The sequence below is a fragment of the Stenotrophomonas sp. ISL-67 genome (assembly GCF_018612915.1).
Taxonomy (GTDB): Bacteria; Pseudomonadota; Gammaproteobacteria; order Xanthomonadales; family Xanthomonadaceae; genus Stenotrophomonas.
This window is the reverse complement of the sequence record NZ_JAGGRL010000006.1, coordinates 1-57,138: the sequence shown is the minus strand read 5'-3', so window position 1 is coordinate 57,138 and position 57,138 is coordinate 1. Positions and strand designations below refer to the sequence as shown.

Genomic DNA, 57,138 nt, shown 5'->3' with positions numbered 1-57,138 from the left:
ACCCCGACGATGGCGCCGGCCAGGCCGTGTTCGCCCGGCAGCAGCACCACGCTGCCACCACTGCCGTTGAAGTGCTGCGCATCCAGCCAGGCAACCAGTGCCGGGCCCTGCTGCGCGCGCCATGCCGCGAACTGCTCGCGTTCCATGACATGCAGCGGCAGGGCGTTGGCCGAGTCGGTGGTGAAGCCGGTGATCTGGGTCATGCGGGGTCGTGCTCCGTTCGTGGTCAGGCGCGCTGCAGCGATGCGTTCGCATCGAGCCAGTCGGCCAGCCCGGTCAGGGTGTCGAACTGCAGGTCGGGCTGCAGTGAAGGGTGGTGCCAGGTGTGTTCGACGCGGTTGATCCAGCAGCCGCGCAGGCCGGCCTGCATTGCGCCGACCACGTCCATCTCGATGTGGTCGCCCACGTGCAGCACCTGCGCCGGGGCCACGCCCAGGCGTTCGCAGGCGGCATGGAAGATGCTGGCGGCCGGCTTGGCCGCGCCGTGCTCGCGCGAGCCCAGCTGGAAGGCGAAGTGGTGGTCCAGCCCGATCCGGGCCAGGTCCGCGTTGCCGTTGCTGAGCGCGGCCACCGGTACCCGGGCGGCAATGCGGGTCAGTGCCTCGATCGCGTCGGGGTAGCACTCCACCTGGTTGCGCGCGGCGTAGAACGCCTCGTAGGCCGGTTCCAGCAGGGCCAGGTCGGCCCCGCTGGTTTCCAGCGCCTCCTGCAGGGTCAACCGGCGCAGGGCGCTCAGGTCGTAGTGCAGATGCGGGTTGTCGCGGAACGAGCGCTCGCGCAGTTCGCGCATCGCCGCCACCGGGTACTTCGCGGCGGTGGCAGGGCTGTGCTGGAGCATCCACTCGTACAGCACCTGGTCGATGCGGGCGCCGATGGGGGCGAACGGCCACAGGGTGTCGTCGAGGTCGAGGGTGATGGCTAGGACGGGAAAATTCACCCGCCCATTCTACTCCTGCCGGCCCCGGGGGATTTGCCGGAACGGCGGCTTCGCCCAGGGCCATGCCGCTAAAGGGCCACCGATCGCTATCGGCGGTCGATTGGAATGCGACCCTACCAAGACGCACCGCGCACGCCGGCGTTTTCGGGGCCGGGCTTTGCCCTTATTCCAACACCTTCGCCCACCCCTGGGTGCCGTCAAGCCGCGCCAGCACCAGCTTGATGCACACCAGCAGCGGCACCGACAGCAACAGACCCACCATGCCCCACAGCCAGCCGAACACCATCAGCGCCAGGATCAGGATCAGCGGCGAAATCGCCATGCGCCGGCCCAGCACGATCGGGGTCACCACCTGGCCTTCAATGGTGTGCAGGGCCAGATAGCAGGCCGCCGGCAACACGGCCTTGAACGGGTCGCTGAACTCCACGAAGCCCATCAGCAGCATCAGCGTCACCCCGATCAGCGGGCCCACGTACGGCGCGAAGTTGAGCAGCGCCGCCACCGTGCCCCACAGCAGCGCTTCCTGCAGGCTGATGCCCAGCAGCAACAGCACGCCGGAGAAGATCAGCCCCACCAGCGTGTTGATCACCGTAATGGTCAACACATAGCGCGAGACCTCGCGCTCGATCGACCGCAGGATGTCAGTGGTGAAGCGCTGCTGCTGCCGGCTGGGTAACAGCGCGATGGCATGCCGCTGCAGGTTCTGCCCATAGATCATGAAGAACAGCGTCAGCAGCACCACGGCCAGCACCGAAGCGGCCAGCCGTGGCGCCCGGGTAAGCACCTTGTACGGATCGTCCAACTGGGTACGCACCACCTGCACCCGGCGGCTGCCTTCGCCGCCAGCCACGCGCGCGAAGTTCTCCGCCGCCAGGTTGGCCTGCTGCACCGGCTTGGTCAGGTTCTGCACCTGGCGGGCCACTTTGCGCAGCTGCTGCGGGGCTTCCTGCGCCCATTCCATCGCCGGCCCCACCAGCTGCACCCCCAGCGCAACCGCGCCGCTCAGCCCTATCCCGATCACCAGCCCCGCGGCCAGGAAACGCGGAATCCACAACCGGCCCAACAGGCGCAGGATCGGGTTGCCGACCAGCGCGAAGAACATCGCCAGCAGCACCGGAAGGATGATTTCCTGCGCGGCCCACAGGGTGAACCCCACCGCCAGCGTGGCCAGCACCACCAGCGACATGGGCGCGCGTGGACGCGGCGGGGGCGGTGCCGGAAGGGGAACGGCCTCGGCATCGTCAGGGGAGGGCACAAGAACGCTCATGCAGGTCGCACGCTGGAAGGGAGACGCATTATTGGGCAACCCGGGTGCGTGCGGCGTGTGCAATCGGTAGCGCCGGCCGTTGGCCGGCTCTACCGCTCAACGCTCGGAAACGTCGGTGGCCGCTTCGGCCGGCTGCGGCTGCGGCTGGGCCGCCTCCTGCGTGGCGGTGACGCTGGCACGCGGCATGGTTGTCGGCGCAGCGTCCGGCGTCGCCGCTCGCACCCGGGTAACCGGGGTGGTCGGATCCACCGCTTCATCCACTTTGTCTGCAGCCTGGTCGGCCGTATCAGCCGCCTCGGTGGCCTGCATCGAAGCGAACGCCGCCTGGGTGCTGGCCAGCAGGCTGGAGACCGAACCGATCATCTGCAGCCAGCGGGCCCCGTGGAAACGGGTACTGCCCGGTTCCAGCTTGCCGGCCAGGAAGCCACCGGCCAGGCCCACGCTGATGATGCGCAGCGGGGTCCAGCCCTCGCGCCAGGCCTGGCTGAGGGTGAACCAGCTGCACTGGGTTTCGTCGACCCGGATAGCGACCACCTGTTCAGCCCGCTTGACGCGGTGGCGCAGGGCTTCGAACTTCATGGCGTACGCTCCGGCGCCCCGACATGCGCATCGGGATCTTCGTCGCTGGGTTCATCGAACAACCCCAGCCGCGACAACTGGCGGCGGGTGGCATGCATGCCGGTGTGGTGGAAGAAGAACGACACCCGCCAGATCGCATAGCCGGTGACCGCCAGGCTGATGAGCGAGGTGATCAACAGCGAATGGAACCAGGACAGGCCCCAGCGCTGCATCAGCGCGATCAGCGTACCGGCCAGCAGCAGCCAGGCCGAGGCGCCGAACACGATGGCCACCCCGCTCCAGGCCAATGCCCGGCCAAACGCACTGCGTGCCAGCGCGAATTCAAACGAGGCCAGACGGCGCAGCGAACGCAGCGTGTGCCTGGCCGAATCCACCGTTGCGCGGCCGGCCTGGCCGACCTCGCGGATGCTTTCATCCAGGCCCGGCGCGCGCTGCCCCGCATCGCCATCGGGTGGAGGCGTTGCCGCTCCACTGTCGGGCGTGGACTGTGCTTGATCGCTCACGCCGACTTACTTGTCGCCGCTGCGGGCAAGCTTGGCGATGATCCAGCCAGCGGCGAAGGCCACGCCGAACGACGCCAGCGGGCGCTCGCGGATCAGTTCGGCGGCGCTGTCGACCAGGTCCTTGCCCTTGTCCATCAGCGCATCGACCTGTTCCTTCGCAGCCGCACCACCGAATTCGGCGGCCGCCAGGCCGGACAGCGCGGTATCGGAAAGCTCGGCCTTGACGTTGGCCTTGCCGATGCGCAGCTCGTCGCTGGCCGCGCCGGTGGCGCCCTTGATCGCACCGCCGGCAGCGGTGGCTGCGGACTTCAGATGCGAACTGGCTTCACCCAGGTGTTCCTTCAGGTTCTCGGTATTGGTGGGGCTCATCGTGTATCTCCGTTCCAGGCGATGGGGAAGGTGACCGCGGACAATGCCGGTCGAAGTGAACTCAAGGTAATAGCATCGGGGGGGTGTAAGGCACGTTACGACCCCCTGAAGGATTCATCGCATTTCCAGCTCGCCGCGCGCATTGCCGCGCACCACGCGCAGCACCAGCTGCTGCGGGCGCTGCTGGAAATTGGCGCGCCAGCTGGCCAGGTCGGCGAATTCACCCACGTTGGCCTGGATGACCAGATCGCCGGCGGCCAGACCCGAATTCGCCGCGCGGCTGCCGCGCTTGACCTCGCTGACCATGACCCCGCTGCTGCCGGCCTGGCGCAAGGTCTCGGGCAGGTCGACGAAGGTGGCACCGCTCAATCGCGGGTCCAGGGATTCACCGGCTACCGCGCGTGCCTGTTCCTTCAGCGTGGCCTTGAGCTGCAGCGGCTTGCCGTCGCGACGTACTTCCAGCGTCAGCGCACTGCCCACCGGCTGCAGGCCCTCCACGTTGTGCAGCGCTACCGCGCCATCCACCCGCTGGCCGTTGGCCGATACCACCACGTCGCCCGGCTTCAGCCCGGCCGCGGCGGCGCCCGAACCGGCCAGCACCCGGGTGACCAGCGCGCCGCGCGCTTCGCTCAGGCCCAGGTTCTGCGCCAGCGCCTGGGTCAGGTTCTGCGCTTCGATGCCCAGCGTGCCACGCACCACCACGCCGTGCTTGATCAGCTGGTCCACCACATCGCGCGCCAGGTTGGACGGAATGGCCAGGCCCAGCCCGATGTTGCCGGCCATGCTGCCCTGCGGGTTGAAGCTGGCGGTATTGATGCCCACCAGCTGGCCCTGCAGGTTGACCAGCGCGCCGCCGGAGTTGCCCGGGTTGATGGAGGCATCGGTCTGGATGAAGTTCTGGTAGCCCAGCCCGCGGATGCCGGTGCGGCCCACCGCCGAGACGATGCCCGAGGTGACCGTCTGGCTGAAGCCGAACGGGTTGCCGATGGCCACCACGAAGTCGCCCACGCGCAGCTGCGCGCTGTCGCCCAGCGGCAGCGCGGTGAGCTTGTCGGCCGGAATGCGGATCAGCGCCACGTCGGTATCGCGGTCCGAACCCAGGAACTCGGCCTTGACCGTGCGCCCATCCGACAGCGTCACCTGCACATCATCGGCGTTCTCGATCACGTGGTGGTTGGTCAGTACCAGGCCTTCGGCCGCATCGATGATCACCCCCGAGCCGAGCGATTCATTGATGCGTTCCTGCGGCACTTCCGGGAACAGGCGGCGGAAGAACGGGTCGTTGAAGTACGGGTTGCGTACCCGCACCACCTGCTTGGTGTTGACGCTGACCACCGCCGGCATCACCCGGTCCAGCATCGGCGCCAGCGATGGCACCGGCTGCCCGGCCACCGACGCGGGCAGCGCGGCCGTGGCCGGAATCGCCAGGGTGGCCGGCGCCGCTTCAGCGCGATTGTCCAGGTGGACGTTGATGGCGGAAGCGACAAAGCCTCCGAAGGCGGCGGCAAGCGCGAGCGTGAGCAGGGTCGGGAGCGGTCGCATGGGAATCCGGGGGGCGCGTGGCGGGCAGCGGGATGGGGAAAGCACGTATACGGTAAATCAAGCTGAATGAGTCTGTCTGCTGACGGCTAAACCGACGATGAAATCGCGCCCGGACGACGCAGCCCCTGCGACCATCCGCGCCGTTGACACGCCCCGGTGCCGGCGTAAGCTGCAAAGCAGGTTGGCCACTAGATCTTGCGGTGCCGACCCAGAGTGCCCCAAGGCATTGGGTCAGCCTGGCGGCACACCGATGGCCACCCGATGGAGCCTGCCACGCATGCGCACGGTGCAGACGGACGTGATTCCCCTGGCGCTGGCCACCGGCGAGGTACCGCTGCAGCCGGCCTCGCAGGACATCTGGGACAAGAAGTACCGGCTCAAGACCAAGCAGGGCCAGGCGCTGGATGCCGATATCGACGCCACCTACCTGCGCGTAGCGCATGCATTGGCCGATGCCGAACTGACCGAGGAAAATCGCCAGCACTGGCGCGAGCGCTTCACCTGGGCGCTGCGCCGTGGCGCCATTCCTGCCGGCCGCATCATTTCCAATGCCGGTGCGCAGGCGCACAAGCCGGCCACCAGCACCATCAACTGCACCGTCTCGGGCACCCTCGAAGATTCGATGGACGGCATCCTGCAGAAGGTCCACGAAGCCGGCCTCACCCTCAAGGCCGGCTGCGGCATCGGCTATGAGTTCAGCACGCTGCGCCCGCGCGGCGCGTTCGTGGCCGGGGCCGGCGCGCACACCTCCGGCCCGATGTCCTTCATGGATATCTTCGACAAGATGTGTTTCACCATCTCCTCGGCCGGTGGCCGCCGGGGCGCGCAGATGGGCACCTTCGATGTCTCCCACCCGGATGTGCGCGATTTCATCCGGGCCAAGCGCGAAGATGGCCGGCTGCGCCAGTTCAACCTGTCGCTGCTGATCACCGACGGCTTCATGCAGGCCGTGGACGACGATGCCGAGTGGCCGCTGGTGTTCCCGTTGAGCCACCACGAGGCCGGCGAGTTCGACCTGGACGACCCGGCCGCCGTGCAGTGGCGCGATTGGCCGACCCACCGCGACTATCTGGTCCGCGAGGACGATCGGGTTGCCTGCCGCATCTACGGCCAGATCCGCGCGCGGCACCTGTGGGACATGATCATGGTGTCCACCTATGACTACGCCGAGCCGGGTTTCATCCTGATCGACCGGGTCAACGAAATGAACAACAACTGGTGGTGCGAGGACATCCGCGCCACCAATCCCTGCGTCACCGCCGATACCTGGGTGCACACCGCCGACGGGCCGCGCCAGGTGGCCGAGCTGATTGGACGGGGGTTCCAGGCGCGCGTGGATGGCCAGGACCATGCCACTACCGAGGCTGGGTTTTTCCTCACTGCGCGCAAGCCGGTACTCGCCCTGCAGACCCGCGAAGGCCATCGGCTGAGGCTGACCGCCGATCATCGGGTTCGCCGGGTCACCGACCGCACCCGCTGGGAGGTGCAGAGCGAATGGTGCGAGGCGGGCCAGCTGCAGGCGGGGGATGAGGTGTTGCTGCAGGACCATCGTGCGGCGCCGCACTGGCCGGGTGCGCTGGCGCATGAGCAGGGCTATCTGCTGGGGTTTCTGGTTGGCGACGGGACTCTTAAACAAGATGGGGCCGTGCTCTCGGTGTGGTGTCAGGCGGCGGTTGCCAATGGCGACCCGGGAGTGCCTACCGCAGGGACCCGCGCGCTGATGGATGAAGTAATCCGCTGCACGCGAACCCTGTCGCACCGCTCCGACTTTGATGGCTGGTCGGAAGTGAAGGGGCGAAACGAGTGGCGCCTGACGTCAGCCGCGCTGCGCGATCTTGCCCAGCAGCTGGGCATGTTCCCGGGCCACAAACCGATCACCCCTGCTCTGGAAAAACTTTCCAGCGATGCCTGCCGTGGCTTCCTGCGCGGCCTGTTCGACGCCGACGGCAGTGTGCAGGGCAGCCAAGGCAAGGGCGTATCCGTCCGGTTGGCGCAGTCTGATCGCCCGCGGCTGGAGGCCGTGCAGCGCATGCTGCTCCGGCTGGGCATCCCCAGCACCCTCTACGCGCGCCGCGAAGCCGGGCACTCGATTCTGCCTGATGGTCGCGGTGGCCAGCGTGCCTACCCCACGCTGGCCCAGTTCGACTTGGTAATCAGCGGCGAAGGCGTGGCCCGCTACGACGCGCTGATCGGGTTCGCCGACACCGACAAGGCCGCGCGCCTGACCCGGACGCTGGCCGCCTACCGCCGCGCGCTAAACCGCAGCCGCTTCGTCGCCACCGTGGAAAGCGTGGATCCGGACGGGGTGGAAGACGTCTACGACGTCCAGGTACCCGGCATCAACGGCTTCGACGGCAACGGCCTGCATGCCCACAACTGCGGCGAACAGCCCTTGCCCCCGTATGGCGCGTGCCTGCTCGGTTCGGTCAACCTCACCCGCTTCGTGCGCGACCCGTTCACCGCGCAGGCCCGGTTCGACTGGGACGAATACAAAGAGGTGGTGCGGGTGTTCACCCGCATGCTCGACAACGTGGTGGAGGTCAACGGCCTGCCGCTGGAGCAGCAGCGCCAGGAAATCCTGCGCAAGCGCCGGCACGGCATGGGCTTCCTGGGGTTGGGTTCGACCCTGGCCATGTTGCGCATGACGTACGGCGAACCCGACGCCTGCGCCTTCACCGAAGACATCGCCCGCGAGATGGCCGTGGCCGGCTGGGAAACCGCGCTCGGCCTGGCCCGCGAAAAGGGACCGGCGCCGATCATGCAGGAAACCTTCGAGGTCACCGCCGCCATGCTGCGCCAGCGCCCGGAGATGGCCGGCGATGGCTGGCGCGTCGGCCAGCCGATCGAAGGCAAGGTGCTGCACGCCCGTTACAGCCGCTACATGCAGCGCATCGCCAGCGTGGCCCCGGAACTGGTGGAGGAGCTGGCCGGGATCGGCGCGCGCTTCACCCACCACAGCTCCATTGCCCCCACCGGCACCATCAGCCTGTCGCTGGCCAACAACGCCTCCAACGGCATCGAGCCGTCCTTCGCCCACCACTACAGCCGCAACGTGATCCGCGAAGGGCGCAAGAGCAAGGAGAAGGTGGACGTGTTCTCCTACGAGCTGCTGGCCTACCGGCACCTCGTCAACCCACGGGCCATGCCGTTCGCCGACGAAGACGGCGCCCGCCTGCCGGACTACTTCATCGCCGCCGACGACATATCGCCCAAGGCCCATGTCGACGTCCAGGCCGCCGCACAGAAGTGGGTGGACAGCTCCATCTCCAAGACCGCCAACGTACCCACCGACTACCCCTACGAGCAGTTCAAGGACATCTACCGCTACGCCCACGCGCAGGGGTTGAAGGGCTGCACCACGTTCCGTTTCAACCCCGCTGCGTTCCAGGGCGTGCTGGTCAAGGAGGCCGATCTGGAGAACACCACTTACCGTTTCGAACTCCAGGACGGCGCAGTTGTGGAGGTCAAGGGCAACGAACAGATCGAGTATGACGGCGAACTGCACACGGCCGCGAACTTGTTCGATGCGCTCAAGGAGGGTTACTACGGCAAGTTCTGATTGCGCATGGGAAGCTGTTTTCAAGTGGTTTTACGCGTGACGCCCACCCGCGCCGGAATCATGGCGCTGGCCTGGCAAGCACAAAGGCGGCTCACGGGCTGCGACAAGACCGTTCCACGATCGTCCGCGCCGGTATAGCATCGCCAGCGAAATCACTGACTGGCCCCTCAGGAGGCAAAACATGAGCAACGGAAATGGCGTGACCGCGACCCTGTCGCAGGGTGTTGAAAACGTGAAAGAGACCGCCGGCAACGTCGGCGAGACCATCGCCCACACCGCTGAAGAAGTGGTCGCCTCGGTGAAGAAGACCGCCAAGCGCGCGCGCAAGACTGCCACCACCCAGGTTGCCAAGGTCAAGAAGGCCGTCAAGAAGGCCGAGAAGACCGTCGCCAAGAAGGCCGACAAGGCCGCCAAGTCGGTTGGCAAGACCCTGGCCAGCGCCAGGAAGAAGCTGGAAGCAGCCAAGACCAATGCCAAGGCCGAGGCCGCCGCGCTGAAGAAGCAGGTCGCCAAGAAGAAGGCTGCCGCCAGAAAGGCCGTGACCAAGACCACCAAGGCCGCCAAGAAGGTTGCCGGCAAGAAGGTCGCCACCGCCAAGAAGGCCGTGACCAGGAAGACTGCCGCCGCCAAGAAGGTCGTGGGCAAGAAGGTTGCCACCGCCAAGAAGGTCGTTGGCAAGAAGACCGCCGCCGCCAAGAAGGTTGTCGGCAAGAAGGTCGCCACCGCCAAGAAGGCTGTGGCCAAGAAGTCGGCGGCCACCAAGAAAGCCGTGGGCAAGAAGACCGCCACCGCCCGCAAGACGGTTGGCAAGAAGGTCGCTGTAGCCAAGAAGACCGTAGCCCGTAAGTCCGCTGCCACCAAGAAGGCCGTTACCAAGAAGACCGCCACCGCCCGCAAGACGGTCGGCAAGAAGGTCGCTGTCGCCAAGAAGACCGTGGCCCGCAAGTCGGCCACCACCAAGAAGGCTGTCGCCAAGAAGACCGCCGTTGCCCGCAAGTCGGTCGCCCGCAAGGCAGCACCGGCCAAGCGCGCCGCCAAGACCGTGGCCCGCAAGGCCCCGGCCAAGCGCGCCCGCAAGTAAGCAGGTAACGCACGGCGCCTGCCCCCGGGCGGGCGCCGTGATGCGGTCGCCGCTGGCCATCCCCTGCAAGCGCACCGAGGAACCGTTCCATGGCCGTCAGGATCGATCAGAAGATCACCGGTTACGCCGTCGTCACCCCCGCGGAGACGGCGCGCCAGGCTGCCGCCCCCGCCGCCGCCCTCGCGGACGCCGCCAACGACATCGTGCAGATGCACGAGCGCATCGAGCGCCCCGACGTCCTGGTCGGCAACACCTACAAGATCAAATCGCCGCTGGTGGAACACGCCTTCTACGTGACCATCAACGACATCGTGCTCAACCCGGGCACCGAACATGAGCTGCGCCGCCCGTTCGAAGTGTTCATCAACTCCAAGTCGATGGAGCACTTCCAGTGGATCGTCGCGCTGACCCGGATCATGTCCGCCGTGTTCCGCAAGGGCGGCGACGTGACCTTCCTGGTCGAAGAGATGAAGGCCGTGTTCGACCCGCGCGGCGGCTACTACAAGATCGGCGGCGCCTACATGCCCTCGCTGGTGGCCGAACTGGGCAGCATCGTCGAACACCACCTCAAGTCGATCGGCCTGCTCCACGACCCGGAGATGAGCCCGGCCCAGCGCGCGCTGATCGCCGAGAAGCGCCGCCAGTACGAAGCGCGCGAGAAGCAGAGCAGCACCGCCGACCATGAGGAGGACCTGGCCATCACCGGCGATGGCGCCAGCTTCCCGCCCAGCGCCAGCATGTGCGAAAAGTGTTTCACCAAGGCGCAGGTGATGATGGATGGGTGTGCGACCTGCCTGAACTGCGGGTACTCCAAGTGCGGGTGAGCGTTGCCGCGAACACGCGGTACCGACGCGGCATCCGTTAGAACGCACGTACTGTTTCCCCAGCGACAGGGAGTTCGCGAAACCCATGCGCAACCTGGATTTCAGCTCCTGGCAGGCCATGCTCTCGACCCTGGTCGGGCTGGCGGTCATCACCCTGATCGGCGTCGGTATCCGCCTGGTGTTCATGCAGACCCTGCAGCAGCGGCGCGAGCGTGAGAACCGTCAGATCAACGAGCGGCTGCGCACGCTGATTGCGGCGTACAAGACCTTGGGTGGGTCGTTTACCGGTGCGCTGCATGTGGATCCGCGCCATCTGCGCGAGCTGCGCCAGCTGCCCCCGGAAAGTGACGATGCGCTGGAGCTGCCCGCCAGTACCGGCAGCGACCGCGCACGCCGGATCCGCGATGCGGTCGAGGCGGCGCTGTCGGACATCGTGCTGCTGGGCACCGACGACCAGGTGCGGCTGGCTGCCCACGCGGCCAACGAGCTGGCCGAAGGCCGCGCCGTGCCCACCGCCGAACTGGTGGTGTCGTTGCGTGACTTCATTCGCGAGGCGCTGGACCTGGCGCCCATTCCGGCCAGCGTCGCGATTCCGCGCCAAGGGCCGGCCCGGCCCGCGGCCGGTGGTGCCAAAGGCAAGGCCGAGGCCGGCGATCGCGCCGGAGGGAAGGGCGGCGGGGGCGGTGGAATGGGCGGCGGCGGCGGCATGGGCATGGGCCCCGGCGCGGACGACGACAGCAGCCACGCGCGCTGAACCAGGCGGTGGCTGCCCATGCCGTCGTTCCTGCCCGCGACAGCGGCTACTTCTTGTTCAACTCCACGATCGGCACGAAACCGCCATAGATCAACCGCTTGCCGTCGAACGGCATGGGGTTGTTCTCGGGACTCATGCGCGGGTCTTCCATCATCTTCTTCATGCCGGCATCGCGGGTGGCTTTGTCAGGCCATTCAATCCACGAGAACACCACCGTCTCATCCTTCTCCGCTTTCACGGAGCGGAAGAAGTCGGTCAGCTTGCCTTCGGGCACGTCATCCCCCCAGCACTCGACCACGCGCAGCGCGCCGAATTCCATGATGATCGAGTCGCCCTCGTTGGCGTGTTTGATGAATTTGTCTTTGTTGGCGGTGGGTACGGCCAATACGAAACCGTCGATATAGGACATCTGCAGCCTCCAGAACCGGTGCGCCGGAATGGGCACCTTCAAGGGATATGACGCGTGGGGGCGTGGAGAATCGACAATGCCGTGGTGACCGGATCGGTGGAGTGAAGGTCATGTGTACGCCCGGTGTCACCCACGCAGATGCGGGAATTATGCGTATTCACATCAGGTGCGACGGGTGGTGGGGTCAGAAAAATCCTAGCGAGAGAGGGGAAGATTCTGATATCGAAGCCGCCACGATCAGCACACTATGCAGGAGCCGGGCAGGGTGCTTCTCCCCAAGTAGCCTGCGATTTGGCGCCAGAGCTGCGTCAGCCGGTGCAATACGGAAGATGGACGCGTTAGCCGACTACTCCCCAAGAGCGGCTTCCCCAGCGCGTGACGCCCTGCAAGGGTATCGTCGTGACCGGATTCCTTTCGCCCGCCGAATCACACTCGGCATGACCGCACCGGCGATGACACGATCACTCCCACCCCCCATTTGATCTCGCGCGCTGTAAATGCGGGGATCATCGTGTGCTGCGAATCCGCACCCAACACCTGAAAAATGCAGCGCGCGCGCATATCGCACGATGCGTCTGAACGGTTGCCAAAAATTCGCGGGGTTGAAAGCGGCGTACTTCAGGGCGCGTTGTGTCGAATAACGGAGAATTTACATTCCCGCTGCAGCAGCCGCTTGTGCCACTGCACGAACGAAACAACAGAAAAGGTGTACCCCCATGAAGACTTCCCTGATTGCCCTGGCGCTTGCCGCCGCTCTGCCGTTCGGCGCTTCGGCTGCTGAAGGCCTGTCCTACAACTACGCCGAAGGCGATTACGTCAAGACCGATGCCGATGGTGGCAAGGCCGATGGTTGGGGGGTGAAGGGTTCGTACGGCTTCCTGCCGAACTTCCATGCGTTTGGTGAGTACAACCACCAGAAGACCGACATCGGCAACTTCAAGACTGACCAGTGGCGCGTGGGCGTGGGCTACAACCACGAAATCGCCACCAGCACCGACTTCGTGGGCCGCGTTGCCTACAACAAGCTCGATCAGAAGGAAGGCCTGGGCTTCAACGGCTACAGCGCCGAAGCCGGTATCCGCACCGCGTTCGGCCAGCACGCCGAAGTCTACGCGATGGCCGGTTACGAGGATTACAGCAAGAAGCGCGGCATCAATCCGGATGACCGGTTCTATGGCCGCCTGGGTGGCCAGGTGAAGTTGAACCAGAACTGGGGCATCAACGGCGATATCAAGATGGATCGCCACGGTGACAAGGAATGGTCGGTCGGCCCGCGCTTCAGCTGGTAAGCGGCGCATGATCGCTTCGCTGCGCCCGGCAGCGGCGTAGCACCAAAGGCCCGGCAATTTGCCGGGCCTTTGTTTGTGGGCGCGCAGTGCGTACCGACCCACGGTCGGTACCTACCACTGCATGGGTGCCAGGTCGGCGGCCACCGTTGGTGGTCGCGCCCGCGCAGGCGATAATGGGTACGCGGCCACCGTTGGTGGTCGCTCGCGACGTCCGGAGATCTCAATGGCTCAGCCCAATCCATCGCAGCAACCTCGCGTCGGCTGTGGTGCCGTCATCCAGCGCGCCGACGGCGCCGTGCTCCTGGTCCAACGGGGGCGCCCACCCGAACAGGGGCACTGGGGCCTGCCCGGCGGCAAAGTGGACTGGATGGAGAAGCTCGAAGACACCGTGGTGCGCGAAGTGCAGGAAGAAACCGGCCTGCGCGTGGCGGTGGAGCGGCTGCTGTGCATCGTGGACCACTTCGAACCCGCGCTGGAACAGCACTGGGTGGCGCCGGTCTACCTGGTGCGCACGCTGGATGACACGCCGGCAACGCGGCTGGAGCCGGACGCAATCCTGGCGCTGGCATGGTTCCTTCCCGATGCACTGCCAGCCCCGCTCACCCGTTCTGCCACCGAAGGGTTGGTGCGGCTTTCACTACCGCGCTGAGCGGCGTGCTTCAGCGCCGCGCGGCAGCCCCATCCCCACGCGCCACCGCCTCTACTTCTTCGCGGCTGGTGCAGGCCGCATCGCCCGGCGTGGACATCGCCAGCGCGCCATGCGCGGCGCCCAGCTCCACCGCCGCCTGTTCGCCCAGGCCTTCCAGCAGGGCATGGACCACGCCGGCCACGAACGCATCGCCGCCGCCCACGCGGTCCAGCAGGTCCACTTCGCGCGCGGCGGAGACGAACAGCGCCTCCCGGTTGCGCAGCGCGCCGGCCCAGCCATTGCGGGCGGCGTTGCTGGCATCGCGCAGGGTGAATGCCACCGCCTGCAGGTTCGGGAACCGTTCCATCGCGCGTAATGCCGCCGCATCGGCCGGCCCCACATCCATCGGCGTTTCGCGCTTGCCCAGGTCGGCCAGGTCCATGCCCAGGCAGGCGGCGAACGAATACTCATCGCCCACCAGCAGGTCGCACTCGGCGGCGATCGCGCAGTTGGCATGCCGCGCCGCGCCCGGATCCGGGTGGCTGTTCCACAGGCTGGCGCGGTAGTTGAGGTCGTAGGACACCGCCACGCCATGCCGGCGCGCCGCGCGCACGGCGGCGATGGCGGTCTGCGCGCTGTGTTCGGACAACGCGGCGAAGATGCCGCCGGTATGCAGCCAACGCACCCCGTGCACGCCGAACAGCGTGTCCCAGTCGACCTCGTCCGGCCGCAACTGCGAGGCCGCCGAGTACGCACGGTCGGACACGCCCAGCGGGGCCCGCACGCCGAACCCGCGCTCGGTGAAGTTCAGCCCCATCCGCGTGCTGCGGCCAATGCCGTCGTACGCACACCACACGATCTGGCCCGTATCCACGCCACCGGCCTGGATCAGCTGCTGGGCCAGCAGCCCCAGCTCGTTGCGTGGCAGCGCGGTCAGCACCGCCGTGGGGTGGCCGAAGGTGCTGCTCAGCCCGCGCGCCACGTTGTATTCGCCGCCGCCTTCCCACACCTGGAACTGGCGTGCGTTGCGCACCCGGCCTTCGCCGGGATCGAAGCGCAGCATCACCTCACCCAGTGCCATCGCCGCCCAGCGTGGGCTGGCGTGGCTGGCCAGCCGGAACTGCTGCGTGCTCATCGTGCGCTGCACCCCAGCAGGGCCAGGTCCACGCCATCGGCCATGCGCCGGTAGCCTTCATCGTTGGGGTGCAGGAAATCGCGGGTGATCGCGTCGGGCAGGAATTCCGGCTTGGCCGGATCACGCAGGATCTGGTCGAAGTCGATCAACGCATCGAAGCCGCTGCGCCCGCTGCGCATCCAGGTATTGAGCGTGGTGCGGGTGCCGGCCGACACCGGCTCGTAGCGGTCCGAACCGCCGAACGGCGTCATCGTCGCGGCAATGGCGCCGATGCCGTTGCTGTGCAGGCGCTCGGCCACCTGGCGGTAGCCCAGCACCATGTCCTCGGCGTTGCGGCCGGCCACCGGCGGGGTGCCGCCGTCATGGCGGATATCGTTGATGCCTTCGAACAGGATCACCCGGTTTACGTGTGGCAGCGCGATCACATCGCGGTCCAGCCGGGCCAGTGCGCTGTGGCTGCGGCCGTGGTCCATGACCTTGTTGCCGCTGATACCGGCGTTGACCAGCACCACCTGGTCCGGGCAGGCCTGCTGCAGGCGGGCAGCCAGCAGCGCCGGCCAATCGCCGTTGCTGCCGCGCGTGGCGGTAGCACCTTCCGTGATGGAATCGCCCAGGGCCACCACCACGATCGGCGTGGTGCTGCGCTCGGCCAGCACCGCCGACACCACGTTCTGCCGGTAGGCCAGCTTCACCGTGTCGGCCACCTCGGCCTGGCGGCCGTCGGCAATGCGCAGCGCGGTGCGCCGCACGGCGGGTTGGGTGGGTTCAGGGAAATAGACGGTGAGCGAGACATCGGCAAGCGCCGGCACGGTCAGGGGTATCGGGTCGCTCAGCAGCACCGCGCCTACCGGCACGATGACCTCACTTCGCCCGTTGAAGGTCACCAGTTTGGCGGGCGTGACCGTGCCGGTGCGCTGTGCAGTGGCGCCACCGATATGCAGCGGCGCCACGCCCAGCTCGTTGGTGATGCGGAAGCGCAGCGCCGTGGCCGAGCTGGCCAGGCGCATGTCCTGGCGCACGGTCTGGTTGGCGAACTGCACCGGTGCCTCGGGCGTTCCATCCTGGCGGTCCGGCGCAGGCGAGGCGGTCCAGGCCGGAACCCAGACCTGGGCCTGGGTGGGCAGCGCCGCGGCGCTGGTGGCAAGTGCAAGTGAAAGTGCAGTGATCCAGCGCAGCATGGCGGCCCTCCCAGGCGGTCAGCGGTCTATCAGGAGAAGTACGTGCCGCCGTTGACGTCGACGTTGGCACCGGTGATGAAACCGGCCGCGTCCGAGGCAAGGTACACCGCGGTATCGGCCGCTTCCTGCGGGCGACCCTGGCGGCGCAGCGGGGTGCTGCCGGCCACGGCAGTGCGCACTTCCGGTTTGGTGAACTCGTCATGGAAGCGGGTGGCGATCATGCCGCAGCACAGCGCGTTGACCCGGATGCCGCGCGGGCCCAGCTCCTTGGCCATGGCCCGGGTGAAGGTCATCACGGCGGCCTTGGCGGTGGCGTAGATCGAGGCGCCCGGGCCACCGCCATCGCGGCCGGCCTGCGAGGCGAAGTTCACGATCGCGCCGCCTTCGGGCATGTGTGGCACCACCGCATGCGTGGTCAGGTAGACCGAACTCATGTTGAGGTCCATCACCTTGTGGAAGAACGCCGGGTCGATCTCGGCCAGCGGGCGCCGCTGGACCATGCCGCCGGCCACGTTCACCAGCACATCGATCTGCGGCCCGAACGCGGCCTGGGTGGCGGCGACCATGCCGGCCACGGCCTGCGCATCGGTCACGTCGGCGCGGTGCACGATGGCGGTGCCACCGGCGGCCTGCACCTGCTGCAGGGTTTCCTGCGCGCTGGCTTCGTCGTTGGCGTAGTTGATGCACACCTTGGCGCCGGCTGCGGCCAGCTTGAGCGAAATCTCACGGCCGATATCGCGGCCGCCACCGGTGACGATCGCCACCTTGTCCTTGAACTGAGTCATTTGGTACTCCAGTGATGCGAGGGGGAAAAGAAACGTCAGCGGGAGGGTGGTGCGTCGACCTTCTCGACGCGTCCGGTCACCAGCCACAGGGCGAGCAGGGAAGCGGGCACCAGCGCCGCCACCAGGATGAAAATCGGTGCATAGGATTCGCGGGTCATCACCGGCACCAGCCAGGTGGTGATCAGCGTGCCGGCCACCGCGGCCATGCCGCCCAGCCCGGCCAGCGAACCGACGGATTTGCCGTTGAAGATGTCGCCAGGCAGGGTCTGGATGTTGCCGATGGCGATCTGGAAGCCGAACAGCACGAAGGCAATGGTCACCACCGCCCACACCGGGTCGGTGGCCAGCACCGCGCCCAGCAGGGCCGGGGCCATGATTGCGCCGCCCAGGGTGATCACCCACTTGCGCGCGCGGTCCACGCTCCAGCCGGCCCCGATCAGCCGCCCGGACAACCAGCCACCGCCGAGGCTGCCGATCATCGCGCCCACGTAAGGAACCCAGGCGAAAATGCCGATCTGCTTGATGTCGAAGCCGAAGGTGTCGGCCAGGTAGATCGGCAGCCAGGACACGAACAACCACCAGATCGGGTCGATGAAGAACCGCGTGGTCAGGATGCCCCAGGTCTGCCGGTGCCCCAGCAGCTGGCGCACGTTTGGCACGTATTCAACCTTGGGCACGGCCGGCTGTTCGGCGGGCGCATCCAGGATCAGTGCGCGCTCGGCCGCGCTCACCCACGGGTGTTTGTCCGGGCCGGCGCGGTAGATGATCAGCCACGGCAGCAGCCAGACGAAGCCAATGGCGCCGATCAGGATGAAGGTGCCACGCCAGCCCAGCCACAGGAACAGCACCGCGATCAATGGCGCGGAAATGATGGCACCGATGGACGCGCCGGCATTGAACACGCCCTGCGCCAGCGCACGCTCGCGCGCCGGGAACCATTCCGCGTTGGCCTTCACCGCACCGGGCCAGGCACCGGCTTCGCTGATGCCGAGCATGGCGCGCACGATGCTGAAGGACAGGATCGAGTGGGTAACCGAATGCAGTGCGATCGAGATCGACCACACCGCAATCGACAGCGCAAAGCCCAGCCGGGTGCCGATGATGTCGAACAGCCGGCCGAACACGAACTGGCCGGCGGCGTAGAACAGCATGAACACCGTCACCAGCAGCGCGTAGTCTTCCTTGGTGGCGCCCACGTCCTTGGAAATCTGCGGCCACATCACCGCCAGCGCGTTGCGGTCGATGTAGTTGATCACCGTGGCCACCGCGATCAGCGCCACGATCAACCAGCGCACGCAGGAACGGGTTCGGGTCGTCACGTTCATTTGTTGTCCTTGCCGCTGGCGGTATCGAAGCGCTTCCAGCCACCGCTCCAGCTCCAGCGCTGGCCATCTGCGCTTACCTCATGGTTGCCGTCTTTGGACGGGTCATCGGCAATGGCCAGCGCCAGCCGCTGGCCACCGGCCAGGTCCAGCACCAGCACGCTGGCATCCTTGCCGCGGTAGTGCGCCAGACGGTCGATGCGGCTGTTGGCGCCGCGCACCGTTTCAGCGGTGCCGTCATACCGGCCGTGCGGCTCCAGCACGCCATAGAAGGTGGCAGAGGCCTGGCCATCCACGCGCTGCAGCAGCATCGGTTCGCGGCGCAGGTTGAACGACGGATCGTTCGCGCCGCTTTCGCCGATCAACGCCCGCGCCGGCGCGGTGCTGGCGAAGCGGTAGGTGTAGAAGCGGCCATCCAGCAGCCAGGTCAGGCTGCGCGCCTCGGTGCCCGGTTCGCTGGCGGCATCCACCCATGCGTGCTGGTAGCCGTTGGCCTTGCCCAGCACCGGGCGCGTGGTTACCGCCGACTGCGCCTTGAAGCCCACGTCCATGATGTGGCCGTTGAAGTGCAGCGGCAGGTCGTAGCGCGCCGGCGTGCTGCCGTCCACGCGCAGCAGGTCCAGCACCACCGGCTGGCCCAGCGACGGGTGCGCGAGCAATGCCTGGGTGCGGGTAAACGTCACGCCGTCGTAGGCGCCATCCATGCGCGCCGACACGATCTGGGTGTCGTCGGTCACCGCGAACAGCAGCGGGGCAGGGGCCAGCGGCTGGCCCTTCTTCCAGTCGCCGCCGAAGTGGCTCTGCTCGTTCACCACCAGCGTGTTGTGTGCCAGTGTCTGCCGCGCCCAGCTGTTGTTTTCGGGCAGGTAGATGCCGCCGGCCTTGGCTTCGATGTTGAGGAAGCGGGCCGCGCCGTAATCGGTGACCACGCGCTGGCCGTTGTCGTAGAACAGCCAGTTGAGCTTGTCGAAGTGGCCGTGGCCCATGCCCTGCTTGGTGTTCTTCATCACCAGCGCCTGGCCGTCTTCACCGCCCATGCGCAGGATGGCCAGTGCGCCTTCGGTGCCGTCGGGACCATCGCGCAGCAGCGTGGGCACGAACGCGTACGGCTTGGCCTTGCCATCGGCGAGCGCCTTGGCCACCTGCAGGCCTTCAGGCGATAGCAGCACGCGCTTCTGCGACTGGGCGACCGACAACAGGCGCGCATCGCCGGTGTTGGCGTAGGCGATGTCGATGCCGGCCACCAGTTCTTCGGTGTCCAGGCCCTTGTCCAGGATCGCGTCGTTGATCGGGAAGAAGTAGCCGCCGTAGCTGCTCTGCACCAGCGCGTCCACCGCCTTGAGCAGTACCCCGTCACGACGCTTGAAGATGCCGCGTTGCGATTCGTTGCGCTGCACCGCGTTGGCGAACAGGATGAACGGCGCCAGCGCATAGCGCTGGTAGTAGGGGCCTTCTTCGTAATAGCCATCGGGCGAGAACAGCTGGTCCACCTGCTTGAGGAAGCCGGCGCTGCCGTCGCGCCTGCTGCCCATCAAGGCCTGTTCCACCAGCACCGGGTCGCGCAGCACATAGCCGGTCATGCCGGTGGCGGCCACCGCCCAGGTGGCGTGGTTGTGGATCTTGTCGAAGTTCTCCGGGTTGCCGCTCAGGAACTGCGCCATTGGCCGGAACACGTTGTCGTCGATGGTGCGGCGCTCATCGGCGCTCAGGCTGTCGCGGATCGCGTCGTAACCCTGCACCGCGTTGACCAGCCACACCGAATCGTTGAGCGTCTGCCAGAACAGCCGCCCGGGAATCTGCCCGCGTCCTTCCGGATGCGCGCCCAGACCGGGATAGAGTTTGGCGTAGCCGAGCAGCACATCGCGCGCGAAGGTGGCATACGCCTTGTCGCCGGTAAGGCGATACAGCGCGCCCGCGGCCTGGATGGCCTGGTAATTGCGCTTGTGCTGTTCGTGGGTATAGCCCCCGCCCTTGTCCTTGGGCACCGGCACGTCGATGCCGGCCTTCATCATCGCGCGCACCAGCTTCTCGGCGCGTGCCTGTTCCTTGGCGAACATCGGGTAGCGGGCACCATCGCGGCGCATCTGCGCCCACTGTGCGGCGGTGACCAGCACCGGTGCGCTGTTGGCTTCGACACCGCGCGCGGCCGCGCTGGGCGCCTGGGCGTGCGCGGCGGGCAGCGCCGCAGCACTGAAGGTGGCCGCCAGCAGCAGCATCAGGGGCGTGGAACGCGTCATGGCAAAGTCTCGGCTGGGATATCGGACTGCGGCGCCGCCGTAGCGGTGAACGTGGTGTTGCGCAGGCGCAGATGCGGCTCGCCTGTCTGATGGGTGAAGCGCACCCGGCCGCTGTGCAGCCAGGTGCTGTCGCTCAGGCTGGCCTGCTGCACGCCATGCAGGCGCAGGCTGGTATCACCGGCGCTGCCAACCTGTTCCAGGTGGCTGCCGCGCAGCTGGAAGGCCGGGCCGAAGGTGCTTTCATCGGTGCCGCCGCGATAGAGGTTCACCAGCGGCCCACCGATGCGCTGGAATACCGAATCGACGATCTCCACCGTTTCCGCGTTGTAGGTGCCCAAGTCGTCGGTCTCGGCGGCGGCGGCGATCACGCTGCCGCTGATGTCGCTCACCGTCACGCCCCGCAGCCGGATCGACGCGGCGAACGTGCCCTTGCCGGTGTTGATCACATCGAAGGCCTTGTTGCTGCTCAGGTCGCGGATGTGGCTGTCGGCGATCTCCAGCGTGTAATCGAATGCCTGGCTGCCCGGGGGGACCCGGATCACCGCATTGCCGGCGGCATCCGGCGCCAGGCTGCCGTCGATCTCCAGCCCCGCCAGGCGCAGCGAACCGTCGGGGCGGATCTCGAACAGCGAAGGCCGCGAAAAGCGCAGCGTGGCCTTGCCCTTGGCCGGCCCCACCACGCTCAGCGGGTGGTCCACCGCCAGCACCTGGTTGATGCGGTAGTCGCCGGCCCGCAGTTGCAGGCGGTCGCCGGCCGCGCTGGCCGCCACCGCGGTCACCAGGGTGTCCTCGCCTGGCGCGACGCGGTGTTCGTGGCCGCTGTCCAGCGCGGCCCGGCTGACCTGCTTGGGATACCAGGACACGCCAACCTGGTCGCGCGGGACAGGCGCCAGGTCACGCGGCGCGCCGACCTCGGTGCCGGCCGGCGGATACAGCAGGCCGTTGGCCGCGCGCTGCAGGGTGACGCTGCGGCCCTCCACGCCGTTGGGGAAACCAGGTGACGCCGTCGGGCTCTGCAGGTTGCCGCTGAAGGCAATGCCCGACAGGTCGCCCTGCGTGCGCAGCACGTCGCCAGCGTTGGTGCCCACGAACAGGTTGTCGCTGATCCTGCTGCGTACCGGCATGGCATGGCGCTCGTCATCCAGTCCGGCGCCCAGGAACAGATAGCGCGCCTGCACGAAGCTGTTGTGGCGGATCAGCGCGTTGTCGACCTGCTCATAGCGGTTCAACGGCGCATCGCGGGTGCCGGCCATCACGGCCAGCGCCGAAGCGAAGCCATCGCCGGCCACGCCTTCGAAATAGTTGTCGCGCACGATCTGGTCGCGGTTGATCACCCGCACCCCACCGGTATGCGGCTTGCCGTTGCCCAGGAAGATGTTGCGCTCCACCACGTTGCCGTGGCCATGGCGCAGCACCATCGAGCCGCGCGACTCCTTGAACACGTTGCCGCGGTAGAGGTTGCCGCCGGACTTGTTGGACACGATCTCCACCTCGCCGTCGCAGTGCTCGAACCAGTTGTTTTCCACCACCGTGTTCGACGCGGACTGCGAATCGTGGCTGGTGCCCACGCGGATCGTTTCGCCGCCGTTGCTGCCCAGGTTGGGGCGCGGCCCGAACCAGTTGTGGTCGATGCGGTGGCGGTTGTCCAACCCGCTGGTGGCGTTGCGGACCACCACCAGGGTGGTACCGGCATTGGTCTTGCCCACCAGCTGGTTGTGGTCGAAGCGGTTGAACGTTCCGTACATCGCCACCCAGTTGTCGGACTGGGCGCGGTCGGGCTTGTTGTAGCCATCGATCACGATGCCGGTGACCCGGCTGTGCTCCGCCCACGCTTTGGACGAACCACGGAAGCTCACGACCTCGCCACCCGGCGCCCAGCCATCGCGGAACACCAGGTGGGACACCTCCAGGTAGGACCCGGCCAACCGCAGCTGCGACTGCCCACTCAGGATCACTTTCCCGGGCGTCTGCGCGGTCAGTCGAATTGGTTGACCAATTGTGCCGTTGCCTGTCAGCAGAAGGTCCACATCGCGCCAGATCCCGTTGGCCAGGATCACGGTGTCGCCAGGTTTCAGGCCGTCAGCGGCGGCAGCATACCCAGCCGCGTCGTGTACCAGATACTCAGCCGACCAGGCAAACCCAGGACAGAGCAGCAATGCCAGGATGGTAGGGGCGGTTCCCAAACGCCCGCCCTTATGGCCCATCGGCGCTTTAACGCATGGACCCCACCAACGCCAACGCTTCACAGCCCTACCTAGACGTACACCATGTTGCTGTGCCACAGGCTAACCCTCCCAGATCACCATGGACCCAACGCGAGTCCGGATGGTAACAGCCTCCACCGCAACAACGTCAACCACAATCACATACCACTTTAGGCGAAGTTGGTAAGCCACTTGCGCATATCTCTGCTGCACCCGCACATTAATTCGTCGGAAAGTGGTCTAGGCGGATGTGAGGGGTAGACTTTAGTACCAATTCATTGACATTGGTCTTCCAACCGTGAATCTTCCGGATCAACCCCGTGTATGCGGACGATCCATCCTGGGAGGGAGATCACGATGTTGCATGACCGCCGTACGGCCTCGCCACGAGGCTTCCGCCACACCGCGCTGCACAGCGCGCTGTTCTATGCGCTGTGCGCCATCGCAGCCGTACCACTGGTGCACGCACAGGACGCCACCCCGGCCGCTGCGCCGGCGGCCACGACGCTCGACCAGGTCCAGGTGACCGGTACCCGCGGCACCATCCAGACCTCGATCGACAAGAAGCGCGAGGAAACCGTGGTGTCCGACGTGCTGTCGGCCGAGGACATCGGCGACCTGCCGGCGCTGTCGATCGGCGAAGCCATCGAAACCATCACCGGCGCCTCCACCCACCGCGAAAAGGGCGGCGCCTCTGAAATCTCGATCCGCGGCCTGGGCCCGTTCCTCGGTTCGTCCACCTTCAATGGCCGCGAGGCCACCAACGGCAGCGGCGACCGCTCGGTGAACTTCAACCAGTTCCCTTCAGAGCTGATCAACACCGTGGCGATCTACAAGACCCAGCGCGCCGACTTCGTCGAAGGCGGCGTGGCCGGCACGGTCAACATGGAAACCGTCAAACCGCTGGAATACGGCAAACAGACCATCCAGCTGGACGGCCGCGGCACCTGGCAGGAATACGACGACCGCCTCAAGGACGGCGACGGCGTGGGCTGGCGCGGTACCGCCAGCTACATCGACCAGTTCGAGTTCAGCAACGGCGGCAAGCTTGGCGTCTCGCTGGGCGTGCAGGCGCTGGAAGGCAGCAACCCGGAGGAAATGTTCTCCAGCAGCACCACCTGGGCCGCCTGCGATGGCCGCGAAGTCGTGGGCGCCACCCGCAACTGCACCCAGGTCGACGGCAACGATGTAGCCAATGGGGTGCCGTACTACCTCGCGCCGGGCAGCCGGCTGTATCGCCAGTTCATCGAACACGACAAGCGCGATTCCCAGTTCGGCGCGCTGCAGTGGCGGCCCAACGACGCGGTGGAAGTGAACCTGGACTACCAGCACTCCAAGCGCGATTACACCGAAGACCGCTCGGACCTGACGTTGTCGTCGATGATGCGCAACATCAACAACCGCGTGGTCAGCGACGACGGCGCGCTGCTCAGCCACACCGGCAGCACCAGCATCGATTCCACCGGCAATTTCCTGGAGCGCAACGAGGAATACACCGGCGGCGGCCTGAACCTGATCGTGCGGCCCAGCCCTGCCTGGATGCTGTCCGGCGACTTGTCCTACTCCAACACCCAGCGCTCGCAGATCGAGCGTTCCACCCGCCTGCGCGCCGGCCGTACCGACGTCAACGGCAATCCGGTGGCCGGCATCAAGAACAACCGTTACGTCGACTACACCTACGACTATCACGGCGACGTGCCCAGCATTTACCTGGATCCGGCGTTCGACGTGAACAACCCGGACAACTTCACCGACTCGGCGCTGGTCCGGCGCCGCCAGCAGGACCGTGAGCACACCATCCGTGCCGGTCGCTTCGATGCGGCCTTCACCCCGGAAAGCGGTTTCTTCACCGCGCTCAAGGGCGGCCTGCGCCGTTCCGAGGCGACGTATACCGACTTCACCGACACGGTGGATGTCACCACCACCAATGTTGCCGCCATCCGTGCCGCCAACCAGGCCTGCCGCCAGGCCTTCCCGCAGGATGACTTCCTGGCCAATGCCAGCGGCAACACCATCGACCAGTGGGCCACCTTCGACAGCCGCTGCCTGTTCAAGGCCTTCACCGGCGCGGACGACACCGGCCTGAGCGCAGACCTGCGCGACCCGGCCAACAACGATGTGACCGAAAAGACCAGCGCCATCTACCTGATGGGCGACTACAGCGCCGAATGGTTCGGCCTGCCGGTCACCGGCAACATCGGCGTGCGCTGGGTGCACACCGACGTGCGTTCGATGGGCCTGCGCAGCGGGCTGGACGTGGTCAACAATCCCGATGGCACCGTGACCCTGCAGCCCAACGGCGATTTCACCCGGCAGGTGCTCAAGTCCAGCAACAACGAATGGCTGCCCAGCTTCAATGCCGCCTTCGAACTGCGCCCGGACCTGCTGCTGCGCGTGGCCGCCTACCGTGCGATGTCGCGCCCGGACCTGGCCGCGCTGGGCTATGGCCGCAGCTTCAACCTGGACGAAGTGGATACCGAGTTCGGCAGCGTCGCCGACGCGCTGGGCAACATCACCGCCACCGGCAACCCGCGCGCCACCCCGCTGATGTCGTGGAATGCCGACGTGTCGCTGGAGTGGTACGCCAACGCCGATTCCATGCTCTCCACCGCCGTGTACTACAAGCAGTTCAATGGCGGCTCGGTGCCGGTAGTGGTGGGGGAAGACTTCGATATCGACGGAGTGAGCGTCACCGTGCCGGTGGAGCAGCTGGCCACCAGCGACCAGAAGAGCGACCTGATCGGCTTCGAGCTGACCGGCTCGCACAGCTTCTCCTACCTGCCGGGCATCTTCGCCGGGCTCGGCGTGAAGGCCAGCTACAACTACGCGCACTCCAACTTCAAGACCGAGGACCTGCGCCTGGGTGAGTCCACCGACCCCACCACCGGCATCGTCACCCCGGGGATCGTGGAGCCGGCCAACATCTTCGGCCTGTCCAAGCACGTGGCCTCTGCGCAGGTGTACTGGGGCCTGGGCAAGCTGGACCTGCAGGCCATCTACAAGTACCGCTCGGACTATTACCAGCAGTTCGTTGGCGACCCGGCGCAGAACCGCTATGTACGCGACAATGGCTCGCTGGACTTCCGCGCCACCTACAAGGTCAACAAGCACCTGTCGGTGTCGCTGTCGGCCAGCAACCTCACTGACGAGCCGCGGGTGTCGGATATGCCCATCCTGGGCAGCTTCCGCGAGTACACCACCTACGGGCGGCGGTACTATCTCGGGGTACGCTACCGGTTCTAAACGAGCGTGATGGTCCCCAGCCACCGTACAGCCAGGCCTTGAAGATGTCCGAACCCCGCCTTTACCAGTCCATTGCCGCTGAAATCGTCGCGCTGATCGAGAAGGGCGAATTCCCGCCCGGCTCGCGCCTGCCTGGCGAACGCGACCTGGCCGAACGGCTGGGGGTGAGCCGGGTAACCGTGCGGGAAGCGGAAATCGCCTTGGAGGCGCAGGGCCTGATCACCATCAAGACCGGCTCGGGCGTGTACGTGAAGGCACGACCGACAGCCGCCCCAGGCGCGCTGCCGGACGTCTCGGCATTCGACCTCACCGCCGCCCGGGCGGTGATCGAAGCCGAGGCAGCGGCCATGGCCGCCAGCCGCATCACCGATGCCGAAGTGGAACTGCTGGAAGGGCTGATTGCAGCGATGACCGACCCGGCGTCGGGCGAGGCGGCGGCCAGCGAGGCCGACCGCCAGTTCCACCTGGCCATCGCGCGCATTGCCGGCAACCCGGTGGTGGAACATTGCGTACAGCTGATCTGGCGCATGCGCAACGAGCTGCCGCGGGTGCGCCAGGTGTATGCCAACGTGTGCCACAACGACGGCGACACCCGCAACGACGAACACACGGCCATCCTCGATGGCCTGCGGATGCGCGACCCGGGCGCAGCGCGCACGGCGATGCGCAATCATTTCCAGCGACTGTTCGAATCGATGCTGGAAGCCACCGAGAACGAAGCGCTGGCGGAGATCCGCCGGCGCACCCAGCAGGACCGCGAGCGGTTCATGGCGGCAACTGCGCGTTGATCGTCCGCGCAGCCACGCAGGGCGTGGCTCTACCGTGCAGGTGCATCCATCCGGCGTAGAGCCACGCCCTGCGTGGTTGCCACGGGGCAATCATTCCCCCTGGTACTGCTTCTCTTCCACCAGCTGCGAACCGGCAACCTGGTTGATCTCGTTTTTTACCTTCACCCGCTCGCCGTTGGTGCCATACACACCGCGCGCCAGCTGGATGAACTGATCATCGAACACCTGCGCCGCTTCCTTGTCGCGCAGCTGGTCCTGGATGTCCCACATCCGCACGTTGATGTCCTTGAGCTGGGTCTTCAGCGCATCCAGCCCCGGCTGCGCGGCCAGCTGTTCCTGCCACAGCGGCAGCAGCCCATCCAGTTCGGTGCGCACGTTGGCCACCTTGCCCGCATCGGTGATGCGTTCGGCCTTGATTTCCAGGATGGTGATCTTGTCGATCAGCTCGCCAATCGATACCGGGGTCAGGATCGCGTCCACGCCATTCTCGCTGCAGGTCAGTCAGGGCCGCCATGATAACGCGCGTGGCCTGAAGGCCCTCCGGTAGTGCCGGCCGCTGGCCGGCAGGGCAGTGAAGGGGATCCCGGGTCGGCACGGATAGCTGGAAGCTTTTACGCCGAATTTGCGGCCACTACCGCCGCTCTACATGGCGACTTTACGGCTGCGTTCACCACACTGTGCGCCTCAACGGCGAGGCCGTTTTCTGCAAAGGTGGACGTGGTGACAAAGCAGGTAACAGGGCGCAGCGTGCGCCGTGCAGGCGGTCTGGCGCTGGGCTTGGCGCTCAGTGGTGGCGCATTGGCCGGCGTGGACGGCAACACGACGCTGACGTCCGATTATGTCTGGCGCGGCAGCTCGCAGACCATGGAAGATCCCACCGTGCAGGCCGGGGTCAAGCTGGGCAGCGAATCAGGCTGGTACGCCTCGGTATGGGGCTCGGGCGTGTCGTTCGAACCGGACGCCGGCGCGCGCAGTGAGTTCGACATCGTGGCCGGGTGGGGCGGCCAGCTCGCCCCGGACTGGACGCTGGACGTCAACCTCACCCACTACCTGTACCCGTCCACCACGGTGGACCTGGACTGGACCGAGCTCAACAGCACGCTTACGTGGAAAGAGCGCTATTGGGTGAGCATCGGTGTTTCCGACGACGCCCTGGCCAGCGGCCACACCGGCACCTACACCCAGCTGGGCGTGCGCATGCCGCTGGGCGAGCAGTGGCGCATCGAAGCCGCGGTAGGCCAGTACTGGCTCGACAGCGCGTTCGCCGACGACTATCTGCACGGCCAGCTCAGCGCCATCTGGACGGTGCAGGGCCCGTGGGAACTGCGTTTGACCGCGCATGACACCGACAGCGCGGCCAAGCGCCTGTTCGGCAGCAACGCCGGTTCGCGCGTGGAGTTTGCGGTGCAGACCGCGTTCTGATGCTTCCGGCACCGCGGCAGACGCGATACATCGGTAGGGTCGGTCGCAAGACGACTGCCGATAAAGGCGATCGGCGCATTGACGCATGGACCTCCATCGGAAACGCGCTTCTCCGTCGGAGGTCATGCCCTATCGGGGTACCCATCCCTACGTGCGGTCGATTGGGATGCGACCCTACCGGCCGTTCAACCCCCGCGAACGCGCAGGGTCAAACCCTTCAGGAAATTCCGCAGCAACTGATCCCCGCACGCGCGGAAATTCTTATGGTCCGGCTGCCGGAACAGCGCCGACAGTTCCGGCTTCGACACCGGGAACCCCGCGCTCTCGAAGATCGCGTGCATGTCCACATCCTTCAGCTCGAAGGCAACACGCAGCTTCTTCAGCACCAGGTTGTTGGTGATGCGCTTTTCCACCGGGCGCAGCGGCTGGCTTTCGTCGCGGCCGCGGAACTGCACGATCAGCCCGTCCAGGAAGTGCGCCAGCGTGCGGTCGTCGCAGGCCACAAACCCTTCCTCGTCTTCCTTGCGCAGCCAACCGGGCACATCGGCCTTGTCCACCACGAACGCCGGGTCGGCCAGGGCACAGATTTCCGCAATCTTTCCGTCGCTCAGGTCGAGCATGTAACGGAGGCTGCGCAGTACATCGTTGTTGATCATGAGACGTCCAATACCGCCATCGCGGCTGCGTGGCTGAGGGCCATTTTACCCCCACCCGGGCACCTGGCCCGGAAACCCTGAATCCGGCTGTCATCTGGCTGCCACGAAAGTGAAGCACAGTGCGCTCCTCAGGCATCAACAGGCAGTGGAGCAGGCAATGCGCAGGTGGCAGGTTCTGGCGGGTGTGGGCATGGTCTGGCTCGCGGCAGCGGCTTCGGCCCAGGCCCCGTATGTGGCGATCGAACAACGCGTCGACCCGCAGCAACTGGCTGAGGTGGGGCTCACCCCCGCCCAGCTGCAGGCCCTGAACCGCCTGCTGCGCGAGGCCGATGCCCGCGTCCCGGCCGCGGTGGCCACTGCCCCGGCCGCGCCCACCCCGTCCCCGATGTTCCCCGGCCTGGACGACGGCCCGATCGAGGCCAACGTCACCGGCCAGGTGGATGGCTGGCAGCCCGGTACGGTGTTCACCCTGGACAATGGCCAGCAGTGGCAGGTGCTCAAGGGCGAAGTGAAGCTCAAAACCCGCCGCAGCAACCCGCCCATCGTAGTGGTCCCGGGCATTGCCGGGCGCTGGTTCCTGCAGGTGGATGAGAACCTGCCCAAGGCCCGTGTGTTCCGTATCCGCTGAAGCCGCCAGACGGGGCCAGCACGATCGGGCGCGGGGTGCGAAAATAACCGGGAATCCCACGGAGACCCGCGATGACCCGTACCGCTCTGATCACTGGCGCCACCTCCGGCTTTGGCGCCGCCGCCGTCCATCGTTTCGCCCAGGCCGGCTGGCGGGTCATCGCCACCGGGCGCCGCGCCGAACGGCTGCAGCCGCTGGTCGACGCGTACGGCCCTGAGCGCGTGCATGCGGCAGTATTCGACGTGCGCGACACCGCCGCCATGGAAGCGGCGCTGGCCGCACTGCCGGCCGGGTTTGCCGACATCGACCTGCTGGTCAACAACGCCGGCCTGGCCCAGGGCACCGCCCCGGCCCAGAGCGCCTCACTGGACGACTGGCGCACCATGATCGACACCAACGTCACCGCGCTGGTCACGCTCACCCACCGCCTGCTGCCGCAGCTGGTGGCGCGCAAGGGAGCCATCATCAACATCAGCTCGGTGGCCGGGGTGTACCCGTATCCGGGCGGCAACGCCTACGGTGGCACCAAGGCCTTCGTCAGCCAGTTCTCGCTGGGCCTGCGTTCGGATCTGCACGGCACCGGCGTGCGCGTGACCACCATCGAACCGGGCATGGCCGAAACCGAGTTCACCCTGGTCCGCACGCACGGCAACCAGGCCGCCTCGGACACCCTGTACACCGGCGCCAACCCGATGACGGCCGACGACATCGCCGAGCAGATCTTCTGGGTGGCCAACCTGCCGGCGCACCTGAACATCAACCGCCTGGAAGTGATGCCGGTCAGCCAGTCGTTCGCCGGCTTCCAGGTCGCGCGCGACTGACGGCACGTAACCAACCCGCGTAGAGCCGGGCTTTGCCCGGCTCCCGGAAACCTCCCACGGCGACCGACCAACGGTCGGCGCTACCGGTGGATCAAGCCGCCGTCCACACGGCTAGCTCGTACCCATCCGGGTCGCGGAAATGGAAACGGCGGCCGCCCGGGAAATCGAACGCCGGCGTGGAAATCTCCGCGCCGGCAGCTTCCACCCGCGCCAGGGTGGCTTCCAGGTCATCGGCGTACAGAATCACCAGCGGCCCACCGGCGCGCACCGGCCCATCGGTAGTGAAGCCGCCGCGCAGCCGGCCATCGTTGAATTCGGTGTAGCCCGGGCCGTAATCGGTGAACGTCCAACCGAACACCGCACCGTAGAACGCCTTGCTGCGGGCAATGTCACCCACGTTGAATTCGATGTTGTCGATACGGCGGTCGTTGCCTTCCGAACTGCTCATGCGCTGCTCCGTGCTGAGGGATGGGAGCGATAACGTAGCGCAGAGGTAGACCCGACAGGTAGCGCCGACTGTTAGTCGGCCGCCCTTCGCGCGAACCCAAACAAAAATGCCCCGCGTTGCGGGGCATTTTTGTGGAGCAGCCGACCAACAGTCGGCTCTACCCATCGGTTCCGGCAGCGGCGTTACTGCGCCTTGATCGCCATCGCCTGCAGCCCGGTGCCGTCCAGCTTCTGCTTGGCTTCGGCCAGCTCACCGGCGGTGCCGTACGGGCCCATGCGCACGCGGTACACGGTCTTGCCGTTGATCTGCGCCGATTCCACGCGTGCGGCCAGGCCGATCATGGCCAGCTTGGCCTTGGTGGCTTCGGCATCGCCCGACGCCCCGAAGGCGCCGGCCTGCAGGATGTAACGCACGTTGCTGGCGGCCGACTCAGCTGCCGCCGTGGCAGGCGCCGCAGCAGTGGCTTCCGACTTGGGCGCGGCCGCAGCCGCAGCCGCAGCCGCAACCGGCTTCGGCTGTGCAGCAGCTGCCGGGCGCTCGGCCACCGGCGCCGGCAACGGGGCCGGTGCAGTGGTGCGGGGGGCGGCCGTAGCCGCTGCCGGTACCGGGCGACCTTCCAACGCCGCCTGCGCGCGCTGCGCTTCGGTCCTGGCCCGGCGCTGGTCTTCGGCGCGCGCGCTGGCCGCCAGCTCTGCATCGGACATTTCCACTTCCTTGCCGGGCAGCAGGGTGTAGAAGTCGTACTGCGTGGTGGCCGGCTTGGCCGGTTCAGCAGGCTTGGCGGCCGCGCCCGGCTTGGGCAGCTCAGCGCCCACGTCGGTATCGGCGTCGCTGACCGGGGCGGGCTGCGCGTTCGGGTCCGGCTGCGGGCCTACCCGCAGGAAGCCGTCGCCATCGTTCTTGAACAGGTTCGGTGCCGCCAGGAACACCACGGCGGCAATCGCCACGCCGGCCACCAGCCACACCCATCCGGGCGTGCCTTGGCTGGTATTGCGTCGGGCCTGGGTCTTGCCACGTCGTGCTGCCATTTACCGCTTCTCCACTACTTACATTTTTTCCGGGGCGGAAACGCCCAGGATGTTCAGACCGTTGGCCAGCACCTGGCGCGCCGCGCAGGCCAGTGTGAGCTTGGCATTGCGTTCGGCTTCGTCAGCCACCAGCACCTGCGTGCCGTGATACCACGTGTGGAAGGCGTGCGCCAATTCACGCAGGTACTGCGCCACCAGGTGCGGTTCCAGCGCAATGCCGGCCGCTTCCACCACTTCCGGGAAGCGCGACATTTCCACCATCAGCCACAGTGAGGGTTCGTCGGTCAGCGTCGACAGCCCGGTCAGGCCCTCGGCCGGGGTGTACGACAGCCCCTTCTCCTGTGCCTGGCGCAGCAGGCTGCACACGCGGGCGTGCGCATACTGCACGTAGAACACCGGGTTGTCATTGCTCTGCTGGCGGGCCAGGTCGATATCGAAGGTAAGCTGCGAATCCGGCTTGCGCGCGATCAGGAACCAGCGGGTCGCATCGCGGCCGGCTTCTTCGATCAGGTCGCGCAGGGTCAGGTAGCTGCCGGCACGCTTGGACAGCTTCACTTCCTCGCCGCCGCGCATCACCGTCACCATCTGGTGCAGCACGTATTCCGGCCAGCCCTTGGGAATGCCCACGTCCAGTGCCTGCAGGCCGGCGCGCACACGCGCCAGCGAACCATGGTGGTCCGCACCCAGCTCGGTGATGGCGCGCTCATAGCCGCGCTGCCACTTGGACAGGTGGTAGGCCACGTCCGGCAGGAAATAGGTGTAGGTGCCGTCGGACTTGCGCATCACGCGGTCCTTGTCGTCACCGAAGTCGGTCGAGCGCAGCCACAGCGCGCCGCCGTCCTCATAGGTATGGCCGGCCGCATTGAGCTGGGCCACGGTCTCTTCGACCTTGCGATCCTTGTAGAGCGAACTCTCCAGGAAGTAGATGTCGAAATCCACCCCGAACGCGGCCAGGTCCTGGTTCTGCTCGTTGCGCAGGTAGGCCACCGCGAAGCGGCGGATGCCATCCAGGTTGTCCGGGTCGCGCTCGCCCACCACCGAATGGCCTTCCAGCTCCACGGTGGCGCCGGCCAGGTAAGCCTTGGCCACGTCCTCGATGTAATCCCCGCGGTAGCCGCCTTCCGGCCAGCCGGCGTCGTCGGGCTTGATGCCCTTGGCGCGGGCCTGGGTGGACAGGGCCAGGTTTTCGATCTGCACGCCGGCGTCGTTGTAATAGAACTCGCGCTTGGCGTTCCAGCCGTTCACTTCCAGCAGGCGGGCCAGGCTGTCGCCGATCGCCGCCGCGCGGCCGTGGCCCACGTGCAGCGGGCCGGTCGGGTTGGCCGACACGTATTCCACGCCCACGGTACGGCCGTTGCCGCTCAGGTTGTGGCCGTAATCGGCGCCTTCCTTGAGCACGCCGGTGGCTTCGCGCTGATAGGCGCTGGGGGCCAGCGTGAAGTTGATGAAGCCAGGGCCGGCAATTTCAACGCGCTGCACATCGTCGCTCTTGGGCAGGGCATCCAGCAGCGCCTGGGCCAGGGCGCGCGGGTTGCTGCGCGCCGGCTTGGCCAGCAGCATGGCGGCATTGGTGGCGAAATCACCGTGTTCACGGGTCTTCGGGCGTTCCACCACGAATTCCGGGGTCAGGGTGTCGGCCGGCAGCGTGCCGTTGGCACGCAGCGCTTCGATGCCCTGGTTGATCAGGGCGCGGAGGAGATTTTTCACAAGGCCTGCTTTGAAGACTGGAGCGGCGGAATCGGCAATTTTAGCCCAGAAGCTGCCTCGATCCATTGAACCGGGGCACAGCGGGGGTGGGAAGCGGGTTCTGGGACCGGGCTGAAGCCCTTGGGAGCCGGGCGGATTGGCTGACCGGGCCGTTCAGCTGCGGGCGGATGGGTCGCGCTGGAGCCAGCCACGCTCAGCCATGGAGACTGGAGTGCCGTCGCCTACGACGATGTGATCGACCAGTCGGACGCCCACCAGCCCAAGTGCCTGCTGCAACTGGTGAGTGATCTCGCGGTCGGCCTGGGAGGGCTCGGCCCGGCCGGAAGGGTGGTTGTAGCTGACGATGACCGCCGCCGCGTTGTGCAGCAATGCCCGCCGGACGACCTCCCGGGGATAGACGGCTGCAGCATCGATGGTGCCGGTGAAAAGCTCCTCGTAGGCCAACGTCCGGTTCCGGGTGTCCATGAACAACGCTGCGAACACCTCCCGGGGCCGTGAGCGCAGCCGCAACTTGAAGTAGCGCCCGGCCGAACCGGGGTCACACACGCTGTCGCCGCGCTCAAGGTCGGCCAGCAGGTGGCGACTGGCCAGTTCCAGTGCGGCCACCAGCTTGCAGGCACGCGCGGGGCCCAAGCCCGGCAGCTTGATGAGCGTTGCTGCGTCCAGATCAAGAAGTTTTCGCAATGGACCATGGTCGTCGAGCAGCCGTCTGGCGCTCTGTACGGCATCCAGCCCGCCGCTGCCGCTGCCGATGAACAACGCGAGTAGTTCCGAGTCGGTCAGCGCCTCTGGGCCGCGCGTCAGCAGCTTCTCGCGAGGACGATCGCCCTCGGGCCAGTGTTTGATTGCCATGCAGGTAGTGTCGGCCCAGATCCCGCTAACCAGCGATAGGGAACTGCCGCGTCGTCGCGTAGGGCGCTCATCGGAGCTGGTCGTCACTACCATTCGGTTGCTGCTCGACTTCGCCATGCGTCTGTCGCAGCGTCCAAATCCCAAAGCCAAGGCCGAAGAGGGCGATCAATACGGTCGCCCCGATAAGGACAGTTGTCATGAATGCCGCTCCTGATCAGGCGAGTGGAATGTTGATATGCGCGTAAACAAGCAGTAGCTGATGTAGAGCGACACCAGGGCGATGATTCCAACGCACGTCATGATGGATTGCCGATCGACCGCGTCGCCGCCAGCCAGCGTCAGGCAGAAAAGAACGCCATGAACAGCGATGAAGAAGGCCGACACGCCGTTCTGCGCCGTCTTCCAGGACCTGTCTGCGCTGACCAGGTGCTCAATTTCGTTGATGTTGGAGATATGAAGCACGAGTCCAAAGGCAATTAAGTCCTGCGGCGCGAAGGGCTCGATGGTGCCTTCCTTGGTTACCAGCCAGATGAGGAATCTCGAGAAGATCGGGATCAGGCCGACCAGGACGGTATAGGCAAGCCACTTGGTCTTTGCTGTCTCCATCTCACGCTCCATCTCAACGCTGCACGCGTCAGAGCGCGAATTCTATGAGGATGACGGCGACCAGAATTGAAGACCGTGTTCCAGTTTCAAAGCTATCTATCGCCAAATATCATCCTATGTCGCAACTAACGTTGTGATGGGTGTTGTCAGCGACAGCAGGAACTCAGTTAAATAATTCCCTCGTTGCGGCGATCAGCCCTTCTTCATGTATGCGACACCCATGCCGCCAGCCAGACATCCCACGAAAATGGGGAGCGATAATTGGATGGAAGCACCAAGCACGGCTGCAATCGCCGCACAGGTGATGCCAAGAAGGGCGCTTGCCATTAGTGCAACAGTCTGTCTGCTCATGAACATCTCCATTTCAAGTTGATCTAGGAATGATCCCTGGTAGAACGAGAATATCCACTAAGGCTGAACCCGCGTTGCAAAAAAATCCCCAAGGAAATCATTGAAGGCGCTCGGGAATCGCGCAGGATCAGGCAGATCCTGCGCGAACAAAAATGGCCTGGGCAGTCGCCTCTTAGTTGGCCATGTACTGAACCATTATGGATGTGACTGCGCCAGTCACTGCCCCGCCGATCCCACCGATCCCGGCGCCAGCCAAGGCTCAGGGACCAGCGCCAATGCCTCCAAAGAACGCGCCCGTCATAGCGCCCGTCACACCGCCACCGATAGCGCCTGCAACGCCGCCGATGGTTGCGGCGGGGAAGACGAGGTGGCCACAGGCAATTCACGATCCTTGATCTACTGCGGCCCATGCTAACAACCGCGCTCGGCCAAGCACTGGGCAAAGTGTCAAGCACACGCTTTGGATCAGTGGTCCAATACTTCGCCCTCTTGCGGATCAACAAGGTAGACCCTGCTCCCCGGCGGGATACGGGCAAGCGTCAGGGGGTACGGCACGGTAATGGGGAGCGATAAGGGCTCCGGCTTCGGCTGCATCCGGATCAACGCATAGGACGCGAGGACAGTTTCCACGCGCGTCTGTGCGGGTGTAACGATGACCAAGGGCGCGCCCACCAGGATGTCTGGCATCTCGTCCGTGGCCGGGATGCCCGGCAGCAGCACGTGGCGCGCGAGCCCGGGAATCTTGAGGACATCGGCCACAGTGAAAAGATAAAGGTCCGGCACAGTGCGATCCGCGATAGGTGGCGTGCCAGGCCGCAGCATTGGCTGGTGGCGATCCTAGGGCCAGCGAGCCCGCGGTAACAAGCTGGCGTGCGCCCGCGAGGCCCTCTCATGACGAAAAAACCTCCCCTTATTCCCCGGGCGCATGAGGCCCGTAACCCCCATCGGGTAAGCTAATCGCCTCGGTTCGACAGGAAATTCGCAGGTGGCTGACTCCCCCCAGGCTTCCCCGGCGCAGGCGCGCCCGCTGGCAGGCCAGAAGCTGTTGTTGTGCGTGGGTGGCGGCATCGCGGCCTACAAGTCGCTGGAACTGGTGCGCCGCCTGCGTGACGCCGGGGCCCAGGTGCAGGTCGCCATGACCGCCGGGGCCCAGCAGTTCGTCACCCCGCTGAGCTTCCAGGCCCTGTCCGGCCAGCCTACCCGCACTACCCTGTGGGACAGCGCGGCCGAACAGGCCATGGGCCATATCGAGCTGGCGCGCTGGGCCGATCGCATCGTCGTCGCCCCGGCCACGGCCGATCTGCTGGCACGCCTCGCCAACGGCCATGCCGACGACCTGGTCACCACCCTGTGCCTGGCCACCACCGCGCCGCTGACCGTGTGCCCGGCGATGAACCACCGCATGTGGCTGCACCCCGCCACCCAGGCCAACATCAGCCTGCTGCGCGAGCGCGGTGCGCAGGTGATCGGCCCGGAAGACGGCCCGCTGGCCGAAGGTGAATCCGGCCCGGGCCGGCTGAGCGAGCCGCACGCCATCGTGGCGGCGCTGGCCGCGCTGCAGTCCCCGGCCGCGGCCCAGGCTGTCCCCCAGGAACTGCAGGGCCTGCGCGTGCTCATCAGCGCCGGCCCCACCTACGAAGACCTGGACCCGGTGCGCTATGTGGGCAACCGCAGCAGCGGCAAGATGGGCTATGCGCTGGCCGCCGCCGCCGTGCGCCTGGGCGCGCAGGTGGTGCTGGTCAGTGGCCCCGTGCACCTGGCCACCCCGGCCGGGGTGCAGCGGGTCGACGTACGCTCTGCCGCGCAGATGCGCGGCGCCGTGCTCGATGCGCTGCCGGCCGACATCTATATAGGTGCCGCTGCGGTGTCCGATTACACCCCGCGCCAGATCGCCCCGCAGAAGCTGAAGAAGACCGCCGGCACCCAGACCCTCACGCTGGAGCTGGTGCGTACCCCGGACATCCTGGCCGAAGTGGCCCAGCAGACCAACGCCCTGAAACTGGTGGTCGGCTTTGCCGCCGAAACCCACGACGTGGAGAAGTACGCGCGCGGCAAACTGGTCGACAAACGTTTGGACCTGGTGATCGCCAACCAGGTGGGCATCACCAACGGTGGCTTCGAAAGCGATGAGAACGCCGCTACCGCGTATTGGCAGGGGGGGGAGCAGGTGTTCCCCGGCACCACCAAGGCGCTGCTGGCCGAACAACTGTTGTCCCTGATTGCCCAGAGGTTGCACGCATGACCCACGCCCCGTCCCTGCAGTCGCTGCAGGTGAAGCTGCTCGATCCCCGCTTCGGCGATACCTGGCCCCTGCCGGCCTACGCTACCGAAGCCAGCGCCGGCCTGGACCTGCGCGCCGCGCTGGAAACCGAGCTCACCCTGCAGCCTGGGGATACGGCGCTGATTCCCAGCGGCATCGCCATCCACATCGCCGACCCGAACCTGTGCGCGGTGGTCCTGCCGCGCTCGGGGCTGGGCCATCGCCACGGCATCGTGCTGGGCAACGGGACCGGCCTGATCGATGCCGACTACCAGGGCCCGCTGCTGATCAGCGCCTGGAACCGCGGCCGCGAAGCCTTCACGCTGCAACCGGGTGACCGTATTGCGCAGCTGGTTGTGCTGCCGATTGCACGCGTCGGCCTGCAGGTAGTGGATACTTTCACTGACAGCGCCAGGGGAACGGGTGGATTCGGCCATACCGGGGTGCGCTGACAGGGGGAACATCAATGAGCAAGGCAACGGCGGAAGGACAGCCGCGATTGACAAGCAGGCGTAACGGGCTGTTGCTGGTGGGGGCCTTGGTCCTGCTGGCGGCGTGGTTTGCCTGGAGCGGGGTGCGGCAATGGCGGCAGGCCTCGGTAGGGCAGGCGCTGGAACAGGCCCGCGACCAGATCGTGCAGGGCGTGGACGCCGCACTGAAGGGGCAGAGCGCGCAGCTGCGCACCTTGATGAAGAGCGAGCGGGTCAGTACCGCGCTGGCCGCCGGCGATGCCGATGCCACCGCGCTGGCCGTGCGCGAAGGCTGGCCGGGCACCGAAGACGTGCAGGTGCTTACCGCCGACCTGGACCAGGGCTACGCCGATCCGAAGGCCTTCGGGTACGCCCGGCTGGGCCTGCTGGAAGCCGCCATTGCCGGCGATACCGTGGTGGCGCGCGTGGTGCGCGACGCCGGTGGCCAGCGCCTGGGCCTTGCCATACCGGTGCAGCTGGGCAGCACGGGGCCGGCGGTGATCTACGTGCGCCAGCCATTGCTGCGCCTGACCGGCACCTTCGACCAGGTGCGGGTGCCGTCTGCGGGCTACCTGGCGCTGCGCCAGGGCACCCACAACATCATCGAGCAGGGCGACAGCAGCCTGTCCCAGGGCGCGGAGGGCCTGGCCCGGCCGATCAGCAAGAGCGGCCTGCGCCTGGCCGCCGCCGTGCCGGATGTCGAACCGGGTCCGCTGGGCCTGGGCGCGATTCCGTCCCTCATCGTGGCCGTGCTGCTGCTGGCCATCGCCGGCATGCTGCAGTTCGGCAAGGGCCGGGTGAAGCTGCCGCGTCGGCGTGCCGCCATCAGCGAGGGCGACCACGGCCCCACGCTGCGCGAAAGCCTGGTGCAGGACCCGTTGCTGGAGCCGGCATCGGCGGCTGGAACGGGCGCGCCGCCGCCGCTGCTGCCTACCGGCCCCGGCCATGAGGTGCCAGAGGGCATCTTCCGCGCCTACGACATCCGCGGCGTGATCGGGCGCGAACTCACCCCGCAGGTCGCGGTGCTGATCGGGCAGGCCATCGGTTCGGTGCTGCAGGTGCAGGGGCTGCGCGACATCGTGGTGGGCCGGGATGGCCGCCTGTCCGGTCCGGAACTGAGCGCCAGCCTGATCGAAGGCCTGCGCCGCGCCGGGTGCGACGTCACCGACATCGGCCTGGCGCCTACACCGGTGGTGTACTTCGCCAGCTACCACCTGCGCGCGGGCAGCTGCGTGGCCGTTACCGGCAGCCACAACCCGCCCGATTACAACGGCTTCAAGATCGTGGTGGGCGGCGAAACCCTGTCCGGCGATGCCATCACCGAGCTGTACCAGCGCATCCGCGATGGCCAGCTGCACGTGGCTGCCGAACCGGGCAGCCTGCAGCAGCGCGACGTCAACGCCGATTACATCCAGCGCATTGCCGATGACGTGCAGCTGGATCGCCCGATCAAGGTAGTGGCCGATGCCGGCAACGGCGTGGCTGGCGAACTGGCCCAGCCGCTGCTGGAAGCGATTGGTGCCGAAGTCATTCCGTTGTACTGCGATGTGGATGGCACCTTCCCCAACCACCACCCCGACCCGAGCGACCCCGACAACCTGGAAGACCTCATCCAGACCGTGAAGCGCTTCGATGCGGATATCGGCCTTGCCTTCGATGGCGATGGCGACCGCCTGGGCGTGGTCACCAGGGAAGGCAGGATCATTTATGCCGACCGCCTGCTGATGCTGTTCGCGGCTGATGTGCTGCAGCGCAATCCCGGCGCGCTGGTGATCTACGACGTGAAGTGCAGCGGCAAGCTGTCCGATTACGTGCTGCGCAACGGCGGCAGCCCGATGATGTGGAAGACCGGGCATTCGCTGATCAAGGCCAAGATGCGTGAAACCGATGCCGAACTGGCCGGCGAGATGAGCGGACACTTCTTCTTCAAGGAGCGCTGGTTCGGTTTCGACGATGGTTTGTATGCGGCCTCGCGCCTGCTGGAAATCCTGGCCCAGCGCGACGAAACACCGTCGGAGGTGCTCGACGAGCTGCCCGACAGCGTGTCCACCCCGGAGCTGAAAGTGCCGGTGGAAACGGGCACCCCGCATGCGCTGGTGTCGATGTTCGTATCGGCGGCGCAGGCGGAAGTGTCGGTGTTCACCGGTGCGCGTCTGTCCACCATCGACGGCCTGCGTGCGGACTTCCCGGACGGCTGGGGCCTGCTGCGCGCCTCCAACACCACCCCGGTGCTGGTGCTGCGTTTCGAAGGCAACGACGAGGCCGCGCTGGAGCGCATCAAGGCGTTGTTCCGCGAACAGCTGCAGCCGCTGCTGCCGGGCGTGGATCTGCAATTCTGAAGGTAGCGCCGGCCGTTGGCCGGCCCAAGGGGTATCACACCGTGCGAGGGCCGGCCAACGGCCGGCCCTACCGGATGAATCTCGACCTGCGGTCGAGATTCACCCTTTGAACCGCAACCCCACACCGGGTTCGGTGAACAGGTAACGCGAATCCAGCGCCGAATCCCCCAGCTTGTGGCGCAGCTTGCTCACCAGGATGCGCAGGTAATGCGTGTCGTGCTGGTGGGTCGGCCCCCAGATCTCGGCCAGGATCTGCGGCTGGGTCACCACCCGGCCGGCATTGCGCAGCAACAGCGAAAGCAACGCATATTCCTTGCGCGTCAGCGCCACCGGCGCGCCGTCCAACTGCACTTCGCGCCTTGCCAGGTCGATATGCAGGTGGCCGTCATCGAAATGCGGTAACACTCCATCGGCCGACACCGTGCGCGTGCGCAGCAGCGCACGCACCCGTGCCATCAGTTCCTGCGTGCCGAACGGCTTGGTCACGTAGTCGTTGGCGCCGTTGTCCAGCGCCAGCACTTTCTCGGTCTCGCTGGCGCGCACCGTCAGCATGATCACCGGCACCTGGCTCCACTGGCGCAGCTCGGCCAGTACCTCATGGCCTTCCATGTCCGGCAGGCCGATATCCAGGATCACCAGGTCCGCGCCTTCGCCCACCAGCTGTTCCAGCCCTTCCTGTCCGGTGGCCGCCTGCAGCACCCGGTATCCCTGCGCGCGCAGGCTGATCTCGAGGAAGCGGCGGATCTGCGCTTCATCGTCGATCACCAGCACGCGCGCGGGCGGCACGCCAGGGGAAGGGTCAGGAATCGTCGGGGTCATCGGCAGGGTGGGGTTGCAGCAGCGGGAGCGTGATGCGGATCAGGGTACCGCGTCCATCGCGGCCCGGCAGTGCCTGCACGTTGCCGCCATGCGCGCCGATCATGCCCTGGCAGATGGTCAGCCCCAGGCCGGTGCCATGCCGGCCCCGGTCGCCGCGCTCCACGCTGTAGAACATGTCGAAGATGCGCGCGCGTTCGTCATCGGGAATGCCGGGGCCGGCATCAAGCACATCGATGCGCAGCCCGCCGTCCACCAGCCGCGCCTGCACCTCCACCGCCGCACCGGGCGGGGAGAACTTCGCCGCGTTCTCCATCACGTTGAACACCGCCTGTTCCACCAGCGCCGGGTGCACCCAGATCGGGCCCAGCGTGCCGGGAATATCCAGCTGCAGCCGCACGTCCGGCTGGTAGCGCTGCAGGCGGCGCGCGGCCGAGCCCACCAGTTCGTCCACCCCGATCCAGTCGCGGTTGATCTTCAGCCCTTCGTGGCCGAGCCGGGTCATGTCCAGCAGGTTCTGGATGTAGCGGTCCAGCCGCTCGCCTTCCACCAGGATGGTGTCCAGCAGGGCGCGGCGGTCGTTGGCATCCATCGCCTCGGCATAGTTGGACAGGCTGCCGGCCGAGCCGATCATCGCTGCCAGCGGCGAGCGCAGGTCGTGCGACACCGACGACAGCAGCGCCGAACGCAGCCGCTCGGTTTCGTTGCTTACGTGCGCTTTTTCCAGGTCGGCCACCAGCCGCGTGCGCAGCGCGGCCTGGGCGATGTCATCCACCATCGCCTCGGCCAGTTGACGCTGCTCCGGGGTCAGGCGCGGCGCGCTGCGCGGGAAGCGCATGCCGGCCACGCCGATGGCGCGGTCGTCGCCGTCCAGCAGTGGCAGGAACCACCATTCCGCGCCGGCCAGCGTGTCGGTGAAGCGGCCGCTCGGCTGGCCGTGGCGGTGCGCCCAGTCGGCCGCAGCCAGATCGGTGTCGCCCGGCGCGGCGCTGCCGCTGGTGCTGGTGTCGGCGCCGATGCGCAGCCAGGCCGGCGCATCCAACGCCTGCTCCAGCGCCTCGCGCCCGGCCTGCGCCACGGCCTCGTTGTTGGGGGCGCGGGTCAGCTGGCCCCCCAGCACCTGGCGCGCATTGGCATGCCGGTTGGCCGCGCGCAGCGCCACCACCTGCATGCGCAGGCGCGAGGCCAGCCGCCCGGCCACCAGCGCCGCCACCAGGAACAGGAACACGGTGATCACGCCCTGGCGCGCGCTGATGGCGAAGGTGAAGCGCGGCGCGATGAAGAAGAAGTTGTAGGCCAGGAAACACAGCGCCGCGGCCATCACCGCCGCACTGGTGCGGCTGCGCGCGGCCACCACCACGACCGCCACGATGAACACCATCGACAGGTCGTACAGCCCCACCCAGCGTTCGGCCACCAGCGCCACCAGGCAGGCCAGCGCGGTGGCGGTTACCGCCAGCAGGGTATCCCGGCCGGTGCTCAGCGTCGGCATCGACAAGCCATGGCGGCGGGCATGCGCACGTGCCTGTGGGGTGCCGATGATGGTGATCTCAAGGTGCGCGCCGCGCTGGATCAACTGCTGGGTGAGGGTGCGGTTGAGCATGCGTGCGAACGGCCGCTCGCGGGTACGGCCCAGCACCAGCGTGGACACGCTGTTGTGCGCGGCGTGGTCGAGCAGCGCGTCGGCAATGCTGGGTCCGTGCAGCAGCTCGGCCTCACCGCCCAGCCGCCGTGCCAGTGCAAACGCCGCATCGATCTCGCGGCGGGTGCTGTCGTCTTCGCGGCGGCGCTGCACGGTCACCACCGTCCAGGGCGCATCGCGGCGCTCGGCGATGCGCCGACCCACCCGTACCAGGTACTCGCTCTGGCCGCCACCGTCGATCGCCACCAGCACCCTGCGGCGCAGCGGCAGGTTGCCTTCGCCGCGTGCGGCACGGGTTTCGCGCAGGCTGGTGTCCACCCGGTCGGCCGCTTCCTGCATCGCCAGCTCGCGCAGCGCGGTCAGGTTGGCAGGCGAAAAGAACGCCTGCAGTGCCTGCGCTGCCTGCTCGGGCACGTACACCTTGCCCTGCTGCAGGCGTTCGATCAGTTCGCGCGGTGGCAGATCGACCAGCACGATGTCGTGCAGGCGGTCCAGCACCGCATCGGGCACGGTCTCGCTGACCCGCACCCCGGTGATGCGCATCACCACGTCGTTGAGGCTTTCCAGATGCTGGATGTTGAGCGTGGTCCAGACGTCGATGCCGGCGTCCAGCAACTCCATCACATCCTGCCAGCGCCGCTCGTGGCGGCTGCCCGGCACGTTGCGGTGCGCCAGCTCATCCACCAGCACCAGAGCCGGGCGGCGCGCCAGCACCGCATCCAGATCCATTTCCCGCAGCGCGTGAAGCTGGTACTCGCGCTGCAGCAGTGGCACCTGCGGCAGGCCCTCCAGCAGCGCCGAGGTCTCGGCGCGGCCGTGGGTTTCCACCAGCCCCACCACCACGTCCACGCCGCGGCGCAGCTGCTCGTGTGCGCGCCCCAGCATGCTGTAGGTCTTGCCCACGCCGGGTGCGGCACCCAGGAACACGGTGAGCTTGCCGCCGGCCTCGCGCTGCAGGCGTTCCACCAGCGCGTCGGCCTGTCGGGTACGGGAATCGGTCATGGGCATGGAGTGTGCGCCGTTCGGCACCGTCATGACATCAACGAACCGTCGTCCCGATCCCGGAAGGCACCGTAGCGCCGGGCTCTGCCCGACCGCTCTTCGCGCGGTCCAACGCCACGTTGAGGTCCATCACGTTCACCCGTGGCTGCCCGAACACGCCCCATTGCGGGCCCTGCGTATGCGCCTCCACCAGCGCCTGCACCTGCTCAAGGCTCAGTCCGCGGTTGCCCGCCACCCGCCTGACCTGCACAGCCGCTGCCGCCGGCGACAACTCTGGGTCCATGCCCGCGCCGGACTGGGTCACCAGGTCGCCGGGAACCTCCGCCACGGTGATGCCTTCACGCACTGCCATAGCGCGGCTGGCGTCGGTCACGCGTTCCTGCAGGGCAGGGTTGCTGCGCGCCAGGTTGCTGCCGGCGGCGGCCATCGGGTCGTAACTGGCCGCAGACGGACGTGCCTGGAAGTAGCCGTCGCCCACGAACGGCTGCGCCACCAGGCGCGAACCCCGCACCTGGCCGTCGATGACCAGCAGGCTGCCATCGGACTGTGCGGGGAACAGGGCGCGGCTCACCGCCGTAGTGCCCACCGCGTAAGCCAGGCCGAGCAGCAGCAGGCTGGCCACGCCCAGGCCGATGGCCGGGCGCAGCGCACCCTGTTGTTGCAGGGAAACAGACGTGGCGGCGCGGACACGCGCCGGGCGGGAAAACGGAGCAGCAGCGGAGCGGTTCATGCGCCAAATACCGGGAAGAGGAGGAGGTCGATCAACTTGATGGCCGCGAACGGCAGCAACACGCCGCCCAAGCCGTATACCAGCATGTTCCGGCGCAGCAGCGCGGTCGCCGTGGCCGGGCGGAAGCGCACGCCGCGCAGGGCCAGCGGGATCAGCGCCGGAATCACCAGCGCGTTGAAGATCAGCGCCGCCAGCACCGCGTTGCGCGGGCTGGACAGATGCATCACGTTCAACGTGGCCATGGCCGGCAGCGTCGCGGCAAACAGCGCCGGCAGTATCGCGAAGTACTTGGAGACGTCGTTGGCCAGCGAGAAGGTGGTCAGCGCACCGCGCGTGATCAGTTGCTGCTTGCCCACTTCCACCACCGCCAGCAGCTTGGTCGGGTCCGAATCCAGGTCCACCATGTTGCCGGCTTCCTTGGCCGCCTGCGTGCCCGAGTTCATGGCCAGGCCGATGTCGGCCTGGGCCAGCGCCGGGGCATCGTTGGTGCCATCGCCCACCATCGCCACCAGCCGGCCACCGGCCTGCTCGGCGCGGATGCGGGCCAGTTTGTCTTCCGGGCGCGCTTCGGCGATGTAGTCGTCCACGCCGGCTTCGGCCGCAATCGCGGCGGCGGTGAGCGGGTTGTCACCGGTGATCATCACCGTGCGGATGCCCATCGCGCGCAGCTGCGCGAACTTCTCGCGCATGCCGTGCTTGACCACGTCGCTCAGTTCGATCACGCCCAGGATGTAGCGGCCCTCGCAGATCACCAACGGCGTGGCGCCGTTGCGCGCAACCTGTTCCACCCGCCCGGCCAGCTCGGCCGGCACCGTGCCGCCGAGTTCGCGCACATAGGCGGTGATCGCGGCCGCCGCGCCCTTGCGGATGCGCCGGCCGCCGTCCAGGTCCACGCCCGACATGCGGGTCTGGGCGCTGAAGGCAAGGTAAGTTGGAACCCCAAACATGGATGTGCGGATTTTCGCGGCAGGCCCCGCGTTGTCGTCGCGGTCAGGCTCTGCCGCGACACAACCTTGCTCACGCGCCAGCCGCACCACCGATTTGCCTTCCGGGGTCGGGTCGGCCAGCGAAGAGAGCAGGGCTGCTTCACGCAGCTGGGTCGCATCGATACCAGCCAGTGCATGGAAGTGGGTGGCCTGGCGGTCGCCATGGGTGATGGTGCCGGTCTTGTCCAGCAGCAGCACGTCCACGTCGCCGGCCACTTCCACCGCCTTGCCCGACTTGGCCAGGATGTTGGCGGCCAGCGCACGGTTCATGCCGGCGATGCCGATGGCCGGCAGCAGCCCACCGATGGTGGTTGGAATCAGGCACACCAGCAGCGCGATCAGCAGCAGCGGGTCCACCTTCACCCCAACGAACGCACCGATGGCAGGCAGCGTTGCCACCACTACCAGGAAGGTCAGCGTCATTGCCGCCAGCAGCAGGGTCAGCGCCACCTCGTTGGGAGTCTTCTGCCGGTTGGCGCCTTCCACCAGCGCGATCATCCGGTCCAGGAAGCTGTGGCCCGGTTCGGCGGTGATCTTCACGATGATCTGGTCCGACAGCACCTTGGTACCCCCGATCACGCCACTGCGGTCGGTGCCGGCCTCGCGCAGCACCGGTGCCGATTCACCAGTCACCGCCGCTTCGTTGATGGTGGCCAGGCCCTGCACGATCTCGCCATCGGCCGGCACCAGCTCGCCGGCACTGACGATCACATGGTCGCCCGGGCGCAGCTCGGCCGCCGGCACCCGGGTTTCGCCGGCAGCGGGGTGTGCGGCGGCCAGCCGGCGCGCGCTCAGGTCCTGGCGGGCACGCCGCAGCGACGCAGCCTGGCCGCGGCCGCGCGCTTCGGCCACCGCCTCGGCGAAGTTGCCGAACAGCACGGTCAGCAGCAGGATCGCCGTCACCGCCAGGCCGAAGCCGAGGGGCGCGTTGCCGGTGAGCGTCACCAGCAGGCTCACCAGCGTGCCCACCATCACCACCGCCATCACCGGGCTGTGCACCAGGTGGCGCGGCGAGAGTTTGATCACCGCATCGCGCAATGCCCGGCGCAGGCCGGCTGCATCCAGCAGGCGTGGGCGGCGGGAGGACGCTGCATTCAAGGGATAGGTATTCATGGTTTCACGTCTCAGCGCAGCGTCAGCGACAGGTGGTCGGCAACCGGGCCCAGCACCAGCGCCGGCATGAACTGCAATACGGTCAGGATGACGATCAGCGCGATCAGGGTCAGCGCGAAGGTCGGGGTTTCAATCTGCAGCGTGCCGGCCGATTCCGGCGCACGCCGTTTGGCGGCCAGCTGGGCGCACACGATCAGCGGAATCACCAGCACCGGGTAGCGGCCCAGCAGCAGCACCAGGGTGCAACTCAGGTTCCACCACGGCGTGGCATCGCCCAGCCCTTCAAAGCCCGAGCCGTTGTTGGCGAACGCCGAGACGTACTCGTAGAACACCTGGCTGACCCCATGGAAGGCGGGGTTGGAGGTGCCGGTGATCGACGGAATGGCCAGCGTGATCGCGGTGAACGCCAGGATGGTGATCGGCTGCAGCAGCACCAGCAGCGCCAGCAGCTTCACCTGCGGGGTTTCCAGCTTGCGCCCCAGCAGCTCGGGGGTACGCCCGGTCATCAACCCGGCCAGGAACACGCCCAGCAGCAGGTACACCAGGAACTGCTGCAGGCCGCAGCCGATGCCGCCCCAGATCGCATTGATCAGCATGTTCACCATTGGCACCGCGCCGGCCAGCGGGCTGAGCGAGTCGTGCATGCCGTTGACCGAACCGTTCGAGACCTGGGTGGTGATCGCCGCCCACAACCCGGTGCTGTCCGCACCGAAGCGCACTTCCTTGCCTTCCATCAGCAGCGGGCTGGCGGCCGTGGCCGAATGGCCCTCCAACCACACCGTGGCGGCGATCGACACGCTGGACATCGCCAGCATGCAGCCGAACACCAGCGCGGCCAGGCGCTTGCGCCCGGTGAAGGCGCCCAGCATGAAGACCACCGCGATCGGGATCAGCAGGATGCCGATCAGCTCCAGCGCGTTCGACAGCGGGGTCGGGTTTTCCAGCGGCATGCTGCTGTTGGGGCCGTACCAGCCACCGCCGTTGGCGCCCAGCTGCTTGGCTGCCACCATTGCCGCGACCGGGCCGAGTGGCAGCTTCTGCGCTTCCATGCCCGATGCCTCATCGATCGGTGTGGCGGTCGGGCCACCGGCAAGCGTCGAGGGCACGCCCTGGCTGGTCAGCAGCACCGCCCACAGCAGGCACAGCGGCAGCATGAAGCGCACGCAGGCGCGCACCACATCGGCGTAGTAGTTGCCCACGTCGATGCGCTGGTCGGCCGGCAGCATGGCCTCGGCGACATCGCCCTCCGGCGCCTTGCCGAACAACGCGCGCAGCGTGGCCACCACCAGCGCCAGTCCCATCATCGGGGTGACCACCTGCAGGCCGGTGATCGCGGTCATCTGCGCGAAGTAGGACAGCTGCGCCTGCCCGGAATAGTGCTGCTGGTTGGTGTTGGTCAGGAACGACACCATCGTGTGCAGTGCCGTGTCCCAGCGCATGTTGGGAATCTGGTCGGGATTGAGCGGCAGCCAGGACTGGGTCATGAACACTGCCTGCACCAGCACGGCAATCACCAGGTTGCTGAGCAGGAACGCGCCCACGTAACCGCGCCACGACATGCCGCGCGCCGGGTTCACGCCCAGCACGCGGTACAGCGGCTTCTCGATCCAGCCGAACAGCGCGTCGCCGCGCATCGGCCCGCCGCGCATCACCCGCGCCAGGTACAGCCCAAGCGGAAAGGCCAGCACGATGCTGGCCAGCAGAATCAACAGAATCTCGGTCATGGTCGGCTCCGGTCAGAATTTTTCGGGCGCAAGCACGACGTACAGCAGGTAGGCGGCGGCAACGAGCACCAGCACGCCGCTCACCAGCGAAAGCCAGGCAGGCAGGGTGGGCGTCGCCGCGGCAGCGGCAGCAACAAGAGGCAAGGTCAGGCTCATGGGACGTCCAGGTGGAACCACTCCACGTCAGGCCGTCATGGTGTTCCCCACCCGCGTAAACGCTCCACGCCTGCCAGGCTGCTGGCGCGTAAAAAGTGCATAAAAAAGGGTGTACCGACGTTGGTCGGTACACCCTGGGGCTTCGTTCGGGGGTATGAACGCCTGAGGCGCGGCTTCGGATCGTCTAAACGTCGGACGAATACCCGGGGACGATTGTTTTTCCGCCTTCGGACGCTTGGGCCGCGCTGCGCGCGGTGTCCGGCCAACGTTATGCCCGCCGTCCTGGCGGGCACCCTCCGGGCCGGCGCGTTGCGCCGTTGAGAACGGCTCCTGCCGTTCTCTTCGGGGCTACGAACCGGTACGGGCCGATTGGGATCGGGATCAATCAACCAAACGCATTTGGTCCCGGTAGCGCCGGCCGTTGGCCGGCCCTCGTGAACCCTTACCCGCGCGGGTCGGTCGAAACACCCTTCAACAACCGGTACCGCTGCAGGGTTTCCTCGATCTCCACATCCAGCGCCTTGCGCTGTTCCACGTACGAGGCCTGCATGCGCTTCTGCGCAACCAGTTCGGCATGGCGCAGGCGGATGGCCTCGGCCTGCTTGGCCACGACCGGCTGCCCGGCCAGTTCGCGGTCGCCCGCGCTGCCCAGCAGGGTCACCAGTGCGCCGCGCAGGCTGGCCACGTTGTAGTTGGCCGTCTGCACGTTGTTGTCCAGGATCCCGGTGCGCTCCACGAACACCCGGCGCAGGTCGGCTTCGTCCTGGTAGGTCGACAACATCGCCTGCTCGGTACGCTTCCGGGTCTGCTCGGCGGCGTCGTCGAGCTGGCGCTGGGCGGCGGCAACGGCCGCATCGGCGCGCTCCTCCTCGGTCAGGGTGCGTTCCACACCGCCCTTGCGCAGGCCGCTGGTGACGCTGAACTCCTCACGGGCGTTGTTCACCGCATCCTGGGGAAGCGCATCGCTGCAGATGCGCTCCTTGCCCTCGTTCCAGCAGAACAGCTTCTTGGGTTTGGCCGCCGCGCTGCTGCGCTTGGTCTGGGCCTGGGCCGAGAGCATGGGCGCGGCCAGCAACAGGCCGATGATGGTGAATGTGGCAATCCTGGACATGGGAGCCCCCTGCTCTCAACGCGTAGGACGGCTGCCGTAACGGGAACGATAGTCCTCCAGCGGCTGCCGGTACCCGACAAGTTCCGGATTTCCGGAGGCAAAATCAAGCAGGTCGGCCAGCGTGGCCGCCGCAACCACCGGAATGCCGGCCTCTTCAGCCACGGCCTGGGCGGCCGAACGGCGGTCTTCTTCCGACGCGATCTCCTGGCGATCCAGCGCCACCACGATGCCCGCCGGGGTACCGCCGGCCTGCTTGATGATGCCCAACGCCTCGCGGATGGCGGTGCCGGCGGTGATCACATCGTCCACGATCAGCACGCGCTTGCCGTTCATGTCCGCGCCGATCAGGTTGCCACCCTCACCATGGGCCTTGGCTTCCTTGCGGTTGAAGCACAGCGGCAGGTCGCGGCCGCGCTGGGCGAATTCGCAGGCGGTGGCGGTGGCCAGCGGAATGCCCTTGTAGGCCGGGCCGAACACCACGTCGAACTTCAGCCCGGTGGCATCCACCGCATCGGCATAGCAGGCGGCCAGCTGAACCATGCTGGCGCCGGAATCGAAGCGGCCGGCATTGAAGAAATAGGGGCTCAGGCGGCCCGACTTGAGGGTGAACTGGCCAAAACGCAGGGCATCGGCGGTCAGGGCCAGCTGCAGGAAACGGTGACGGTGGTCGCTCATCTAACGCTCTATTCAATTCTCTTGGAGCGCAGATCCTAAAGCATGACCGGCAATTCAGGCTCGCGACCGGCCGCCGCAGGCCCCTGCAACGGCCGGATCCGGCCAGCCGATGGGCCGGGCAACCCGGTATGCTTTGGCCGTTACGTACCAGACACGGGTCAGCATGCGCATCATCAGTTTCAACGCCAATGGCATCCGTTCCGCCGCCACCAAGGGGTTCCTCGAGTGGTTCCGTGCCCAGGATGCCGATGTGCTCTGCATCCAGGAGACCAAGGCCCAGGAAGACCAGCTGACCGACCCGATGTTCCGCCCGGACGGCCACCACTGCTTCTACCGTGACGCGATCACCAAGAAGGGCTACAGCGGCGTGGCCATCTACAGCAAGCGTGAGCCCGACCAGGTCATCACCTCACTGGGCTGGGCCCCCTTCGACGACGAAGGCCGCTATATCGAGGCCCGCTACGGCAACCTCAGCGTGGTCTCCTTCTATATCCCCTCCGGCAGCTCCGGCGACCTGCGTCAGGGCTTCAAGTACGAAGTGATGGAGTGGCTGCGCCCGATCCTGGCGCAGTGGCTGGCCAGTGGCCGCGACTACGTGCTGTGCGGGGACTGGAACATCGTCCGCTCGGCGCTGGACATCAGGAACTGGAAATCCAACCAGAAGAACTCCGGCTGCCTGCCGCCCGAACGCGACTGGCTCAACGGCCAGTGCGTGGATGCCGGCCAGGCGCTGGACGTGGCCGGCGGCCAGGGCTGGACCGACGCCTATCGCCTGCTGCACCCCACCGGCGAGGACTACACCTGGTGGAGCAACCGCGGTGCGGCCCGTGCCAACAACGTCGGTTGGCGCATCGACTACCAGTTCGTCAGCCCCGGCCTGCGCGACCGCCTGCGCGGCTGCTCGATCTACCGCGATGAGCGCTTCTCCGACCATGCCCCGTTCACGGTGGACTACGCCCCATGAGTGAAGCGGTCGCTCCGGTCAGCTACAAGGGCTGGACCGGGATCAAGCGTGCCTTCGGCACGCCCTCGGCGCTGACCATGGCCTTCCTGGGCTTTGGCAGCGGCCTGCCGTTCCTGCTGATCGCCTCGCAGACCCTGTCCACGCGCCTGCGCGATGTAGGGCTGGACCTGCACAGCATTGGCCTGATCAGCCTGGCCAGCTTCTTCTACCTGCTCAAGTTCCTGTGGGCGCCGTTGATCGACCGCTATGCCTTCCCGCTGATCGGCTTCCTCGGCCGCCGCCGCTCGTGGCTGCTGGTCTCGCAGATCGGCGTTACCGGCGGATTGTTCGCGCTGGCCTTCGTGCGGCCCGAGCTCGGCGTCACTCCGCTGGTGCTGTGGGTGCTGGTGGCATCCTTCGCCGGTGCCACCCAGGATTCGGTGGTGGACGCCTACCGGATCGAAATCGCCCCGGAAAGCGCCCAGGCCGCGCTGGCCGCGACCTACACGCTGGGCTACCGCATCGGCTTGATCCTGGCCGGTGCCGGTGCGCTCTACCTGGCCCAGTTTGAAGGGTGGATCGTGGCCTACCTGGCCATGGCCTCCCTGATGGTGCTGCCGATCATCACCACCCTGGTATGCCGCGAACCGGCCCAGCCAGAAGTGCGGATCCAGCGCCGCATCGACTTCTTCGGTGCCTTCTGGCAGCCGATCGCCAGCTTCTTCAGCAGCAACGGCGTGGTCCTGGCGGTGGTTCTGCTGGCTTTCGTGGGGCTGTTCAAGTTCCCCGACCAGGTAATCGGCGTGATGGCCGGTCCGTTCTACCTGGACTCGGGATTCACCAAGGCCGACATCGCGACGGTATCCAAGTTGTTCGGGGTGTGGATGGGGATCGGCGGCGCCTTCCTCGGCGGCGTTGCCGTTGCGGCGTTTGGCTTCCGCCGCATGCTGCTGGTGGCCGCGCTCGGCGTGGCGCTGTCCAACCTGGCGTTCCTGCTGATGGCGCAGAACCCGGGCCAGCTCTGGGCGTTCTATGCAGCGCTGTGTGCCGACAACCTGTTCCAGGGCTTCGCCGGCACCGTGCTGGTCGCCTTCATGTCCTCGTTGACGGATCGAAACTTCACTGCCACCCAGTACGCGCTGCTTGTCTCGCTGGCGAACCTGCCCGGCAAGTTCGTCGGTGGCGCTTCCGGGTACATCGTCGAGGCCACGTCTTACAGCGCCTTCTTCATCCTGAGCTCGGCCACGGTCATCCCGACCCTGCTGTTGCTGGTCTGGCTGTGGCCGCGCATCCGCGACCGCAGCGCCAGCTGAACCGCACAGGCGCGCGGTTGCCGCGCGCCGTCCAGTGGGCCATCATCAACCCCGTTGTACCGTGGGGGCGGTGCGTTGCCAGCAGGGGGAAAACACATGGCTGATTTGGTGCTGCGCGACCTGGATCCGCTGCTCAACGAGCGCATCCGCCGGGTGGCCGTCGCGCGCGGCTGGACCCGCGAACACACCTGCCTGGTCCTGCTCGAGCAGGGCCTGTTCGCCAGCGAACTGGAAGTCCGCAGCGGCTTCCACGACCCGGAAGTAAACGCCCTGGCCGAAGCCATCGCCGCCCTGCAGGCCCTCCCGGACGTAAAGGCGTTCTAACCGCGCGGCCACCCACCCGATCGCGATGCATCACACCGGTAGGGTCGCACCCCAGTCGACCGCCGACGCATGGCCACCATTCGATTACGGCATGACCCCCAATCGAAACGGCGCTCCACCGCCATCACGCCAAATGAATCGCCCCCAATATCCGCGGCCCCCGCGCCCCGGTAACGCTCGGCAGATTCCCCGGCAGCCCCTGCAGCGTCCGCTGTGCCAACCACGCAAACCCCATCGCCTCCAGGTAGTCCGGGTCCAGCCCGTGCACCGCACTGGATTCGATCACCACCCCCGGCAACCGCGCGCTGAGCCGCCGCAGCAGCTGCGCATTGCGCACCCCACCGCCACATACCAGCACCCGCTTCGCCCCCGGTAGATGGGCCAGCAGCGCATCGGCCACGGTCGCTGCGGTCAGCTCCAGCAACGTCGCCTGCACATCCGCCGCCGCCCGCTGCCGGTCGCCCAGCGCCGCCTCGGCCCACGCCAGATGGAACTGCTCGCGCCCGGTACTCTTCGGCGGTGGCAATGCAAACCACGGCTCGCCCCGCCAGCACCCCAGCAATTCCTCATCCACCTGCCCACGGGCCGCAAACGCGCCATCGGCATCGAACGGCATGCCGGTGTGCCGCTCGCACCACGCATCCATCAGCGCATTGGCCGGCCCGGTATCGAAACCACGTGGCGTGCCTGCGCGCGGGATCAGGGTCAGATTGGCGATCCCGCCCAGGTTCAACACCGCCCGGTCCTCATCGGCCGTGCCCAGCATCGCAAGGTGGAAGGCCGGCATCAGCGGCGCCCCGTGTCCACCGGCCGCCACGTCGCGACGGCGGAAGTCGGCCACTGTCGTGATGCCGGTCAGCTCGGCAATGCGGTTGGCATCGCCTAACTGGCAGGTAAAGGCAGGGTTGGCCAGCGGCCGGTGGCGCACCGTCTGCCCGTGCGACCCGATCGCCCGCACCTGCGCCGGCGTTGTCCCGGACTGTGCCAGCAGGCGGTTGGCCGCCGCAGCGAAGGCGATGCCGATCTGCGCATCGATCCGGCCCAGCGTATCCAGCGAGCCCAGCTCGCCGCCTTCGCCCAGGGCCACCAGCTCGGCGCGGATGGCCGGGTCCCACGCGTGGGTCAGCCCATCGACGAAGCGGCAGCCGCCCTCGGCGGGAAACTGCACCAGCGCGGCATCGATGCCATCGGCGCTGGTGCCGGACATCAGGCCCAGGTAGAGCGGGGTATGCAGATCAGGTGCAGTCATGGCCAGGCGGTTCAACAGGGTGCGTGCAGCTTCCGCGCAACCTGTTGCCGCCGTCAATGCGCGCGCGGGTGCGCGCGCTGCAATCCGCCGCGATCAGCCGCGGCTGCCCTTGGCCGGCTTGGCCGTGCTGGCGGTGGTAGTGGTGGCCTTGTCGGCCTTCGGCGCCGGGTTGGCGTCGGCGTAGATCAGCTTCTCCATGCCCTGGATGCGGGCCAGCGCCGGCGCGGTCTGCGCGCGGAAGGCGACCAGCTCGCTGCCCTTCAGCGGCTCCGGTGGCGGCATCGTCACCGACAGCGGGTTGCGGTGCACGCCATTGACGCGGAATTCATAGTGCAGGTGCGGGCCGGTGGCCAGGCCGGTCGAACCCACGTAGCCGATCACCGCGCCCTGCGCCACGCGCTGGCCGGTCTTGAACTTGCCAAAGCGCGACATGTGCCCGTACAGGGTAGTGTGGCCGCGGCCGTGGTCCAGGATCACCACGTTGCCGTAGCCGCGCTGCACGCCGGCGAACTGCACGCGGGCATCGCCGGCAGCCATGATCGGCGTGCCGGTGCGCGCGGCGTAGTCCACGCCCTTGTGCATGCGCATCTTGCCCAGCACCGGGTGCTTGCGCGCGCCGAAGGTGGAGCTCAGGCGGGCGAAGGGAATCGGCATGCGGATGAAGCTCTTCTTCAGCGGCCGGCCGCTGACGTCGAAGTACTCGCTCTTGCCGTTGCGGTCGAAGCGGAAGCCGCTGTAAGTCTTGCCACCGGAGGTGAAGGTGGCCGCCAGGATCTTGCTGGTGTCCACCTTCTCGCCTTCGCGCCAGGTTTCATCCAGCACCACGCTGAAGCGGTCGCCCGGTTGCAGGTCCTTGGAGAAGTCGATGTCGTACTTGAAGATCTCATCGGTCATGGTGGCGATTGCCGACGGCGACAGCCCGGCCTTGCGCGCTGATGCGTACAGCGAGCTGGTGATCTCACCGCTGGTTACCACCCGGCGGGTGGAGGATTCGCGCTTGCTGACCTTCTCGGTGATCTTGCCGTCCTCGAGGCTCAGCTCCACGCGGTTGTCGCTGTCGCGGTCATAGCGGATCGTGCGCAGCTCGCCGGAAAGCGGCAGGTCGAAGCCGATCTCGGTGCCGGGGCGCAGCTTCACCAGGGAATCGCGCACGCCCGGGTGGTCCAGCACCTGGTGCATCACCGTGGCCGGAATGCCGGCCTCGTCGAACAGGTCGCTCAGGGTCTGCCCGCGCTGCACGCGCAGCACCTGCCAACTGTCGCCCGGGACCTGCTTGAGGCGTTCCTGGGACAGTGGCGGCAACGGCAGGGCCAGGGTCGAATGGCCGAGCGAATAGGGGGTCTCGATGGTGTGCGAGAAGCCCGGCACGATCGTGGCTACCAGCGCGCCAATGGTCGCGAACAGGCTGGCGTGCATCCAATGGCGGCGGGTCCAGCGCTCGTTGAACGCGGCCGGGAGGTGTTGCCTGAGCTTCCGATGCAGGGCGGTGTCGTGAAGGACGTGAAGGCGTTCCTTGAAACGCTGCTTGCGCACGCGGCCTTGATCGGTATTCAGCATCGTCGGTGAGTTCCTGACTGGCCCGGGAGCGCGGGCCCAAACGTCGGTAACATAGACAGGTATAAATACCGCGTCAAACCCTTGTGCCTATTGGCTTTTGTGAAGCGCTTGCGGTTAACTTGTACTTAACGTCATTCATGTAAATAAGGCATCGCCGGGAGTTGCACGTGTCCTCGATTGAACAAGCCCTTGCCCAGATCGGCCGTGGCGCCGATGAAGTCCTCAAGATCGAGGAGCTGCGCCAGCGGCTGGAAAGTGGCCGCCCGCTGCGGGTCAAGGCCGGTTTCGACCCCACTGCCCCAGACCTGCACCTGGGCCACACCGTCCTGCTGAACAAGTTGCGTCAGTTCCAGGACCTGGGTCACCAGGTCATTTTCCTGATCGGCGACTTCACCGGCATGATCGGCGACCCCTCGGGCAAGAACGTCACCCGCAAGCCGCTCAGCAAGGACGACGTGCTGGCCAACGCACGCACCTATGAAGAACAGGTGTTCAAGGTGCTGGACCGCGAAAGGACCGAAGTGCGCTTCAACTCGGAGTGGTTCGGCAGGATGGGTGCGGCCGACATGATCCGCCTGGCCGGCCAGCACACCGTGGCGCGCATGCTCGAGCGCGACGATTTCGCCAAGCGCTACGCCGCCCAGCAGTCCATCGCCCTGCATGAGTTCCTGTACCCGTTGGTGCAGGGCTACGACTCGGTGGCCCTGGAAGCGGACGTCGAACTGGGCGGCACCGACCAGAAGTTCAACCTGCTGATGGGCCGCGGCCTGCAGGAGCATTACGGCCAGAAGCCGCAGATCGTGCTGACCATGCCGCTGCTGGAAGGCCTGGACGGCGTGGCCAAGATGTCCAAGTCGCTCAACAACTACATTGGCATCAGCGAACCGGCGATCGACATGGTCACCAAGACCATGAAGATCGGCGATGACCTGATGTGGCGCTGGATCGAGCTGCTCTCGTTCGAGATCAGCCAGGCCGAGGCCATCAGCCTGCGCGAACAGGTTGCCGCCGGCACCCTCAACCCGCGCGAGGTCAAGCTGCGCCTGGCGCGTGAGCTGACCACCCGCTTCCATGATGCCGACGCGGCCGAGTTGGCCATTGCCGGTTGGAACGCGGCCGTGACCGGGCAGGGCGATGTGACCCTGCTGCCGCTGCAGGAAGTGACCATCCCCGCCGAAGGTCTGCGTATTGGTGCATTGCTGACCGCTGCCGGTGTCACCCCGAGTAATTCCGAGGCCTCCCGCAAGCTCAAGGAGCGTGCGGTGAAGGTGGATGGTGAGGTGATGGACGACGCCCAGCGGGTGTTCCTGCCCGGCTTTGAGGGGCTGCTTCAGGTTGGCAAGCGCAACTTTGCCCGCGTGCTGCTGGTCGCCGCCTAAGCGCCACAAGGCTTTCGCGCCTCCGGGCGCGAAAGCCGCATGAATGAATGCACAGTTGGGCGAAAAAAGCTGTCAAACCCCCTTCACAAACGGCACCGTTGGGGACATACTTTCCCTCCCCCGACGCAGGGGCCACCGCAAGGCGGCAACCGCGAAGGAACAGGACTTCAGCTTCTTCGAAAGAAGGTGTTGACGGA

At 66.9% G+C, this 57,138-nt stretch carries 51 protein-coding genes (1 of these 51 only partly in view); 18 read left to right on the top strand and 33 right to left on the bottom strand.

Annotated features, from left to right (window positions below; all coding sequences use genetic code 11):
• From J7J08_RS07860 to J7J08_RS07830, 7 genes are all read right to left on the bottom strand, one after another.
• Positions 1-203, bottom strand: partial view of a M17 family metallopeptidase gene (locus J7J08_RS07860; protein ID WP_214903624.1) — the 5' end (the start) only. The gene continues 1,165 nt to the left of window position 1, outside the view; only the first 203 of its 1,368 coding nucleotides appear in the window; its start codon is at positions 201-203; its stop codon lies off the left edge, out of view.
• 23 nt (positions 204-226) lie between these two features.
• On the bottom strand, positions 227-937 hold the full coding sequence (locus J7J08_RS07855) for an HAD family hydrolase (RefSeq protein ID WP_214903621.1): 711 nt from the start codon (positions 935-937) through the stop codon (positions 227-229).
• Between the two features lie 163 nt (positions 938-1,100).
• Complete coding sequence (locus J7J08_RS07850) at positions 1,101-2,204, bottom strand: AI-2E family transporter (RefSeq protein WP_214903618.1); 1,104 nt, start codon at positions 2,202-2,204, stop codon at positions 1,101-1,103.
• A gap of 96 nt (positions 2,205-2,300) precedes the next feature.
• The gene (locus J7J08_RS07845; protein WP_214903616.1) at positions 2,301-2,783 is read right to left on the bottom strand and encodes a protein sip-5; all 483 of its coding nucleotides are present in this window, start codon (positions 2,781-2,783) and stop codon (positions 2,301-2,303) included.
• Positions 2,780-3,286, bottom strand: a complete 507-nt coding sequence (locus J7J08_RS07840; RefSeq protein WP_214903613.1) for a phage holin family protein — start codon at positions 3,284-3,286, stop codon at positions 2,780-2,782. Before J7J08_RS07840 ends, J7J08_RS07845 begins: the two co-directional genes overlap by 4 nt.
• A gap of 6 nt (positions 3,287-3,292) precedes the next feature.
• A complete protein-coding gene (locus J7J08_RS07835; RefSeq protein ID WP_214903610.1) occupies positions 3,293-3,655 on the bottom strand; it encodes a hypothetical protein in 363 nt (120 codons plus the stop codon).
• Positions 3,656-3,769: 114 nt separating this feature from the next.
• Positions 3,770-5,197 (bottom strand): Do family serine endopeptidase, encoded by a 1,428-nt coding sequence (locus tag J7J08_RS07830; RefSeq protein ID WP_214903607.1) that lies wholly within the window; start codon positions 5,195-5,197, stop codon positions 3,770-3,772.
• A 277-nt stretch (positions 5,198-5,474) separates the two neighbouring features.
• On the opposite strand from J7J08_RS07830, the gene J7J08_RS07825 reads away from it, so the two are divergent.
• From J7J08_RS07825 to J7J08_RS07810, 4 genes are all read left to right on the top strand, one after another.
• Positions 5,475-8,756 (top strand): LAGLIDADG family homing endonuclease, encoded by a 3,282-nt coding sequence (locus J7J08_RS07825; protein ID WP_214904111.1) that lies wholly within the window; start codon positions 5,475-5,477, stop codon positions 8,754-8,756.
• Between the two features lie 181 nt (positions 8,757-8,937).
• Complete coding sequence (locus tag J7J08_RS07820) at positions 8,938-9,837, top strand: histone (protein ID WP_214903604.1); 900 nt, start codon at positions 8,938-8,940, stop codon at positions 9,835-9,837.
• Between the two features lie 89 nt (positions 9,838-9,926).
• Positions 9,927-10,661 carry an NrdJb gene (locus tag J7J08_RS07815; RefSeq protein ID WP_214903601.1) on the top strand — a complete coding sequence of 245 codons (735 nt, stop codon included), beginning with the start codon at positions 9,927-9,929 and terminating at the stop codon, positions 10,659-10,661.
• Positions 10,662-10,746: 85 nt separating this feature from the next.
• A complete protein-coding gene (locus J7J08_RS07810; RefSeq protein ID WP_214903599.1) occupies positions 10,747-11,415 on the top strand; it encodes a hypothetical protein in 669 nt (222 codons plus the stop codon).
• Positions 11,416-11,461: 46 nt separating this feature from the next.
• Here the strand turns inward: J7J08_RS07810 and J7J08_RS07805 are convergent, their stop codons facing one another.
• Positions 11,462-11,824, bottom strand: a complete 363-nt coding sequence (locus tag J7J08_RS07805) for a DUF1428 domain-containing protein (protein ID WP_214903596.1) — start codon at positions 11,822-11,824, stop codon at positions 11,462-11,464.
• A gap of 716 nt (positions 11,825-12,540) precedes the next feature.
• On the opposite strand from J7J08_RS07805, the gene J7J08_RS07800 reads away from it, so the two are divergent.
• Together J7J08_RS07800 and J7J08_RS07795 are read left to right on the top strand one after the other, a co-directional pair.
• Positions 12,541-13,113, top strand: a complete 573-nt coding sequence (locus J7J08_RS07800) for an Ax21 family protein (RefSeq protein WP_214903594.1) — start codon at positions 12,541-12,543, stop codon at positions 13,111-13,113.
• A 223-nt stretch (positions 13,114-13,336) separates the two neighbouring features.
• Positions 13,337-13,762 (top strand): NUDIX domain-containing protein, encoded by a 426-nt coding sequence (locus tag J7J08_RS07795; RefSeq protein WP_214903591.1) that lies wholly within the window; start codon positions 13,337-13,339, stop codon positions 13,760-13,762.
• Between the two features lie 10 nt (positions 13,763-13,772).
• Here J7J08_RS07795 and J7J08_RS07790 read toward each other — a convergent pair whose 3' ends face one another.
• The 6 genes from J7J08_RS07790 to J7J08_RS07765 are packed head-to-tail and all read right to left on the bottom strand — an operon-like array spanning position 13,773 to position 22,581.
• Positions 13,773-14,876 (bottom strand): sugar kinase, encoded by a 1,104-nt coding sequence (locus J7J08_RS07790; protein WP_214903588.1) that lies wholly within the window; start codon positions 14,874-14,876, stop codon positions 13,773-13,775.
• A complete protein-coding gene (locus J7J08_RS07785) occupies positions 14,873-16,054 on the bottom strand; it encodes a GDSL-type esterase/lipase family protein (protein WP_214903585.1) in 1,182 nt (393 codons plus the stop codon). Before J7J08_RS07785 ends, J7J08_RS07790 begins: the two co-directional genes overlap by 4 nt.
• 29 nt (positions 16,055-16,083) lie before the next feature.
• Entirely contained in the window at positions 16,084-16,839 is a 756-nt protein-coding gene (locus tag J7J08_RS07780; RefSeq protein ID WP_214903582.1) for a glucose 1-dehydrogenase, read from the bottom strand.
• A gap of 35 nt (positions 16,840-16,874) precedes the next feature.
• Positions 16,875-18,164 (bottom strand): MFS transporter, encoded by a 1,290-nt coding sequence (locus tag J7J08_RS07775; RefSeq protein WP_214903579.1) that lies wholly within the window; start codon positions 18,162-18,164, stop codon positions 16,875-16,877.
• Complete coding sequence (locus tag J7J08_RS07770; protein WP_251006508.1) at positions 18,161-20,398, bottom strand: oligoalginate lyase; 2,238 nt, start codon at positions 20,396-20,398, stop codon at positions 18,161-18,163. The genes J7J08_RS07775 and J7J08_RS07770 overlap by 4 nt, the downstream gene beginning before the upstream one ends.
• Entirely contained in the window at positions 20,395-22,581 is a 2,187-nt protein-coding gene (locus J7J08_RS07765; protein WP_251006507.1) for a polysaccharide lyase 6 family protein, read from the bottom strand. Before J7J08_RS07765 ends, J7J08_RS07770 begins: the two co-directional genes overlap by 4 nt.
• Before the next feature lie 378 nt (positions 22,582-22,959).
• On the opposite strand from J7J08_RS07765, the gene J7J08_RS07760 reads away from it, so the two are divergent.
• Complete coding sequence (locus J7J08_RS07760; protein WP_214903573.1) at positions 22,960-25,845, top strand: TonB-dependent receptor; 2,886 nt, start codon at positions 22,960-22,962, stop codon at positions 25,843-25,845.
• Positions 25,846-25,889: 44 nt separating this feature from the next.
• Positions 25,890-26,633 carry a FadR/GntR family transcriptional regulator gene (locus J7J08_RS07755; RefSeq protein ID WP_214903572.1) on the top strand — a complete coding sequence of 248 codons (744 nt, stop codon included), beginning with the start codon at positions 25,890-25,892 and terminating at the stop codon, positions 26,631-26,633.
• 90 nt (positions 26,634-26,723) lie between these two features.
• Here J7J08_RS07755 and J7J08_RS07750 read toward each other — a convergent pair whose 3' ends face one another.
• Positions 26,724-27,113, bottom strand: coding sequence for a DUF6165 family protein (locus J7J08_RS07750; RefSeq protein ID WP_214903570.1), 390 nt, complete (start codon positions 27,111-27,113; stop codon positions 26,724-26,726).
• 267 nt (positions 27,114-27,380) lie between these two features.
• Here J7J08_RS07750 and J7J08_RS07745 point away from each other — a divergent pair, with 267 nt between their 5' ends.
• A complete protein-coding gene (locus J7J08_RS07745) occupies positions 27,381-28,055 on the top strand; it encodes a TorF family putative porin (RefSeq protein WP_214904105.1) in 675 nt (224 codons plus the stop codon).
• Between the two features lie 185 nt (positions 28,056-28,240).
• Here the strand turns inward: J7J08_RS07745 and J7J08_RS07740 are convergent, their stop codons facing one another.
• Positions 28,241-28,711: a DUF1456 family protein gene (locus J7J08_RS07740; protein WP_214903568.1), complete on the bottom strand. Its 471-nt coding sequence runs from the start codon at positions 28,709-28,711 to the stop codon at positions 28,241-28,243.
• Between the two features lie 157 nt (positions 28,712-28,868).
• Here J7J08_RS07740 and J7J08_RS07735 point away from each other — a divergent pair, with 157 nt between their 5' ends.
• Positions 28,869-29,339: a hypothetical protein gene (locus tag J7J08_RS07735; RefSeq protein WP_214903566.1), complete on the top strand. Its 471-nt coding sequence runs from the start codon at positions 28,869-28,871 to the stop codon at positions 29,337-29,339.
• 71 nt (positions 29,340-29,410) lie between these two features.
• Complete coding sequence (locus J7J08_RS07730; RefSeq protein WP_214903564.1) at positions 29,411-30,160, top strand: SDR family NAD(P)-dependent oxidoreductase; 750 nt, start codon at positions 29,411-29,413, stop codon at positions 30,158-30,160.
• 91 nt (positions 30,161-30,251) lie between these two features.
• Here the strand turns inward: J7J08_RS07730 and J7J08_RS07725 are convergent, their stop codons facing one another.
• The 7 genes from J7J08_RS07725 to J7J08_RS07695 form a co-directional block, all read right to left on the bottom strand.
• Positions 30,252-30,608: a VOC family protein gene (locus tag J7J08_RS07725; protein WP_214903563.1), complete on the bottom strand. Its 357-nt coding sequence runs from the start codon at positions 30,606-30,608 to the stop codon at positions 30,252-30,254.
• Positions 30,609-30,790: 182 nt separating this feature from the next.
• Positions 30,791-31,636: an SPOR domain-containing protein gene (locus J7J08_RS07720; RefSeq protein ID WP_214903561.1), complete on the bottom strand. Its 846-nt coding sequence runs from the start codon at positions 31,634-31,636 to the stop codon at positions 30,791-30,793.
• A gap of 18 nt (positions 31,637-31,654) precedes the next feature.
• Positions 31,655-33,343, bottom strand: coding sequence for an arginine--tRNA ligase (argS, locus tag J7J08_RS07715; protein ID WP_214903558.1), 1,689 nt, complete (start codon positions 33,341-33,343; stop codon positions 31,655-31,657).
• Positions 33,344-33,496: 153 nt separating this feature from the next.
• Positions 33,497-34,195, bottom strand: a complete 699-nt coding sequence (gene radC, locus J7J08_RS07710) for a DNA repair protein RadC (protein ID WP_214903555.1) — start codon at positions 34,193-34,195, stop codon at positions 33,497-33,499.
• Between the two features lie 195 nt (positions 34,196-34,390).
• Complete coding sequence (locus J7J08_RS07705; protein WP_214903552.1) at positions 34,391-34,801, bottom strand: hypothetical protein; 411 nt, start codon at positions 34,799-34,801, stop codon at positions 34,391-34,393.
• Positions 34,802-34,993: 192 nt separating this feature from the next.
• A complete protein-coding gene (locus tag J7J08_RS07700) occupies positions 34,994-35,152 on the bottom strand; it encodes a hypothetical protein (RefSeq protein ID WP_214903549.1) in 159 nt (52 codons plus the stop codon).
• A 465-nt stretch (positions 35,153-35,617) separates the two neighbouring features.
• The gene (locus J7J08_RS07695; protein ID WP_214903546.1) at positions 35,618-35,935 is read right to left on the bottom strand and encodes a hypothetical protein; all 318 of its coding nucleotides are present in this window, start codon (positions 35,933-35,935) and stop codon (positions 35,618-35,620) included.
• 202 nt (positions 35,936-36,137) lie between these two features.
• On the opposite strand from J7J08_RS07695, the gene coaBC reads away from it, so the two are divergent.
• Genes coaBC through J7J08_RS07680 form a run of 3 tightly spaced genes read left to right on the top strand, consistent with a single transcriptional unit; the run spans position 36,138 to position 40,221 of the window.
• Complete coding sequence (gene coaBC, locus J7J08_RS07690; protein WP_214903543.1) at positions 36,138-37,394, top strand: bifunctional phosphopantothenoylcysteine decarboxylase/phosphopantothenate--cysteine ligase CoaBC; 1,257 nt, start codon at positions 36,138-36,140, stop codon at positions 37,392-37,394.
• A complete protein-coding gene (gene dut, locus J7J08_RS07685) occupies positions 37,391-37,864 on the top strand; it encodes a dUTP diphosphatase (RefSeq protein WP_214903540.1) in 474 nt (157 codons plus the stop codon). Before coaBC ends, dut begins: the two co-directional genes overlap by 4 nt.
• A gap of 14 nt (positions 37,865-37,878) precedes the next feature.
• Complete coding sequence (locus tag J7J08_RS07680) at positions 37,879-40,221, top strand: phosphomannomutase/phosphoglucomutase (protein ID WP_214903537.1); 2,343 nt, start codon at positions 37,879-37,881, stop codon at positions 40,219-40,221.
• 99 nt (positions 40,222-40,320) lie between these two features.
• Here J7J08_RS07680 and J7J08_RS07675 read toward each other — a convergent pair whose 3' ends face one another.
• The 8 genes from J7J08_RS07675 to pyrE form a co-directional block, all read right to left on the bottom strand.
• Entirely contained in the window at positions 40,321-41,040 is a 720-nt protein-coding gene (locus J7J08_RS07675; protein ID WP_214903534.1) for a response regulator transcription factor, read from the bottom strand.
• On the bottom strand, positions 41,021-43,681 hold the full coding sequence (locus tag J7J08_RS07670; protein WP_214903531.1) for a sensor histidine kinase KdpD: 2,661 nt from the start codon (positions 43,679-43,681) through the stop codon (positions 41,021-41,023). The genes J7J08_RS07675 and J7J08_RS07670 overlap by 20 nt, the downstream gene beginning before the upstream one ends.
• A 37-nt stretch (positions 43,682-43,718) precedes the next feature.
• Positions 43,719-44,411 (bottom strand): potassium-transporting ATPase subunit KdpC, encoded by a 693-nt coding sequence (kdpC, locus tag J7J08_RS07665; RefSeq protein WP_214903528.1) that lies wholly within the window; start codon positions 44,409-44,411, stop codon positions 43,719-43,721.
• Entirely contained in the window at positions 44,408-46,510 is a 2,103-nt protein-coding gene (gene kdpB / locus J7J08_RS07660) for a potassium-transporting ATPase subunit KdpB (protein ID WP_214903525.1), read from the bottom strand. Before kdpB ends, kdpC begins: the two co-directional genes overlap by 4 nt.
• 11 nt (positions 46,511-46,521) lie before the next feature.
• Positions 46,522-48,234: a potassium-transporting ATPase subunit KdpA gene (gene kdpA / locus J7J08_RS07655; protein ID WP_214903522.1), complete on the bottom strand. Its 1,713-nt coding sequence runs from the start codon at positions 48,232-48,234 to the stop codon at positions 46,522-46,524.
• A gap of 12 nt (positions 48,235-48,246) precedes the next feature.
• Positions 48,247-48,339: a potassium-transporting ATPase subunit F gene (locus J7J08_RS13480; protein WP_214904102.1), complete on the bottom strand. Its 93-nt coding sequence runs from the start codon at positions 48,337-48,339 to the stop codon at positions 48,247-48,249.
• Between the two features lie 493 nt (positions 48,340-48,832).
• Complete coding sequence (locus tag J7J08_RS07645; RefSeq protein WP_214903519.1) at positions 48,833-49,501, bottom strand: hypothetical protein; 669 nt, start codon at positions 49,499-49,501, stop codon at positions 48,833-48,835.
• 15 nt (positions 49,502-49,516) lie between these two features.
• Positions 49,517-50,176 (bottom strand): orotate phosphoribosyltransferase, encoded by a 660-nt coding sequence (pyrE, locus tag J7J08_RS07640; protein WP_214903517.1) that lies wholly within the window; start codon positions 50,174-50,176, stop codon positions 49,517-49,519.
• Positions 50,177-50,339: 163 nt separating this feature from the next.
• Between pyrE and J7J08_RS07635 the strand changes: the two genes are divergently transcribed.
• The 3 genes from J7J08_RS07635 (at position 50,340) to J7J08_RS07625 (ending at position 52,756) form a co-directional block, all read left to right on the top strand.
• Complete coding sequence (locus tag J7J08_RS07635) at positions 50,340-51,140, top strand: exodeoxyribonuclease III (protein ID WP_214903515.1); 801 nt, start codon at positions 50,340-50,342, stop codon at positions 51,138-51,140.
• Positions 51,137-52,432: an MFS transporter gene (locus tag J7J08_RS07630; protein WP_214903513.1), complete on the top strand. Its 1,296-nt coding sequence runs from the start codon at positions 51,137-51,139 to the stop codon at positions 52,430-52,432. The genes J7J08_RS07635 and J7J08_RS07630 overlap by 4 nt, the downstream gene beginning before the upstream one ends.
• Before the next feature lie 96 nt (positions 52,433-52,528).
• On the top strand, positions 52,529-52,756 hold the full coding sequence (locus J7J08_RS07625) for a hypothetical protein (RefSeq protein ID WP_214903511.1): 228 nt from the start codon (positions 52,529-52,531) through the stop codon (positions 52,754-52,756).
• A 124-nt stretch (positions 52,757-52,880) separates the two neighbouring features.
• On the opposite strand, the gene J7J08_RS07620 is transcribed toward J7J08_RS07625, so the two are convergent.
• Together J7J08_RS07620 and J7J08_RS07615 are read right to left on the bottom strand one after the other, a co-directional pair.
• The gene (locus tag J7J08_RS07620) at positions 52,881-54,005 is read right to left on the bottom strand and encodes an anhydro-N-acetylmuramic acid kinase (RefSeq protein WP_214903508.1); all 1,125 of its coding nucleotides are present in this window, start codon (positions 54,003-54,005) and stop codon (positions 52,881-52,883) included.
• Between the two features lie 93 nt (positions 54,006-54,098).
• The gene (locus J7J08_RS07615; protein WP_214903506.1) at positions 54,099-55,562 is read right to left on the bottom strand and encodes a peptidoglycan DD-metalloendopeptidase family protein; all 1,464 of its coding nucleotides are present in this window, start codon (positions 55,560-55,562) and stop codon (positions 54,099-54,101) included.
• A 167-nt stretch (positions 55,563-55,729) separates the two neighbouring features.
• On the opposite strand from J7J08_RS07615, the gene tyrS reads away from it, so the two are divergent.
• Positions 55,730-56,941: a tyrosine--tRNA ligase gene (tyrS, locus tag J7J08_RS07610; RefSeq protein WP_214903503.1), complete on the top strand. Its 1,212-nt coding sequence runs from the start codon at positions 55,730-55,732 to the stop codon at positions 56,939-56,941.
• Positions 56,942-57,138: the final 197 nt, after the last annotated feature.

Bases quoted from the DNA above. Each gene is read 5' to 3' on its own strand.
- J7J08_RS07850 (WP_214903618.1), bottom strand. From the start codon at position 2,204: ATGAGCGTTCTTGTGCCCTCCCCTGACGATGCCGAGGCCGTTCCCCTT.
- J7J08_RS07845 (WP_214903616.1), bottom strand. From the start codon at position 2,783: ATGAAGTTCGAAGCCCTGCGCCACCGCGTCAAGCGGGCTGAACAGGTG.
- J7J08_RS07835 (WP_214903610.1), bottom strand. From the start codon at position 3,655: ATGAGCCCCACCAATACCGAGAACCTGAAGGAACACCTGGGTGAAGCC.
- J7J08_RS07830 (WP_214903607.1), bottom strand. From the start codon at position 5,197: ATGCGACCGCTCCCGACCCTGCTCACGCTCGCGCTTGCCGCCGCCTTC.
- J7J08_RS07825 (WP_214904111.1), top strand. From the start codon at position 5,475: ATGCGCACGGTGCAGACGGACGTGATTCCCCTGGCGCTGGCCACCGGC.
- J7J08_RS07820 (WP_214903604.1), top strand. From the start codon at position 8,938: ATGAGCAACGGAAATGGCGTGACCGCGACCCTGTCGCAGGGTGTTGAA.
- J7J08_RS07815 (WP_214903601.1), top strand. From the start codon at position 9,927: ATGGCCGTCAGGATCGATCAGAAGATCACCGGTTACGCCGTCGTCACC.
- J7J08_RS07810 (WP_214903599.1), top strand. From the start codon at position 10,747: ATGCGCAACCTGGATTTCAGCTCCTGGCAGGCCATGCTCTCGACCCTG.
- J7J08_RS07805 (WP_214903596.1), bottom strand. From the start codon at position 11,824: ATGTCCTATATCGACGGTTTCGTATTGGCCGTACCCACCGCCAACAAA.
- J7J08_RS07800 (WP_214903594.1), top strand. From the start codon at position 12,541: ATGAAGACTTCCCTGATTGCCCTGGCGCTTGCCGCCGCTCTGCCGTTC.
- J7J08_RS07795 (WP_214903591.1), top strand. From the start codon at position 13,337: ATGGCTCAGCCCAATCCATCGCAGCAACCTCGCGTCGGCTGTGGTGCC.
- J7J08_RS07790 (WP_214903588.1), bottom strand. From the start codon at position 14,876: ATGAGCACGCAGCAGTTCCGGCTGGCCAGCCACGCCAGCCCACGCTGG.
- J7J08_RS07785 (WP_214903585.1), bottom strand. From the start codon at position 16,054: ATGCTGCGCTGGATCACTGCACTTTCACTTGCACTTGCCACCAGCGCC.
- J7J08_RS07780 (WP_214903582.1), bottom strand. From the start codon at position 16,839: ATGACTCAGTTCAAGGACAAGGTGGCGATCGTCACCGGTGGCGGCCGC.
- J7J08_RS07775 (WP_214903579.1), bottom strand. From the start codon at position 18,164: ATGAACGTGACGACCCGAACCCGTTCCTGCGTGCGCTGGTTGATCGTG.
- J7J08_RS07770 (WP_251006508.1), bottom strand. From the start codon at position 20,398: ATGACGCGTTCCACGCCCCTGATGCTGCTGCTGGCGGCCACCTTCAGT.
- J7J08_RS07760 (WP_214903573.1), top strand. From the start codon at position 22,960: ATGTTGCATGACCGCCGTACGGCCTCGCCACGAGGCTTCCGCCACACC.
- J7J08_RS07755 (WP_214903572.1), top strand. From the start codon at position 25,890: ATGTCCGAACCCCGCCTTTACCAGTCCATTGCCGCTGAAATCGTCGCG.
- J7J08_RS07740 (WP_214903568.1), bottom strand. From the start codon at position 28,711: ATGATCAACAACGATGTACTGCGCAGCCTCCGTTACATGCTCGACCTG.
- J7J08_RS07735 (WP_214903566.1), top strand. From the start codon at position 28,869: ATGCGCAGGTGGCAGGTTCTGGCGGGTGTGGGCATGGTCTGGCTCGCG.
- J7J08_RS07730 (WP_214903564.1), top strand. From the start codon at position 29,411: ATGACCCGTACCGCTCTGATCACTGGCGCCACCTCCGGCTTTGGCGCC.
- J7J08_RS07725 (WP_214903563.1), bottom strand. From the start codon at position 30,608: ATGAGCAGTTCGGAAGGCAACGACCGCCGTATCGACAACATCGAATTC.
- J7J08_RS07720 (WP_214903561.1), bottom strand. From the start codon at position 31,636: ATGGCAGCACGACGTGGCAAGACCCAGGCCCGACGCAATACCAGCCAA.
- radC (WP_214903555.1), bottom strand. From the start codon at position 34,195: ATGGCAATCAAACACTGGCCCGAGGGCGATCGTCCTCGCGAGAAGCTG.
- J7J08_RS07705 (WP_214903552.1), bottom strand. From the start codon at position 34,801: ATGGAGACAGCAAAGACCAAGTGGCTTGCCTATACCGTCCTGGTCGGC.
- J7J08_RS07700 (WP_214903549.1), bottom strand. From the start codon at position 35,152: ATGAGCAGACAGACTGTTGCACTAATGGCAAGCGCCCTTCTTGGCATC.
- dut (WP_214903540.1), top strand. From the start codon at position 37,391: ATGACCCACGCCCCGTCCCTGCAGTCGCTGCAGGTGAAGCTGCTCGAT.
- J7J08_RS07680 (WP_214903537.1), top strand. From the start codon at position 37,879: ATGAGCAAGGCAACGGCGGAAGGACAGCCGCGATTGACAAGCAGGCGT.
- J7J08_RS07675 (WP_214903534.1), bottom strand. From the start codon at position 41,040: ATGACCCCGACGATTCCTGACCCTTCCCCTGGCGTGCCGCCCGCGCGC.
- J7J08_RS07670 (WP_214903531.1), bottom strand. From the start codon at position 43,681: ATGACCGATTCCCGTACCCGACAGGCCGACGCGCTGGTGGAACGCCTG.
- kdpC (WP_214903528.1), bottom strand. From the start codon at position 44,411: ATGAACCGCTCCGCTGCTGCTCCGTTTTCCCGCCCGGCGCGTGTCCGC.
- kdpB (WP_214903525.1), bottom strand. From the start codon at position 46,510: ATGAATACCTATCCCTTGAATGCAGCGTCCTCCCGCCGCCCACGCCTG.
- kdpA (WP_214903522.1), bottom strand. From the start codon at position 48,234: ATGACCGAGATTCTGTTGATTCTGCTGGCCAGCATCGTGCTGGCCTTT.
- J7J08_RS07645 (WP_214903519.1), bottom strand. From the start codon at position 49,501: ATGTCCAGGATTGCCACATTCACCATCATCGGCCTGTTGCTGGCCGCG.
- pyrE (WP_214903517.1), bottom strand. From the start codon at position 50,176: ATGAGCGACCACCGTCACCGTTTCCTGCAGCTGGCCCTGACCGCCGAT.
- J7J08_RS07635 (WP_214903515.1), top strand. From the start codon at position 50,340: ATGCGCATCATCAGTTTCAACGCCAATGGCATCCGTTCCGCCGCCACC.
- J7J08_RS07630 (WP_214903513.1), top strand. From the start codon at position 51,137: ATGAGTGAAGCGGTCGCTCCGGTCAGCTACAAGGGCTGGACCGGGATC.
- J7J08_RS07625 (WP_214903511.1), top strand. From the start codon at position 52,529: ATGGCTGATTTGGTGCTGCGCGACCTGGATCCGCTGCTCAACGAGCGC.
- J7J08_RS07620 (WP_214903508.1), bottom strand. From the start codon at position 54,005: ATGACTGCACCTGATCTGCATACCCCGCTCTACCTGGGCCTGATGTCC.
- J7J08_RS07615 (WP_214903506.1), bottom strand. From the start codon at position 55,562: ATGCTGAATACCGATCAAGGCCGCGTGCGCAAGCAGCGTTTCAAGGAA.